Here is a 57671-nt window from a genome sequence, read left to right as displayed (position 1 = left end):
AAGTCCTTGTTAATCTTTAAAAAAATGATAGACAAGGGTCTCAAATTCATTCTTGGTTAAGATCAGATAAATATTTTAAAATAAATTCCATAAATTCATCACTATCATTAGGGCAACTTATCAAATCATAATCACATTTTGCTAAATGTTTATACTCCATACCTAGTTCAAAAATCGTTTCAGAACAATCTATACAAAAAGAAATGGGATAAATCAAAGCTTTATCGTTTAAATTTGCCAAAACATCGCTTGTATTTGGTTCAAGCCATTTTACAGGGCCTAGTTTAGACTGATAAGCTAAAATAAATTCATCAAAATGATCTTTTAGTTTTTCTTTTAAAATTTCTACATGATTATTTACATGTTTTTCGTATAAATCACCTTTGTCAATAATGCTTTGTGGTAAAGAATGCGCTGAAAAAATCAAAATTTTGGCATCAAATTTATTTTTTTTAGCCAAAATGTGCGAAATTATCATCTCATTATAAAGTTCATTTTTATAAAAAATATCTATAGTTTTTACTTTTGCTTGAATTTTTTGCTTTGAAATTTCATTTTGCAGAACTTCTAAAGATGAAGTTACTGTGGTGCAAGAATGGTGCGGATAAAGTGGAAAAAGAATGATTTCATCATTTTCATTTAAAGCGTATTTTTGCAAAATTTTTGTGGCAAAAGGAGGCACATAAAGATTTACAAAATCAAATTTAAATTCATCTTGTTTTAAATTAAGCTTGTTGCATAGGCTTTGAGTAAGTTCGTTTAAAGGGGATTTTCCGCCCATTTTTTTATAGTTTTCTTGCATAGCTTTAACGCGAGCCTTTGTTATAATCCATGCTACAAATTTTCTTAAAAATCGATTTTTGATTCCTAAAATATAAGGATCATTAAACATATTTTTTAAAAAAACTTCACAATCTTGTAAATTTGTAGCTCCGCCCATATTTAAAAATAAAACTAATTTCACGTAAACCTTTCTAAAATTTCTTGAACTTTGTAAGCATCGCTTGTGCTAGCTAGATGATTGGGTTGATTATCGATAAGTTTTAACAAAGCTTCATGTTCTGAAAAAAGTGGACTTTGTTGAGTAAGTTCTATAAAATTTCCATCTTTTAATAAAGAAAAGTCATTTAAATTGGCTTCATAAAAATGATTTTTAGTAATAAGATGAATTTTTCTTAGTTTTTGTGCGCTATTCCAACTTTGATGTATACTAGCAATACATTTTTCAAGCTCACATAGAATAATGCTTTCACTTTCTCTTGTTTGATCTTGGGTATATTTTTTAAGCAAATTGGTTTTTGTTATTTCTTGCTTGCTTAAAAAACAAAGCAAATCAAGATCATGTACAGCCAAATCTTGCAAAATCCCTACATCGCTGATTCTTTGCGGGTAGGGTGAAAATCTTTGTGTGTTAATGCTGATAATTTCTTCATTTTCAAGCTCTTTTTTTAGGGCTAAAACCGCAGGATTAAATCTTTCGCAAAAACCTACGCCTACTTTTATGCTGTATTCTTTAGCTAAATTTGAAATTTCGTCTATTTCTTTTAAATTTAGAGCTAAAGGCTTTTCGATTAAAACGCATTTGCATTGTTTAAAAACTTTTTTTGCTATTGCTAAATGTGAATTTGTAGGTGTTGCTATGATGATAATATCATTATTTTGATTTAAAAATTTATTCAAATCATCATAAAAAATATCATCAAAAATATTTAGATTTGGATTTTTGCAAAGATCAAAAAGTGCATTAAGCTTAAAATGAGAATTTTTGCTAAGTTCATTTAAGTGGTTTTGCCCCATTTTTCCAAGGCCTATGATACCTATTTTCATGGAGTTAATCTTTAAAAATATAAATAACTTGTTCTTGTTCTTCTTCGCTTAAAAAAGGTGAAAAAGGCAAAGATAAGATGTGTTTGCTTGCATATTCTGAATTTTTAAGTTCTAAATTTGAAAACTCACTAAAGCAAGGTTGTTTATGCAAAGAGGTTGGATAGTGTATAGCATAAGGTATATTAGCTTTTTCAAATTTTTGCAATACACTAGATCTATCTTCAACTAAAACGCTGTATTGTGCATAAGCGCTAAAAGCATTTGGATCAATTTGCGGAATTTGGCAGTTTTTTAAATTTGCATTATAAGTTTGTGCTAATTTTTGTCTTTTGTCTAATTCTTTTTCTAGGTATTTTAACTTAACATTTAAAATCGCCGCTTGCAAGGTGTCAAGGCGTCCATTTATACCTATAAATTCATGTTTATAACGCTGAGTTTGTCCGTGATTGAGTAAAATTCTTATTTTTTTAGCAATTTCATCATCATGGCAAAAAATAGCCCCACCATCGCCATAAGCTCCCAAAGGTTTTGAAGGAAAAAAGCTTGTGCATGAAATTTTAGCTATAGAGCAGGATTTTTCTCCTTTGAAACTTGCACCAAAACTTTGTGCACCATCTTCGATCAAAGTGATATTTTTATCTTTTAAAATTTCTTCTAAAGCCCTTAAATCACTCATTTGTCCAAACATACTTACTGCTATAACAGCTTTAGTTTTTGGGGTTATTGCTTTTTGCACTGCTTCAAAATCAAGATTGTAATTTGATAAATTTATATCTACAAAAACAGGTTTTGCGCCTGTTAAGGCCACAACTTCAGCTGTTGCTATGAAAGTAAAACTAGGCACTATAACTTCATCATCTTTCCCAATATCTAAGGCTCTTAAGGCAAGATATAAAGCACTGGTTCCACTTGAACAACCTATAGCGTGTTTAACACCTAAAAAATGAGCTAAATTTTGCTCAAATTCGTTAAGCTTTGCACCGCCTATAAAAGAAGAGCTTGATAAAACACTTTCAATTTCAGTATTGATTTCATCTTTGTATGCGAGATATTGGGCTTGAAGATTGATAAAATTCATAAAAAACCTTAGAGAAATAAAATTAAATAAAAATGTTTATTGTATTTTAGTTTTACTTAATTTAAAGTAATTTTGGTATGATATGTTTTTATAAAAATTTCTTTAGGAAAATTCATGGATATTAGAAAAGCTTATTTGGATTTTTTTGCATCAAAAGGACATGAGATAACCCCGTCAAGTCCTTTAGTTCCTGATGATGCAACTTTACTTTTTACTAATGCGGGTATGGTGCCTTTTAAAAGTATATTTACAGGAGAAATTCCACGCCCAAACCCTCCACGCAAAACAAGCTGTCAAACTTGTATAAGAGCAGGTGGAAAACACAATGACTTAGATAATGTAGGATATACCGCACGCCATCATACTTTTTTTGAAATGCTTGGAAATTTTAGCTTTGGAGATTATTTTAAAGAACAAGCCATAGCTTATGCTTGGGAATTTGTAACTGAAGTTTTAAAACTACCTAAAGATAGACTTTATGTAACCGTGCATGAAAACGATGATGAAGCTTTTAATCTATGGCAAAAACACATCCAAAAAGAAAGAATTTACAAATTTGGCGATAAAGATAATTTCTGGCAAATGGGCGATACTGGTCCTTGCGGTCCTTGTAGTGAGATTTTTTATGACCAAGGACAAGAGCATTTTAACTCAAGCGAAGATTATATGGGTGGAGATGGAGATAGATTTTTAGAAATCTGGAATCTTGTTTTTATGCAATACGAAAGAAGCGCTGATGGAGTGCTTAGCTCACTGCCAAAGCCAAGTATTGATACAGGAATGGGGCTTGAAAGGGTAACAGCGATTAAAGAAGGTAAATTTAGTAATTTTGATAGCTCGCTTTTTATGCCAATCATCAATGAAATTTCAAAACTTTGTAATAAAACTTATGTTTATGAAAGTGGAGCAAGTTTTAGAGTAATAGCCGATCATATAAGATCAAGTGTATTTTTACTTGCGCAAGGGGTAAGTTTTGACAAAGAAGGCAGAGGCTATGTTTTGCGTCGTATTTTGCGTCGTGCTTTAAGGCATGGATATTTGCTAGGTTTTAAACAAGCTTTTATGTATAAACTAGTTGATGTTGTATGCGATTTAATGGGTGGACATTATACCTATCTTAATGAGAAAAAAGACTTTATAAAAGAACAAATTCGCCTTGAAGAGGAAAGATTTTTAAGCACTATAGAAAATGGAATTGAAATTTTTAATGAAGAGCTTAAAAACACCAAAGAAATTTTTAGCGGAGAAGTAGCCTTTAAGCTTTATGATACTTATGGTTTTCCGCTTGATTTAACGGCTGATATGCTAAGGGAAAAAAACCTCAAAGTTGATGAAGAAAAATTTGAACTTTTAATGAATGAGCAAAAAGCACGCGCTAAGGCTTCTTGGAAAGGAAGTGGAGATAAAACTGCAAGCGGAGATTTTAAAAACTTGCTTGAAAAATTTGGAGAAAATCATTTCATAGGTTATGAAAAAGCAGAATGCGAAAGTAAAATTTTAGCCCTTTTAGATGAAGATTTTAAAGAAGTTTCTACCCTTAAAGATGCGGGTTGGGTGATGCTTGAAAACACACCTTTTTATGCGACAAGTGGGGGGCAAAGTGCTGATAGTGGGTTTATAGCTAAGTGTGAAGTTTTAGATACGCAAAAGTTTTTTAATCTCAATCTTAGCTTTGTAAAAGCAGGTGAAGAACTAAAAGTTGGCGATACGGTTCATGCAAAAATCGATACAGAAAAAAGAGAGCAAATCGCACGCCACCACTCAGCTACTCATCTTTTGCACCATGCTTTAAGAGAAATTTTAGGTTCTCATGTAAGCCAAGCAGGATCTTTGGTTGAAAGCAATAAACTAAGATTTGATTTTACTCATCATAAAGCTTTAAGCAAAGAAGAGCTAGAAAGCATTGAAAAAAGAGTGAATGAAATGATTATAAACTCAAGTGAAGCTATATTAGAAAATATGCCTTTAGAAGAAGCTAAAAAAAGCGGTGCCATAGCATTGTTTAATGAAAAATATCAAGGCAATGTGCGTGTTTTAACTCTAGGTGAAAGCAAGGAACTTTGCGGAGGAACTCATGTTAAAAATACTGCTCAAATAGGAAGTTTTTACATAGTTAAAGAAAGTGGTGTGAGTGCTGGAGTTAGACGCATTGAAGCTGTGGTTTCTAAAGCGGCTTTAGAATTTGTAAAAAATCAACTTGAAGAACTTTCTAAAGCAAAAAATGAGCTTAAAAATAATGATATTTTAAGCGGGATTAAGAAACTTAAAAATGAAATTTTAAGTTTAAAAAATGAGCTTAAAAACTCAAGCAAAACCGAGCTTGATTCTAAAAATATCCAAGGTGTTGAAATTTGCGTAAAGCGTATAGATAATGGCGATATTAAAGCTATGATTGATGATTTTAAAAACAAATTTGCTAAAGCGGTGATTTTACTTATCCAAGTAAAAGATGAAAAAATCACTTTAGCAGCTGGTGTTAAAGATGCGCCTTTAAAAGCAGGAGCTTTAGTTAAAGAAGCGGCGCAAATTTTAGGTGGAAATGGTGGCGGAAGAGATGATTTTGCTACTGCAGGTGGAAAAGATTTAAACAAAATTGATGAAGCTTTAAAACAAAGCTTAGAAACGATAGAAAAAGCACTTTAATGTTAATTCTTGCTTCAAGTTCCATTTCAAGGGTTAACTTGCTTAAAACCGCAAAGATTGATTTTAGGCAAGTTAGTTTTGATTATGATGAAAATTTAAATAAAAATATTTCACCTTTTTTATATGTTCAAAAAATAGTTCTTGAAAAAGAAAAACAATTTTTAAGTGCTTTAGGCAAAGATTTTCAAAACCAAAATTTACTTTTTGCAGATAGTATAGTTTGTATAGATGAAAAAATTCTTACCAAAGCAAAGGATAAAAAAGAAGCCTATGAAATGCTTGCCTTGCAAAATGGCAAGTATGCAAGTATTTTATCGGCTTTTTTGCTTGTAAAACCTGAAAAAAGAGTTTTTTCTCTTTCAAAAACTACGCTTTATTTTAAAAATTTTGATGAAAATGCTTTAAGAGATTATGTAGAAAATGATCTTTATAAAGGCAAGGCGGGTTGTATTATGTGTGAGGGTTTTCATCAAAATTTCATCACCCAACAAGTAGGAAATCTAAGCACTGCTTTAGGGCTTGATATCCAAACTTTAAAGGCTTATTTATGAAAATATTAAAATATATTTTTTCATTTTTTACTCTTTTGTTTATAGCTGGATTTATTTATGTGGCTTATCTTTTCACAAGTGCTGATACTGAGGGTTATACTTTTAAAGAATACAAACCTCCTCTTACAACACAAATTTACGATAGAAATGGCAAGCTCGTGGCTAATATTTTTGAACAACATCGTTTTTACGCTCCTTATGAAGAGCTTCCTCCACGCCTTATAGAAGCTTTGGTTGCTATAGAAGATACAAGCTTTTTTGAACATAATGGAGTTAATATCGATGCCATTTTTAGAGCTGCTGTAAAAATCATAAAAAGCGGTGGAAAAACCATGGAAGGAGCTTCCACTCTTACCCAGCAATTTATTAAAAATACGGAATTAACCCCTGAAAGAACTATTACGCGTAAAATTCGCGAAGCTTTGCTTGCTTATAAAATGGAAACCATTTTAACTAAAGAGCAAATTTTAGAAAGATATTTAAATTTTATCTTTTTTGGACATGGGTATTATGGAGTAAAAACCGCAGCTTTGGGGTATTTTCATAAAAATTTAAATGAATTAAGCCTTAAAGAGATTGCTATGCTAGTAGGTATGCCAAAAGCACCCAGCAGTTATGATCCTACAAAGCATTTAGATCTTTCCATTTCAAGAGCAAATAATGTTATTTCAAGAATGTATAATCTAGGTTGGATTTCAAAAGCAGATTATGATACGGCCATCAAAGAAATTCCGCAAGTTTATGATGATACGCTTACTCAAAATACTGCTCCTTATGTCGTAGATGAAGTGATTAAACAATTAAGCCCTAATATCAAAGACTTAAAAACAGGTGGATATAAAATCATTTTAAATATAGACTTAGATGTTCAAAATATGGCGCAGAATGCTTTGAAATTTGGTTATGATGAGATAGTAAAACGCGATAAAGATGCAAATTTAAGCACTTTAAACGGAGCCATGGTCGTGGTAAATCATCAAAGTGGTGATGTTTTAGCTTTGGTAGGTGGGGTTGATTATGAAAAAAGTAATTATAACCGTGCTACTCAAAGTATGCGTCAACCTGGAAGCTCTTTTAAACCTTTTGTGTATCAAGTGGCGATTAATTTAGGATATTCGCCTATGAGTGAAATTGCTGATATTTCTAGAATTTTTGAAGGTGGAGCGGGTAATAATGAGGATTGGAAACCTAAAAATGAAGGGGGTAAATTTTTAGGTTTAATTACCTTAAAAGAAGCTTTAACAAGATCAAGAAATTTAGCTACCATTAATCTCGCACTTGATATGGGGCTTGATGTTCTTTACTCTAAACTAATGGAATTTGGATTTAAAGATATACCGCCTAATTTATCAATCGTATTGGGAAGTTTTGGTATTTCTCCTTTGGAGTATTCGAAATTTTATACCATGTTTGGGAACTATGGTATAATTAAAGATCCTCAAATTATCAGACAAGTTCAGGATAAAACCGGTAAAACCATCATGGAATTTAACTCAAATGAGCGTAAAGTCAGCAATGAAGCGCAAAGTTTTCTGGTTTTAGATATGATGAGAAATGTTGTTGAAAAAGGCACAGGGCGTAATGCAAGAGTAAAAGATATAGAAATAGCAGGAAAAACAGGAACAACGAATAAAAGTGTTGATGCTTGGTTTTGTGGACTTACGCCTGAAATAGAAGCAATCATTTGGTATGGAAATGATAACAACAAGCCTATGCGTTATACAGAAGGTGGTGCTAGAACGGCTGCTCCTGTGTTTAGAGAATTTTTAACTCAATATATAGAAAAATTCCCTGATACAACTAGAAAATTTAGCATTCCTAATGGAGTTTATCGTGGAAATTATAAAGGAGAAAGTGCTTATTATACCACCAAATCACCATTACCAAAAGCAAATATGAAATTTAATGAAAGTGAGATTATATTTTGAAAGTAGTTCCTTTCTACTTTCAAAATGATTAAGCTTTTTTGATGATTATTTCATCATCTTTTGCATCAATGATAATGCTATCATTTTCATGAAGTTCATTAGCAAGTATCATATCGCTTAATTTATCTTCTATAAGATCATAAATAGCTCTTCTTAAAGGTCTAGCACCAAAATCAGGATCAAAACCATCTTTAGCGATTAAAAGGGCCGCATTTTCGCTTAAACTTGCTTTTATCCCCTTGTTTTCTAAGCTCATTTGTAAATCTTTAAATAAAAGCTTGACTATTTCATAAGCTTCATCTTTTCCAAGCGGATTAAAGGTGATAATATCATCTAAGCGGTTTAAAAACTCAGGTTTAAAGAAATTTTTTAACTCATTTTTTACCGCATCTTCTTGTTCTTTTCCACTTAAATTCATAATAGCACTTGAGGCGATATTAGAAGTTAAAATGATAATGGTATTTTTAAAATCCACTGTTACACCTTTGCTATCGGTTGCTCTACCATCATCTAAAATCCCTAAAAGCACATTAAATACATCTTTATGTGCTTTTTCAACTTCATCAAACAAAAGCACGCTATAAGGTTTTCTTCGTACAGCTTCAGTAAGCTCTCCACCTTCTTCATGCCCTATGTATCCTGGAGGCGCACCTAAGAGTCTTGAAACGCTATGTTTTTCCATAAATTCACTCATATCAAAGCGAATCATTGCTTTTTCATCATCAAATAAAAATTTCGCCAAAGCTTTAGCTGATTGTGTTTTTCCTACCCCTGTTGGCCCTAAAAATAAAAAGCTTCCTATAGGTTTATTGTCCGCATTAAGTCCTGCTTTGTTGCGTTTAATGGCTCTAGCTAAAGCACTTAAGGCCTTATCTTGTCCTATGACACTTTCTTTTAAATGTTTTTCCACTTCTAAGAATTTTTGTTTTTCAGAGGTTAGCATTTTTTGCACGCTAATACCTGTCCATTTGCTTAAAATTCCAGCAACCAAATCCTCATCTACTTGATTTTTAAGTAAAACTCCATTTTCGCTCATTTTTTTCCATTTATCTTCTAAAATTTCTACTTCTTTTTCAAGACTTGGAATTTTTCCATACTCTAGCTCGGCTGCTTTTTGAAATTCACCTCTAGCTTTAGCTAAAGAAGCTTCATTTTTAAGTAGATCAATTTCTTTTTTCTTAGTACTTATATCATCAAAAACACTTTTTTCATTTTCAAACTGTGAATTTAGGGCATTTTGTTTTTCTTTTAAATTAGCTAGTTCTTTTGTGATTTCATCGAGTCTTTTTTGATTTTTCTCATCATTTTCCATTTTTAAAGCTTCATTTTCAACTTCTAAAGTTTCTATATCTTTGCGTACTTTTCTTAAAGAACTTGGTTCACTTTCAATTTGCATTTTCAGTTCAGCTGCAGCTTCATCGATTAAATCAATAGCCTTATCAGGTAAAAAACGATCTGCTATATAACGCTTTGAAAGTTTAGCTGCGGCTACTAAAGCGCTATCATTTATAGTTACATTATGATGAATTTCAAGCTTTTCTTTTATACCCCTTAACATAGCCAAAGCCTCATTAACACTTGGCTCACCTACATTTACAGGCTGAAAACGGCGCTGCAAGGCTGCATCTTTTTCAAAATATTTACGATATTCTTTTAAAGTAGTTGCGCCTATGGTATGGAGTTCACCTCTTGCAAGAGCGGGTTTTAAAATATTTGCCGCATCCATACTGCCTTCACTCGCTCCAGCACCTACTATAGTGTGAATTTCATCGATAAAAAGAATGATATTTTCACTTTTTATCACTTCATTAACCACAGCTTTTAATCTATCTTCAAATTCTCCTCTGTATTTTGCACCTGCAATTAAAGCACTCATATCAAGAGCGATGACTTTTTTATTTTGTAAAGATTTTGGAACATCTTTTTTGATAATTCTTTGTGCTAAAGCTTCTACTATAGCTGTTTTTCCTACGCCTGGTTCACCTAAAAGTATAGGGTTGTTTTTGGTTTTGCGTATTAAAATTTGCATCAAACGTTCGATTTCTTCTTCTCTGCCTATAACAGGATCAAGTTTACCCTCACTTGCTTTTAAGATTAAATCTATACCAAATTTATTTAAGCTGTCTAAGGTTTCATCGCTTGTTTTGCTATCGATTTTTCGTCCCGCTCTTAGACTTTCAAGCTCTTTTTGAAATTCTCTTAAATCTAAAAATTGCGCCAAAATTTCTTTAATAGGACTTTTTTGACTTTCACTTATAAGCCAAGTATCCACACTTAAATAACTATCTCCATTAGCACTCATCAATCCTTTAGCATTTTCTAATGAATTTATAAGTTCATTGGAAAAGCGTATATTTTCACGGCTTACATTTGAACTCGTTGCAAGTTTTGAAATTCTGCTTTTAATTTCAAGCTCTAAGGCTTCTTTAGAAATATTTAATTTATTTAAAATTTGATTTAAAATACTTGTACTATCTACGCTTAAAGCCCATAAAAGGTGCAAAGATACGACTTCGGTATTTTTAGAATGTATAGCTAAAGATGCTGCACTTTCAAGGTTTGAAAGCATATTATCAGTTAAAAAATCTTGTATATTTGCCATGTTTTATCCTTTATTTAGTTTATATACTTGACATTATATAACTTTAGCCATATAATGTCAAGTTAATTGAGTAAAATTTTTTAAATAATAGGACAAATGACTAATTTTAGACTATTTCATAAACATATCTATAGCCTTGTTTAATTCTTCTATGCTTTGAATATCATTTTCTTCTATAGCATGTACCATACAATGAGCTAAATGTTCTTTTAAAACTACTTTTGCGGTATTGTTAACTTCGGCTTTTACGGCAGCAAGCTGGATTAAAATTTCACTACAGTCTTTGTCATTTTCAACCATTCTTTTAATAGCACTTAAATGCCCTATGGTTCTACTTAGACGATTGCAAACTGCTTTAAGATGTTTTTGAGAATGTGTATGAGTATGTTTTTCTTGGCACATTGTATTAACTTTCTTTTTGGAATTTTTAGTCTATTTTAACATATTTTTAAGAATTTAAATTTATTTACGAAGTTTTAAGTAATTTTTATTAAAATTTACTCTTTAAACTAAAACTCAATAATGGAGCTTATTTTGAAAACAAAACGATTTTTTGCAGGTCTTGCAGGCTTTGTCACTACTTTTATTTTATGTCTATTTTTAACGAGTCATTTACAAGCTAAAGTTGATCAAAAAGAAGAGCAGGTTCAAAAACGCCTAGAAGCTTTAGATAAGCTTACAAAAACTCTTGCCATAGTAGAGCAATATTATGTGGATGATCAAAATATCAGCGATTTGGTGGATAAATCTTTATCAGGGCTTTTAAGCAATCTTGATGCGCATTCTTCTTTTTTAAATGAAAAAGATTTTAATGATATGAAAATTCAAACCAATGGTGAATTTGGTGGCCTTGGTATAACCGTAGGTATGAAAGATGGTGCTTTAACAGTTGTTTCTCCTATAGAAGGAACACCAGCAGATAAAGCAGGGATAAAATCAGGAGATATTATTTTAAAAATTAATGATGAGGCCACTTTGGGAATTAATCTCAATGATGCTGTGGATAAAATGCGTGGTAAGCCAAAAACTCAAATCACTTTAACCATCTTTAGAAAAGGTGCAACAAAACCTTTTGATGTTACACTTACAAGAGAAATTATTAAGATAGAAAGTGTTTATGCAAAAATGATAGAAAATGAAAACATTCTTTATCTTAGAGTTACAAATTTTGATAAAAATGTTGTAGATGTGGCAAGTAAAGAACTTAAAAAATATCCTAATGTTAAAGGGGTTATTTTAGATCTTAGAAATAATCCTGGTGGACTTTTAAATCAAGCCATAGGACTTGTAAATTTATTTGTAGATAAAGGTGTTATTGTTTCTCAAAAAGGACGCATCACAAGTGAAAATCAAGAATATAAAGCCGATCCTAAAAACAAAATTTCTAATGCTTCTTTGGTTGTGCTTGTAAATGGTGGAAGTGCTAGTGCAAGTGAAATCGTAAGTGGAGCTTTGCAAGATCTTAAACGCGGTGTTATTGTGGGTGAAAATACTTTTGGAAAAGGTAGTGTTCAACAAATCATACCTATTAATAAAACTGAAGCTTTAAGGCTTACTATTGCAAGATATTATCTTCCAAGCGGCCGTACTATTCAAGCAGTGGGTGTAAAACCTGATATTGAAGTTTTTCCAGGTAAAGTAAATACTCAAGAAGATGGTTTTTCTATAAAAGAAAGCGACTTAAAACAACATTTAGAAAGTGAGCTTGAAAAAATAGATAAAAATAAAAAAGAAGATAAACAAGAAAATAAAGACAATAAAAATCTAATCAGTCAAAAACAAATCAATGATGACGCACAGTTAAAATCAGCTATTGATACTATTAAAATTTTAAATATCAAACAAGGACAATAAAATGACAAAAAAAGAAATGCTCTACGAAGGAAAAGGTAAAAAACTTTTCAAAACTGATGATGAAAATTTACTAATTAGTGAGTTTAAAGATGATTTAACTGCTTTTAATGCAGAAAAAAGAGGCAATGAAAGTGGAAAAGGCGCATTAAACTGTAAAATCAGTACCGAAATTTTTCATTTGCTTGAAAAAAATGGGATTAAAACCCATTTGGTAGAAACTATAAGCGATACAGAACAAGTAGTTAAAAAATGTAAAATTGTTCCTATTGAAGTTATAGTACGCAATGTTGCAACAGGTTCTCTTACAAAAAGACTGGGCATTAAAGATGGCACTGTACTACCTTTTGCTTTGGTGGAATTTTGTCTTAAAGATGATGCCTTAGGCGATCCTTTTATCAATGATGAGCATTGTTTGATTTTAAATTTAGTGCAAAATGAAGCTCAAATTAGTGAAATTAAAAATATAGCTAGAAAGATTAACTCTATTTTAACTCCATTTTTTGACAATAAGAATTTAAGGCTGATTGACTTTAAAATCGAACTGGGTTTAACTAAAGATAATGAGCTTGTTTTAGCTGATGAAATAAGTCCTGATAGTTGTAGATTTTGGGATAAATTTAGTAATGAAAAATTAGACAAAGATAGATTTCGTCAAGATCTAGGTAATGTAAAAATGGCTTATGAAGAAGTTTTAAAAAGAATATTAAATTAAGGAAAAATATGGAAGTTATTGTAAATATTTCTTTAAAAAATGGGGTTTTAGATCCACAGGGCAAAGCGGTGGAAAAAGCTTTGCATTCTTTAAATTTTAATAGCGTAAAAGAAGTAAAAATAGCAAAACAAATCAAAATTTCTCTTGATGAGAAAGATGAAAAATTAGCCAAAGAACAAGTAAAAAAAATGTGTGAAGAGTTGTTGGTAAATAGCGTCATTGAAGATTATGAGCTTGTAATTGAGAAAGAGTAAAATGAAAGTTGCTATTATTAGATTTCCAGGGACAAATTGTGAATTTGATACAGCTTATGCCTTTGAAAAACTTGGAGTAAAAACGCAGATTGTTTGGCATGAAGAAAAAGAATTTGATGCAGATTTAGTTGTTTTGCCAGGCGGATTTTCTTATGGAGATTATCTAAGATGTGCAGCTATTGCAAAACTTGCTCCTGTTATGCAAGGTGTTTTTAATCATGCAAAAAAGGGAGGATATATCTTAGGTATTTGCAATGGTTTTCAAATTTTACTTGAAAGCGGTCTTTTAAAAGGTGCAATGAAGCATAACAACAATCTTAGCTTTATCTCAAAAAACCAAAATTTAAGAGTAGTTTCTAATGATAATGCCTTTTTGAAAAATTTCAAAAAAGATGAAATTATTAATTTGCCAATTGCCCATGGAGAGGGAAATTATTACGCTGATGAGGCTACTTTAAAAGAATTGCAAGATAAAGATCTTATTACTCTAAAATACGAGTCAAATCCAAATGGTTCTGTATTTGATATCGCAGGAATTTGTGATGAAAACAAAAAAATCTTTGGACTCATGCCACATCCTGAGCGTGCTTGTGAAAAAGTTCTAGGTAATGATCTAGGTTTGAAAATGCTTAAAGGCTTTTTATTTTGAAAATTTTATTAACTTTAGTTTTTAGTGTTGTTGTATTGTTCGGCAGAGGTGAAATTTCTGTATTTAGCGGCCAAGATGAAAATATGCAAAAAGAATTACAAAAATTACCCCAAGAAGAACAAAAAATTTATCAAAATATTCCGCCAAGCGATGAAAATAATGACTTTGAAAGCAATGTAGATGATCCTTTTATAGCTAAAGGGAGTTTGGTTCTTACAAATGATGAATATCCAAGTAGGGTATATGTTGGAGAAGTTTTTCCTATTACGATCTATGCTCGCACTACGGAAAATACAAAATTTGATTTTAACATAAGCGTAGAAAAAACTAATTTATCTTTTTTAAATCCAGATGCAAAATGGGAATTTATCAATAACGAATATAAAACAACTTTATGGTTTGAAGCTAAAAATTCAAATGCTAGTTTGAGTAAAATTTCTATCAAACTTCTTAGAAATAATGAAGCTTTTCAAGAGGCTGATATCAATCTTAATCCTATCAAATTTGAAAATACTTTATCCAATAAAGATTTTTCACACCTTGTGGCAAGTTCTTTGGAAATTAAAAAAGTTAAAGCGAGTTATTTTGATGATGCTAATATCATTATGATGGTAGAACTAAACGCAACCAATACAAATCTTAAAAGCTTTTTTATAGAAGGAATTCAAAAGCAAGGCATTGAAAATTTAAAAGGGGATTTTAATGCTTCTAGTGCTTTTTATTATGCTATTTTGCCATTAAGTAAAACAAATTTTGAATTTTCGTATTTCAATAAGGACAGTAAAAAGCTTGAAAATATAAATTTAAAACTAAAAATTAGTGACGATGAGATCAGCACTCAGAGTGATTTAAATCCTGTAAATAAAGACTTAAATATTTATAAACAATATACCTTATGGTTTTTAGCGGTTTTATTTGGAGCTTTATTTGTATGGAGAAAAAATTACATTATTCTGGCTTTGGCAGTTGTTTGTTTTGCGCTTAGTTTTCTTGTGGATACCAATACTCAAAATGCAATTATCAAGGCTGGTTCTAGGGCTAAAATTTTACCTACAGAGCCTTCAACTTATTTTTATACGGCAAATGCAGATGAAAAAGTAGAAGTTTTAGGCAAAAGACAAAATTATATTAAAGTACTGTTTTCTGATGGAAAAATAGGTTGGGTTAATAAAGATGATTTACAAAAAAATTAAAGCTCTTTATTTTTGGATTTTTTTTGTTTTAAGCGTTGCTTTGGTGGTTTTTTGTTTTTACTTTACAAAATCTCAAAACACACTTTGGAAAATCCGCAAAATTTGGGCTAAATTTCAAAGATATACCATCTCTTATAAACAAGAAATCATTGGTACTTTTAATCCACAAGCTCAGATGATTTTAATGAATCATCAAAGTGCTTTAGATATCATTGCTTTAGAAGAATTATATCCTAAAAATTTATGCTGGATTGCCAAAAAAGAATTAGGAGAAATTCCTATTTTCAAAGTCGCTATGAAAAAACCAAAACTTCTTTGTATAGATAGAAAAAATCCGCGTGATTTGGTACGAGTTTTAAAAGAAGCAAAAGAAAGAATTAGCGAAGATAGGGTTTTGGCTATTTTTCCAGAAGGAACTAGATCTAAAAATGAAAAAATGCTTAAATTTCAAAGTGGAGCAAAAATTTTAAGTGAAAAATTAAATCTTAAAGTTCAGCCTATTTTAATTGTGGATTCTGCAAAAATTTTAGACACAAAAAGTTTTAGTGCAAGCAGTGGAGTACTTAAAATCATTTGTATGGATTTAGTCGATACAAATGATGAAAAATGGCTTGAAAACACCAGAAAAAAAATGCAAGAATTGCTCGAGCAAGAAAGAGCTAAGCTTTGCTAAATACCCTTTTAGTTGTTGGTTTTGGGGGATTTATAGGGGCAATCTTAAGAATGCTTTCTATAAATTTAGTGAATAAATTTTTTCCTTATTCTATCAGCCTTGGAACTCTTTTTGTTAATGTTTTGGGTTCTTTTATCATAGGACTTTTGTTTTCTTATGCCCAAAATAAAGGTTTATCTCCTTTGCTTAAAAGCTTTATAAGTACAGGTTTTTTAGGAGCTTTTACAACTTTTTCTACTTTTTCTTATCAAAATTTACTTCTTTTGCAAAGTGGAAATTATCTTCATTTTGCGTTAAATATTATCTTAAATGTCTTTCTTTGCTTATTTGCCGCATGGCTTGGTTTTATAATTTTCAAATAAATCTTTAAATTTACTTTAGAATTTGTATTTTTTGCTAAAATACCACTTTAAAAAATTACAAAGGAGATTAAAATGCAATTTCAAACCGAAGTAAATCAGCTTTTACAGCTTATGATACACTCTTTATATTCTAATAAAGAAATTTTTTTAAGAGAACTTATTTCAAACGCAAGCGACGCTTTAGATAAGCTTAATTTTTTGAGCGTAAGTGATGATAAATATAAAAGCTTAAAATTCGAACCTAAAATTGAAATCAAAATTGACAAAGATAAAAAAACTTTAAGCATTAGTGATAATGGTATAGGTATGGATAAAGATGATCTTATCAACAACCTTGGAACCATAGCAAAAAGCGGTACTAAAAGCTTTTTAGAAAATTTGAGCGGTGATGCTAAAAAAGATTCTCAACTCATAGGACAATTCGGAGTAGGTTTTTATTCTGCTTTTATGGTGGCTAGTAAAATCGAAGTTTTAAGTAAAAAAGCTTTAGATGATAAAGCTTATCTTTGGAGTTCTGATGCAAATGGTTATGAGATTGATGACGCAAACAAAGAAGAACAAGGAACAAGCATTACTTTATATTTAAAAGATGATGAGTTTGCTAATACTTATAAAATCGAAAGCATTATTGAAAAATATTCTAATCATATTCAATTTCCAATTTTCATGGAAAAAGAAGAATTTACTCCTGCTAAAGAAGGCGAAGAAGAAGGGAAAACTGAACTTAAAATTTCTCAAATCAATAAAGCCAATGCTTTATGGAGAATGCAAAAATCAAGCCTTAAAGCAGAAGATTATGAAAGATTTTATGAGCAAAATTTTCATGATTCAAACAAACCTTTACTTTATCTTCACACTAAAAGCGAAGGAAAATTAGAATACAATTCTTTATTTTTCATACCACAAAATGCACCTTTTGATTTATTCCGTGTGGATTATCAAAGTGGCTTAAAACTTTATGTAAAACGCGTATTTATCAGTGATGACGATAAAGAACTTTTACCAACTTATTTGCGTTTTGTGCGTGGGATTATCGATGTAGAAGATTTGCCGCTTAATGTAAGCCGTGAAATTTTACAAGAAAATCAAATTTTAAAAGGTGTTAAAGAAGCTAGCGTTAAAAAGATTTTAGGTGAACTTGAAAAACTAAAAAACAATGATAAAGAAAAATACTTATCTTTCTTTAAAACCTTTGGCAAGGTATTAAAAGAAGGACTTTATGGTTTTGGTGGAGAAAAAGATGGTCTTTTAAAACTCATGCTTTATAAAAGCACTAAAGGTGAAAATTTACGCTCTTTAGAGGAGTATAAAAATGACCTTCAAGGCGAACAAAAGGAAATTTTTTATATAGCAGGAAATAATGAAAGTTTATTAAGAACCTCTCCTTTACTTGAAGAGTATAAACAAAAAAATATAGAAGTTTTACTCATGGACGATGAGATTGATTCTTTAGTAACTCCTATGCTAGAATTTGAAGGTTTGAAATTTGTAGCCATCAATCAAGTAGAAGATAAAAATGAACTAAGCGATGAAGAAAAAAATACTTTTGCTCCACTTGTAGCTAAATTTAAAGAACTTCTAAAAGATCAAGTTGAAGATGTAAGACTAACCAGTCGTTTAAAAGATAGCCCAAGTTGTATAGTTTATGATAAAAATAAACCTGATTTTGCTATGCAACAACTCTTAAAACAAATGGGTCAAGAACAAAATTTCAAACCTATTTTAGAAATCAATCCAAAACACGCTATTTTTACAGGTCTTAAAAATAACGAAACCTTTAGTGCAGATATAGCAACTTTGGTTTTAAATATGGCAAAACTAAGCGAAGGTATGGGTGTGGATAATCCTGCTGAATTTAATGCAAGCCTTACAAAAATCATCAACAAGGCTTTTTCATGATAGAAAATATCCCTGCGAGTCTTTGGACAAAGCAAGATTTAAACGCATATCAAATTTTTGATGTGCGTACTCCTTTAGAATGGGAAGAAGGCATTTTACCTAATGCGCAATGTGTAGCTTTATATGATAATCAAGGGCTTTTAAATGCTAAATTTTTAGATGAATTTCAAAGCAAAAGAGATGAAAATAAAAAACTTGCTTTTATTTGTCGTAGTGGTCATAGAAGCATGGTTGCAGCTGAATTTATAGCTGAAAAATTGGGACTTGAAAGCATCAATTTAGATGGCGGAATGCTAGCCCTTAAGGGTTATTAATGCTAGGAATTTATTTACTCATAGCAGCTTTGTCTTTTTTAGCTCTTTATTTTGCTGTTAAAAAGCTTACTTTAAATATAGATGAGCGAACTCTTTTAGAGCCTATTAAAATGGATATTTATCCGAAATTTTGTGATTTAATCGATGAAAAAATCAGAGAATTTAAAGAAAATATCCAAAATGCTAATTTAGCATTAAAAATTTCTGATCAAAAAGATGAATTTTTAGAAAAACTTGGGGATTTAAGCAGGGAGCTGACTTTCATACAAACCATGAATTTGAGTAATAAAAACGATAGTATCTGGCAAAATGAACTTTTTTCTTTTTTAAAGGAATTGGAAAATTTATTACTTGAGTATCTAGAAAAAGGCGAAGAAGAAGCTGAAAATTTAAGAGAATTTCTGATGAATGAATTTGAAAAATTAAAAGGTTAGGTATTGCAAGAGGAAAGAAATTCTTTAAAATATTTTAAATTTATTTCATGGAGCATTTTTACTTTAGTTCTGATTTTTATTTTAATTCGTTATGACGAGCTTGCCAATCTTTTAGCAGGAGTGGCAATACTTCTTATTGGAATGACTAATTTAGGTATAGGTTTTAAAGCTTTTAGTGGTGGTTTGCTTGAAAAAATTTTAGCAAAGTCAACCAATACAAAGATAAAAAGTATACTTTTTGGTACTTTAAGTACTTTAATTATGCAATCTTCAACTTTAGTTTCTATTATTACGATTTCTTTTTTGAGTGCAGGGCTTATTTCTTTAGGTGCGGGCATAGGGATTATTTTTGGAGCAAATTTAGGAAATACGGCAAGTTCTTGGCTGATTGTTGGTTTGACAAATATTAAAATTTCAATGTTAGCTATCCCACTTTTGATTATTGGAGTATTATTTTTCTTTCAAAAAGATAGTGTTTTAAAGGGTTTGGGTAATATTTTTATTGGTATAGGATTTTTCTTTTTGGGTGTGGATTATATTAAAAGTGGTTTTGAAAATTTTAAACATATAATTGATCTTTCTCGCTTTGATTTTGCTGGTTTTAAAGGAGTTTTTGTTTTTTTAGGATTAGGTGCTTTGCTTACAGGAGTTATACAATCAAGCACAGCTACAATGGCTATTATTGTTGCTGCTTTACTTGCTGGACAAATCAGTTTGGAAAATTCCTTAGCAGCAACTTTAGGTACTAGTGTTGGAGGGGTTGTAACGGCTGTTTTAGCTTCTTTAAGTACCAATATTGAAGGAAAGAAATTAGCGTTTGCAAATTGTATTTTTAATTTTGGTATAGCTTTTTTAATAGTGCTTATTTTTCCTTATTTTATACATTTTCTTAATTTTTTATCCATTGCATTAAACATAGAAGATATAGCTTTGAAAGTAGCATTATTTCACACTTTGTTCAATTTAATTGGTGTTGTGTTTTTTTCATTCTTTACTCCTCAAATTGTTCTTTTTTTAAATAAGTTGGTAAAAGCTCCTAAAGATAAGAATAAAGACAAACCTTTATATCTTGATAGTAGTTTGGTTAAGTTTAGTGACACAGCCATCGAAGCTTTAAGGAAAGAAAGCGAGCATCTTTATAACAATACCTATGCAATTGTTGCTCATGCTATAGGTTTTAGTCGTAAAGATATACAAAGTGATAAAAGTTTTAAAGAAATTTTAGAAAATAAAAGGTGGTTTAGTAAAAATGTGGATTTGGACTATTTGTATCAAACTAGGATAAAGGTTCTTTTTGAAGCTATTATTGATTTTTCAACTAAAGCACAAGTTTATATTAACGATGAAACAAAGAATCATAAAATTTTTACCTTTAAGATGGCAGCTAAAAATTTAGCCGAAACAACTAAAAATTTAAAAATTATCCAAGCAAATATTAAGAAATATTCTAGTTCTTCTAATGAATTTTTGGCTTTAGAGTATAATAAAATTAGATCGAATTTAGGAGAGCTTTTAAGAAGTATCGAAGAGCTTAGAGTGGTTGAAGATCGTGAAAAGCTTTATTTGATTATTAAAAATCTTCAAAAAGGAAAAGAAATTTTAAAAGAAATCGATACTTTAACCTTGAGCAATGTTGAACATCTTATTTCAGTAAGAAAAATCACAACAGCTGAAGGAATTTCAATACTTAATGATACAACTTTTGCTGCTAAGATTGCTGAAGAACTTATAGGTGCTGTTGAGGTGATATTTTCTAAAGATATATCAAACTAGTTGTTTGTGCTAGTTTGGTTATTGTCTTGTATAGGCGTTAGAAATTCTTCATTGATTAAAATATCAACAACATCTTTAAACATAGGCAAAGCACTTTGTGCAGCATAATAACTATAAGGTTTAGTAGGATGTCTTACGAGAACTCCTATGGTATAGGCGTGATTTAAATCATTTGCAAAACCAAAAAAGGATGCATTGTAGCGATTTGAGGTGTAACCTTGTCTTTCGGCTATTCTTGCCGTTCCTGTTTTACCTCCTGCAATAATACCTTGTGTAATTGCCTTTTTTCCTGTTCCTTTTTCTATAACATTTATAAGAACATTTTGCATCGTTTTAGTGGCTTCGCTAGAAAGAATTTTTTCTTTTTTTACATCATTATCAAGATTTGTAAAGCGTCCATTTTGATAGAATTTTTCAGCTAAACGCGGTGTGATATAAAACCCATCATTGTTGAAAACATTATAAGCTGCAAGGAGTTGTATAAAGGTTGTTTTAAGTCCATAACCATAACTTAAAACAGATTTTTCTATATCTCTTAAGCGCTTAGGATTTGGAATTTCTCCTTTTTGTTCATAGGGTAGGTCAATACCACTTTTTTCGCCAAATTTAAATATTTTAAGTCCTGATACGATTTCTATATTGTTAAGTCTTTTAGCAATTTGTATCATGCCTATATTTGAAGAATATCTTATAACTTCCTCCATAGTCATTTTGTCCATTTTGTGATCGTCTTTGATGGTGAAACGTCCTAGCTTATAAGAACCGCCATAAGTATTAATTACTTCATCCATTTTTATTTTACCAAGTCTTAAGGCTGTTGTAAAGATAAAAGGTTTTATAACAGAACCTGCTTCATAGCCATATTCTATAGCACTTGCATTAAGAACTGATAGATCTTTTCCACGATTTTGCGGGTCATAGCGCCTTGAGCTTGCTAAAGCTAAAATTCTTCCTGTTTTGCTTTCCATTACCCCAACGATGATTTCATTGGCTTTTAAATCCTCATTTCTTTGATCTATGGCTTTTTCTATGCTTTTTTGTAGTTTCAAAGAAAGATTTAAATATAAATCACAACCATTGATCTTTTTTTGTTGTAGTGAATTTAGATTTAAAATAATATTTCCACCTATATCTTTAAGTCCTTGAATTTTTTCATTTTGAACAGGACTTAGACATTCATCGTAGTATTTTTCTAAACCTTTAACTCCTATATTTTTTAAAATTCCACTTTCTGGATCTAATATCATTTTAGTATAACCGATAATAGGAGTAAAAGAATCTTTTGACATGTAAATTCTATCTTCTTCATGTTCGATGATATTTAATCCTCTTGTTTCAACTCTTCCAGAATTATTTGTAAAAGCTTTGAAAAAGCCTTGTATATAAAGTTTTTTAGCAAGGTCTTTAAGGTAGCTTGCTTGCTTGGAATCTAAGTTTTGTAAAAGAACAAAATTATAAGAACGTTTTTTTTGATTTTGCATTCTTTTTTTAATATCTGCTATTTGATCGTTACTTATCCCACTATAAATTTGAAAAAGCTTTAAAAATAGATCAAATTTATCTTTGTTGATACTTCTAAGATCAATTTCAGCACGATAAATTTGTTTAGAACTTGTGATAGTAAAATTATCTTTAGTTATAATCGATCCTCTTAGAGCAAGAGCGTATTGATCTTTTTCAGTGTTAGGTATATGACGTTTTGATGTAAGAAAAAAAGTAGAGCTGATAAAAATAATCATAAACAAAAGTGCCATGCAGTAGGCAAAGGCAACTTTTGAAACCCTATTTTTTTTATATTCTTGCATTAGGGTTTAAATTTGAGTTCTTGTGATTTCTTTATAAGCACTGATCGCTTTATTTCTTACTTCTAGCATAAATTTCATACTGCTTTCAGCTTTAGTGATAGCTATAGCTGCTTGATGCAGATCTTTTACTTGTCCTGTGGCAATGTCTGTCATTGCAGCTTCTCCACTTTCTTGTGCTTTATTTAAATCATCGATTTCATTTTTAAGCATCTTGGCAAATTCATCACCAATTCCTGTGGAATTTTGACTTTTGTTGGTATTTGAAATATTATTATTTAATCTTAAATCATTAATATTGTTCATTTTTTATTATCCTCTTAATAAATCAATCGCGCTTTGAGCTATAGTTTTTGCACTTGTAAAAGCACTTACATTGGCTTGATAAGCTCTTGTAGCTTCAATCAAATCTGCCATTTCAATAACAGGATTTACATTTGGATACGCTACATAACCTTCAGCATTTGCATCAGGATGGCTTGGATCATACTTCATACGAAAATCTTTGTCATCTCTGACCACTTTATCCACTACAACACTTTGAATAGCAGGTTTAGCTTCTTCTGGCGAACTTGGATCATTTAAAGGATTTTCATATTTTAAAAAATTATTATCTTTGTTAATTTGCTCATTTAAAAGCTTATCAAAATCTGTTGCTTTAAAGATCACTTCGCGTCTTCTATAAGGCCCACCCTCAGCTGTTCTTGTAGTGTTTGCATTAGCTATATTAGAGCTAATAACATTCATTCTAAAACGTTGAGCACTTAAACCATAACCACTAATATCAAAATCACTTAAGTATGCCATAATTTACCTTTAACTTAATTTAGAGCTTGCGTCAAGTATAGAACTAAAGATATTGCTTTGTCTTCTTAAAACTCCATCAAGAGCTGTTATCATAACTGTATTTTTGCTCATTTCTGTGGTTTCTACATCTAGATCAACAGTATTTGCATCATTTCTTGCTAAATGTCCGTCTCTTAAGTAAATAGTAGATTTACTAGGATCTGGAAATTTCCAAGGTTTTTGATGTCCTTCTTCGGTTATGGCTAATTGCAATTCTTTATTATCATTTTTTTTAAAAATTTCATTTGCACGATTTACCAAAGCTGTTTCAAATTCAATATCTCTTGCTTTATAAAAAGGAGTATCAACATTTGCAAGATTGGCATTGATGAGTTGATTTCTTAGATTTCTACCCGCTAAAGCACCAGTGACTAGTTCTTTTGACTTAAATGGGTTAATCATTTTTTATCCTTTTTATAATTTTTAATATTAACAAGCAAATACTGTTCCAATTTAACTATTTCGCATAAAAATATCAAAATTATTTTCCTTTTTGTAAATTTATGGCTTTATTGTGATCATCTATATTTGTGTTAAAAATATGAACTCCAGTATTTTTATCACGCACAAAATATAAATAATCTGTCTTTAAAGGAAAAATAGCTGCACGAATAGCAGCTAAAGAAACATTACAAACCGCTTCTTTAGGCAATCCTGTAAATTTATAGGTATTATAAGAGCTATTATCTTGTCTTATTCTTTGTGGGGTAACTTTTACATGGGAGTAAATTCCATAATTTAAAGTTCCATCCATTTGAAGCTTCATACCTTTTTTAAGTCGATTATAAATTACGCTTGCAACTATAGGCATTTCATTTTCATTGGCAGCTTCTTTTTGTATTACAGAAGCGATGATGATATATTGGTGCCATTTTTTTGGATTATAATCCCCAAAAATTTTCTCAGAAGTTTTTTTATTGGAAATTTCAGCATGGTTTAAAAGCATTTGAATGAGTAGATTTTCTGTAATGCCTTTTGGGATTTTATAAGTTTCTGGTAAAAAAACTCCTTCATCATAAGGAGCTTGAGCTTGAAATTCTTTTAAAAGCATATCTTTATCAAGTCCAAGTTGTTTGGCTGCTTGTTCTAAAAAGATTACGCTTGTTTCTCCTGGGATAAGAGTAATGGTTTGAAGCGCTGCTTTAGCAATAGTGAGTTTATGTAGAAATTCAGCCCTATTTAAATCTTTTGTACCTATGTTGATCCAGCCTGATTGAGGGTGTCCTAAAAAAAATAAAATATATTTATCAATACTACTCATCTGATATTTATTTTGCTTTAAATATGTTATAATTTGAGAAATTGAACCTTGGGGAATAAATACCACAGAATTGCTTTTTAAAGGCTGAGTTAGATAATAAAAAATCCCCAAAATAAATATCAAAAAGAAGTTGCGTATGAAAAAGAAAATTTTATATATTGTTGTATTTTTTGTTGTGCTTATATTAGCTTTGTTTATAGTGCTTAAAAATGGGATTGTCATCTCTAGTATCCAATTTGATTTTTTAAAATTAGAACAATTATATATTAAATTAGATAAAAAATTAATTGTACGAGCAAAAAATATCACTATAAATGAGACTCAAAATTCCGAAATTTCATCACAAACTCACTCTTCTGATAATGCTTCAACAGAGATTTTAAAAATAACAAAAAATTTAAAATATCTATATACTTTTGTTGAAGAGATTGATATACAAAATTTAAATATAAAAGATAATCATGTGCGTATTTTATTTAAAGATAATGAATTTTTTATAGATAATGATTTATTGTTTTTAAAATTAACATTACAGCGTCAAAATAAAGAACTTATAGCTGGTATTAAAAAACTTTTATTAAAAGATTATGATTTAAATATTGATGGAAATTTAAGTATCAATACTAAGAGCGAGTTTTATTATTTTCAAGGTAGAGCAAGTGGAGAATTGCTTGACTTTAACGCAAGCATCTCTTACAAAGATAAAAATTTAGCTTATAAAATAGAAGATTTAAATATTAGAAATATTACGGAAATTTTTAAAAGAGTTAATAAAAGAATAGAACTTCCACAGAGTTTAAATCTTTGGATGGCATATAGGGCTAAGGGAGAATTTTATCATTTAGATTATTTGCAGGGCTTTATAGATTTTACTAAAAATAATTATTATTTAGACAATATTAGCGCATCAGGTTATGTTAATAATGTCAAAGTTCGCTTGGATGATAAAATGAATGCTATTGAAATTCCAAAACTCGATTTAAATTTAAACAAACAAAAGCTTGATTTTGTCTTTAATAAAGCTTTCTATAATGGTGCTGATTTAAGTTCTAGTAAGGTTTATCTATATGATTTATTTGATGAAAAAAAAGCTGGGATTTATTTGCGCATTAAGTCTAATAATCTAAAATTTGATGAAAAACTTGCTAAAGCTTTGGAAGATTATCATTTTTCATTACCTTTTTATCAAAAAAGCGGAAAAATTAAAAGTGATTTAGAGCTTAAAATTGATTTTCATGATAAGGGTGAAATTTCTTATAGTGGTATTTTAGCTTTAGAGAATGCTAGTATTTCTTTGGCTGATTTTAATATTACAAAAGCATTTGTAAAATTAAATCAAAATAATTTAAATATAGAAAATGCTAGTGTTGAAAATGGCTTTTTAAAAGCTGATTTTAATGCTAAATTTGACTTACAAAAACAGCAAGGAAATTTCAATACTCAGATTTCAAGGCTTTATTTTGACAATGGGGAGCTTTTAGATTTAAAAAATCAAAATGTAGAAGTAAAATTAGATTATTCGCAAAATGTTAACATTAGCATTCCTCAGTGGAATTTGATTTTAAATTTTAAAGATGGACTTGAGGCTAATCTTAGTAATCCTAAGATTTTATTTTCATTTTCTCCATTGCTTAAAAAGTTTGGGTTTATCGATGCTAAAAATGTTTATTATAAAACTTTAAATTTTGAAGATTTTAATGCAAGCGTTAATAATGCTTATTTTAAAAATAATTTACTTATTAACGGTCAAACTCCTTATGAAAATGATAGCTTTGATATTGTAAAAAATAAGGGCATTATGGAAATTCATACTCAAAGTGATACAGCAAGTGCTAAAATAAGTTCTGATAATAAAGAAATTCATTTGAAAAATTTAAGTTATATTTATAGAAAAGGTTCCAACTCTTCAAATTCAACATTTGATATTTCTACTAATACCCAAAATATTAGTTTTGGTGGAGCAAATGTTGCTTTAATTTTGCCAGATTCTAATAAAACTTTGGCTTTTGATAGGGTAGAGGCTGATTTAAAAGGCGATGCTTTGGATCTTAAAGGTTCTAGAGGAAATGCAAAATTTGATCTTTATTATTCTTCTAATGATTTAAATTTAAACGTTAGCAATATTGATGATAATTATTTAAATGAGTTTTTACAAAAACAAGCTGTTCAAGATGGAGTGTTTAACTTAAGTATAAAAGGAAGTGGATTGGAGTATTTTGATGGACAGATCGATTTTAAAAACACTTATGTGAAGGATTTAAAAGGTGTAAATCAGCTTATTTCCTTTATCGATACTGTACCAAGTTTATTGATGTTTAAATCTCCAACTTTTAATCAAAAAGGTTTAAGCTTGCATGATGGAAAGATTATTTTTAATAGAAAAAAAGATCTTTTAAGTGTTTCAGCTATTAATTTAAATGGCGATAGTGTAGATATATATGGTTTAGGATCAGCAAATTTAAGATTAAATACAGTGGATTTTAGTTTAGAGCTTAAAACTTTAAAATCAGCTTCAGAAGCTATATCCAAGGTTCCAATTTTAAATTATGTAATTTTAGGTAAAAATCAAGAAATTAGCACAAACTTAAAAATAGATGGAAGTATAGATGATCCTAAATTTCATACCGAAATTTTAACAGATACTCTAAAAACCCCTTTTAATCTTATTAAAAATATCATACAACTTCCTGCTAATTTACTTAATTAAAAATATTTAAAGTTTGTTTGAAAACTAAAACAAACTTTAAACTTACTCTTGCATTTTTTTTTATTTGTAATATACTTAAAAATGAAAATAAAAATAAGTATTTTAAAGGACTAAAAATGCAAATTACTTATACCTTAACAGATGAGTCTCCAGCTCTTGCGACTTATTCGTTTTTGCCTATAGTGAAAGCTTTTTTAAGTAGGGCACATATAGGAGTAAAAACCTCGGATATTTCTTTATCTGGAAGGATTTTAGCTACTTTTAGTGAGTATTTAAAAGAGGAACAAAGATGTGAAGATGCTTTAGAGCTTTTAGGCGAGCTTGTCAAAAGATCGGATGCAAATCTTATTAAAACCCCAAATATTTCAGCTTCTATTCCTCAACTTAAGGCGGCGATTAAAGAATTGCAAGATAAGGGTTACATGTTACCAAATTACCCAGATGAGCCAAAAAATGATGAAGAATTGCAAATTAAAACAAAATATCAAAAAGTTTTAGGTTCAGCGGTTAATCCTGTATTAAGACAAGGAAATTCAGATCGTCGTTCAACAAAAGCGGTAAAAGACTATGCAAAAAACAATCCTTATCGTGTGGTTGAGTTTAATCCAAACTCAAAAACTCGTGTTTCTTACATGAAAGAAGGGGATTTTTTCTCTAATGAAAAAGCGGTTTTAATCGATCAAGATTGTGTGGCTAATATAGAATTTACAAGCGTTGATGGTAAAAATGAAATTTTAAAAGAGGGCTTAAAACTTGAAAAAAATGAAATTTTAGACGCTACTTTTATGGATGTGCAAAAACTTCAGGAATTTTATGCAAAAGAAATTAAAGCAAGCAAAGATGATGATGTGCTTTTTTCTTTGCATTTAAAAGCTACAATGATGAAAGTAAGCGATCCTATACTTTTTGGTTATGCGGTAAAAGTATTTTTTAAAGAATTATTTATCGAATTTCAAGATGAATTTGAAAAATTAGGTATTAATCCAAATAATGGTTTAAGTGAGCTTTTAAGTAAGATCGAAAATTCAAGCAAAAAAGATGAAATTTTAAAAAAATACAATGAAATTTTAGCTAAATCTGCAGATATTTCTATGGTAAATTCAGATAAAGGCATTACAAATCTTCATGTTCCAAGCGATGTTATCGTTGATGCTTCTATGCCTGCAATGCTTAAAAATGGCGCAAGATTGTGGGATAAGGAAGGTAAGGAAAAGGACACAAATGCCGTAATTCCTGATCAAACTTACGCAACTATTTATGAGGCGGTTATTGAAGATTTGCATAAAAATGGTACTTTAAATCCTTCAAAACTTGGCAGTGTATCTAATGTAGGTTTAATGGCTAAAAAGGCTCAAGAATATGGCTCGCACGATAAAACCTTTGTGGCTAAAGAAGAAGGAGCTTTTAAAATAGTTTCTAACGGTAAAGTTTTATTAGAACATAAGGTTAGAAAAGGTGATATTTATAGAGTCAATCAGGCTAAATTTGATGCGGTGTTAAATTGGATTGATTTAGGTATAGAAAGATCAGAACTTAGTGGAGCCGAAGCTATTTTTTGGTTAGATAGCAAAAGAGCTAGTAATAAAATCATGATAACTTTGGTACAAAATCGTTTAAAAGAAAAGGGTAAAAATATAGCCATTTTAACTCCAAAAGAAGCTTGTTTAAGAAGTTTAGAGTTAATCCGAGAAGGTAAAGATGTTATTTCTATCACGGGTAATGTTTTAAGGGATTATTTAACCGATCTTTTTCCTATTTTAGAGCTTGGAACAAGTGCAAAAATGCTTTCTGTTGTGCCTATGTTAAAGGGTGGAGCTATGTTTGAAACAGGAGCAGGGGGTTCAGCACCTAAACAAGTAGAACAATTAGTCGAAGAAAATCATCTGCGTTGGGATAGTTTGGGTGAATTTTTGGCTTTGCAAGCAAGTTTGGAATTTTATGCAAATAAATGTAGCAATCATAAAGCTAAGGTTTTAGCAGAATGTCTTGATGAGGCTATAGGCGAATGGCTTGAAAATAATAAAGCTCCATCAAGAAAAGTTAAAGAAGATGATAATAGAACAAGTCATTTTTATTTAGCAATGTATTTTGCAAATCATTTAGCAAGACAAGCAAGTGATATGGAGCTTCAAAGCTTTTTTAAAGATATTGCCCTAGAGCTTTCTTCTAATGAAGAAAAAATCAGAGCCGAATTTAATGATGCACAAGGTGTGAAAGTGGATTTGGGTGGATATTATAAATTTGATGATGAAAAAGCAAATAAAATCATGCGTCCAAGTGCAACTTTTAACGCTATTTTAGAAAAAATAGGACAAAGATGAAAATTACTGTTATAGGGGCTGGTAATGTAGGCTCAAGCGTAGCTTATGCTTTGATTTTAAGAGAGATAGCAAATGAAATTGTTTTAGTAGATATCAATGAGGATTTACTTTATGCAAAAGAACTAGAGCTTACTCAAAGCATAGCTGCTTTAAATTTAAATATAGATTTACTTTGCACTAAAGATTATACTCATACTAAAAATTCAGATATAGTGCTTTTTAGCGCAGGTTTTGCTAGAAAAGATGGGCAAAGTAGAGAAGAATTGCTTCAGTTAAATACAAGCATTATGCTTGATTGTGCTAAAAAAATTAAAGATTTTACAGAAGATCCGCTTTTTATTATTTTAACTAATCCTGTGGATTTTCTACTTAATACTCTTTATGAAAGCGGAATTTTTTCATCAAAGAAAATTATAGCCATGGCGGGAGTTTTAGACAATGCAAGATTTAAGTACGAGCTTGCCAAAAAACTTAAGGTCAAGATGTCAAGTGTGGATACAAGACTTATTGGTTTTCATAATGATGATATGGTTTTGGTAAAATCTTACGCAAGTGTTAAAAATAAAAATATAAGCGAATTTTTAAATGAAGAAGAATTTGATGATTTGGAAAATGAAGTTAAAACAGGTGGAGCTAAAGTAATTAAACATCTTAAAACTTCAGCTTATTTAGCCCCTGCTAGTGCTTGCATAAGAATGCTTGAGTCCATAAGAAGTGGCGAGTTTTTACCTATGAGTGTGATTTTACATGGAGAATTTGGAGTGCAAAACAAAGCCTTGGGAGTTATGGCAAGATTAGGACTTGAAGGTGTGATTGAAATCATGAGATTAGATCTTAGTTTGCAAGAAAAAGACAAATTAGAAAAATCTTTAATCAAATATCAATATAAAGGAGAATAAATGAACATACATGAGTATCAAGCAAAAGCAATTTTTGCAGACAATGGCATCCCTACCTTAAAGGGAAAAGTTGCATTTAGCGTAGATGAAGCTGTGGCTAATGCTAAAGAATTAGGCGGTAGTGTTTGGGCAGTTAAAGCTCAAATTCACGCAGGAGGCCGTGGTCTTGGTGGTGGTGTTAAAATCGCTAAGAATTTAGATGAGGTAAAAGATTACGCAAGTAAAATTTTAGGAATGAATTTAGTAACTCATCAAACAGGACCTGAAGGTAAGCTCGTGCAAAAACTTTATATAGAAAGTGGCGCTAATATAGTAAAAGAGTATTATTTGGCTATTTTATTTAATAGAATGGCAGAGCAAATTACCATTATCGCTTCAAGTGAAGGAGGGATGGATATAGAAAAAGTAGCCAAAGAAAGTCCTGAAAAAATTGCAAAAGTAGGCATTGATCCACAAATTGGTTTTAAAATGTTTCATGGACTTGAAGTAGCGAGAGTTTTAGGACTTGATAAAGATGAAGGCAAAAAACTCATTTCTATGATAGCTAAACTTTATAAGCTTTACATGGATAAAGATATGAATATGCTTGAAATCAATCCTTTAATTAAAACTGCAGAAGGGGATTTTTATGCCCTTGATGCAAAATGCAGTTTTGATGATAGTGCGCTTTATCGTCATCCTGAAATTGCTGAACTTAGAGATATTACCGAAGAAAATCCTGCTGAAAGAGAAGCGGCTGAATTTGGCTTAAGCTATGTGAAATTAGATGGAGATGTAGCTTGTATGGTAAATGGCGCGGGTCTAGCAATGGCAACTATGGATATTATTAATTATAGTGGCGCAAAACCTGCAAATTTCTTAGATGTAGGTGGGGGAGCTTCTCCCGAAACTGTTGCAAAGGCTTTTGAAATTATTTTAAGAGATAAAAATGTAAAAGTTATATTTATTAATATCTTTGGTGGCATTGTTCGTTGTGATAGGATAGCAAATGGAATTTTAGAAGCTACTAAGAATGTTGAGGTAAATATTCCAATTGTAGTGCGTCTTGATGGCACTAACGCAGCAGAAGCAAAGACAATTTTAGATAATTCAAATCTTAAAAATATCAAAGCAGCAACCAATCTTAAAAACGGTGCAGAGCTTGTAAAAAGTTTAGTAGGATAAGGATAGAAAATGAGTATATTGGTTAATAAAAATACAAAAGTAATAGTTCAAGGTTTTACGGGTAAAGAAGCAACTTTTCACGCTGAGCAATGCATGGCTTATGGTACAAATATAGTTGGAGGTGTCACCCCTCATAAAGGCGGACAAACTCATTTAGGTAAACCAGTTTTTGATACCGTTGCAGATGCGGTTAAAGCAACAAAGGCTGACGTGAGTTTGATCTTTGTACCTGCTTTTGCTGTGGGTGATAGCGTGATTGAAGCAGCCGATGCGGGTATTAAGCTTACAGTTGTAATCACAGAGCATACACCTGTAAAGGATATGATGTTTGCTAAGCAATATGCTAATAAAAAGGGTATGAAAATCATTGGACCAAATTGTCCAGGTATTATCACTTCTGAAGAATGCAAATTAGGAATTATGCCAGGTTTTATTTTTAAAAAAGGTTGCGTGGGGCTTATTTCAAAAAGTGGAACTTTAACTTATGAAGCTGCTAATCAGGTAGTTCAAGGTGGTTATGGAATTTCTACTGCAGTAGGAATTGGCGGTGATCCTATCATAGGTCTTGCTTATAAAGAACTTTTAAGTGAATTCCAAAAAGATGATGAAACTAAAGCTATTGTAATGATAGGTGAAATTGGTGGTAGTTTGGAAGTGGAAGCGGCTAAATTTATTAAAGAAAATATTAGCAAACCTGTGGTAGCATTCATTGCAGGTGCAACTGCTCCAAAAGGTAAAAGAATGGGGCATGCAGGTGCCATAGTAGGAAGTGCTGATGAAAGTGCTGTGGCTAAAAAAGAAGCTTTGAAAAGTTACGGAATTCATGTGGTGGATTCTCCGGCTTTAATTGGTGAAGAAATTCAAAAAATATTAGGTTGATAAAGGAAAAACATGAGTATGACAGCTCCAAAAGATACCCCTGTTTGGGTAGATGAGCATAGATGCAAAGCATGCAATATTTGTGTTAGCTATTGCCCCGCTGGGGTTTTAGCTATGCGCGATGATGTGCATGCGGTTTTAGGACAAATGATAGAGGTGGTACACCCTGAATCCTGTATAGGCTGTACCGAGTGTGAGACACATTGCCCTGATTTTGCTATTATGGTGGCAAAAAGAGATGAATTTAAATTTGCCAAACTTACTGCTGAGTCTAAAGATAGAGCTGTAGCCGTAAAAAATAACAAATACAAAAAATTAGCATAGGAAAAATAATGAGAGAAGTTATAGCAACAGGTAATGTTTTAATCGCCAAAGCTGCGATTGATTGTGGATGTAAATTTTTTGGAGGCTATCCTATTACCCCTAGTAGTGAGATAGCTCACGAGCTAAGTCATATGCTTCCTGCAAATGATGGAACTTTTATACAAATGGAAGATGAAATTTCAGGTATTAGTGTGGCTATTGGTGCGGCAATGAGTGGAGTAAAATCCATGACTGCAAGTAGCGGTCCTGGAATTTCTTTAAAAGCAGAGCAAATAGGACTTGCATTTATTGCCGAAATTCCACTTGTGATTGTAAATGTTATGAGAGGTGGTCCTTCAACAGGTCTTCCAACCCGTGTAGCACAAGGAGATTTGTTTCAGGCTAAAGCACCAACTCATGGGGATTTTGCAAGCATTGCTATTGCTCCTGCAAGTCTTGAAGAAGCTTATACAGAAACCATTAGAGCGTTTAATTTAGCTGAAAAATATATGACTCCAGTGTTTTTACTTATGGATGAAACTGTAGGGCATATGAATGGTAAAGCGGTTTTACCTGATTTAAAAGATATTAAAGTTTATAACCGTAAAAAATTCGAAGGAGATAAAAAGGATTATAAACCTTATGCAGCAGGAGAAAATGAGCCTGCAACTTTAAATCCTTTCTTTACAGGTTATCGTTATCATGTTACAGGACTTCATCATGGAGATATAGGTTTTCCAACTGAAGATGGAGTCATAGTGAAAAAAAATATGGAAAGACTCATAGGTAAAATTAAAAACAATCAAGAAGATATTTGTGCTTATGAAGAGTATATGCTTGATGATGCTGAATTTTTAATCATTGCTTATGGAAGCGTGAGTCGTTCAGCAAAAGAAGCTATACAAAGATTAAGAGAACAAGGGATTAAAGTGGGACTTTTCCGTCCAATTACTCTTTATCCAGTGGCTGAGAAAAAAATTGCTGAAGTTGTAAGCAAATTTAAAAAAGTAATGGTAAGCGAGCTTAATATGGGACAATATCTTGAAGAGATTGAAAGAGTAACTTCGCGTCGCGATTTTATTAGCTTGCACCGTGCAAATGGTCGTCCTATCACTCCAAGTGAAATTATTGCTAAGGTAAAGGAGAATATATAAATGGCTTTTAATTATGATGAATATCTAAGAGTAGATAAAATGCCTACTCAGTGGTGCTGGGGATGTGGCGATGGTGTTGTTTTAAAATGTATTATCCGTGCAATAGAAAAACTTGGTTGGAATATGGATGATGTTTGTCTTGTTTCGGGTATAGGTTGTAGTGGTAGAATGAGTTCTTATGTAAATTGCAATACAGTTCATACAACTCATGGTAGAGCTATAGCTTATGCAACAGGTATTAAATTAGCCAATCCTAGTAAACATGTTATTGTGGTAAGTGGAGATGGGGATACTTTGGCAATTGGTGGAAATCATACTATACATGGTTGTCGTAGAAATATTGATTTAACACATATTGTGATTAATAATTTTATCTATGGACTTACGAATTCTCAAACAAGTCCAACCACTCCAAAAGGTTTTTATACAGTAACAGCTCAATTTGGAAATATTGACCCCAATTTTGATGCGTGTGAATTAACTAAAGCTGCAGGTGCTTCTTTTGTGGCAAGGGGTAATGTGATCGAAGCTAATAAGCTTGAAAATTTAATTTACAAAGCTTTAGCACACAAGGGTTATAGTTTTGTAGATGTTTTTTCAAATTGTCATATCAATCTGGGCAGAAAAAACAAAATGGGTGAAGCTGTAGCTATGCTTGATTGGATTAAAAATCGCGTTGTGGATAAAGCTAAATTTGAAAGCATGGATTTTGAAGAAAGAAAAGATAAATTTCCAACAGGAATTTTACATGAAGATAATTCTCAGCCAGAATATTGCCATGCTTATGAAGAAGTACGTCGTGCAGCCAAAGAAAAAAGAATGGTGGATTTAGGAGCTTTAAAATGAAATATCAATTAAGATTTGGCGGTGAAGGTGGACAAGGTGTTATCACCGCAGGAGAAATTTTGGCAGAAGCGGCCATTAAAGAAGGTCGTCAAGCTTTTAAGGCTTCTACTTACACTTCACAAGTGCGTGGTGGCCCTACTAAGGTGGATATTATCATCGATGATAAAGAAATTTTATTTCCTTATGCTGTAGAAGGGGAAGTAGATTTTATGCTTTCGACTGCAGATAAGGGTTATAAAGGTTTTCGCGGGGGTGTAAAAGAAGGAGGTATCATAGTTGTAGAGCCAAATTTAGTACATCCTGAAAGCGAAGATTATAAAAAATGGAAAATTTTTGAAATTCCTATTATCACCATAGCTAAAGATGAGGTAGGAAATGTGGCTACTCAATCAGTTGTAGCACTTGCAATTGCTGCTTATATGAGTAAATGTATAGATTTAGATGTTTTAAAAGACACTATGCTTCATATGGTTCCTGCAAAAACTCGTGACGCAAATGCTAAGGCTTTTGATCTGGGTGTAAAATACGCTACTCAAGCAAAACCACATTCATAATAAATTCCGCACCATGCGGAATTTAACTTCTAAAATTTTACATATTGCAAATAAAATTTAAATTTTAATTATTTTAATTTAGCTACTTTTAACGATTAAAATTTTATAATCAAAAACTTATATTTTCAAGGAAAATTAATGGATTTTTTTGATGAAATGTTTAATAAAACTCCAAAAGAAAAATTTATAGAAATTATACAAAATGGAAATTTAGGAGCCTTAGAAAAAGTTTTTGAGGAATTTTTTGCTGATCATATTGCCATGGTAGAACTTTTAGAAAAACAAGGTTTAACAGAAATGGATGTAAAAAATTTCATATTAGAAAATGGTGATTTTATAGAAGAAAGGCAAAATGATATTTATATAGAATTAGGCGCAAAAATTTTAGGACACGAAGGCTAAAATTGTTTAAAATAAGCCCTTGTTTAATTTGTATTTTTTTTATTTTTAGCAATGTTTTAGCATCTGAACCAACTTTTGATTATACTTATAAATTTATACTTAAAAAAGATGAGAGAGCTAGTGTGCAGATTAAAGAAATAGGCTATGAAGATAAGGTGCAAAATTTTGATTTTTATTGGACTTTGTTTGATAATGCTAATATCATCGTACATTCGAAATTTCGCAAATATCCGCGTCAATTTGTGATGAGTTTAAGAAGAAATTTAGATTGGGTAACTCAAACTTTAATACCTGATTATACCAATCCACATATTGATAGAGCAAGACTGATTTTAGAATTTAGTGGTTATAATAAAGGTTTGGCAACTTTTACAGTTTATATAGAAGACAAGGAATCTCGTTTAATGGTAGAATTTTTAGATCCGAGAAAAAAAGCTTTACAAAATCCACCGCAAAATAATCAGGTTGTTCCTATGATTAATTTTAACGAACCTCAGGTAAAACCATTAACAAGCAAAGAAAATAATAATAGTAATTAACAAGGAAAAGATAGTGCAAAAAATAGATGAATTAATAAAACAGTTTTTACAAGAGCTTGGCTATGAACCTATTTTAAATATGCTTTCAAATGTAAAGTCAGGAAAAAAATTACGCTCTAAATTATTATTAGCTATCGCAGATGAGAGTGAGATTGCTTTTAAAATTTGCGCAGCTATAGAATTGATACATCTTGCCAGTTTGTTACATGATGATATTATTGATGAGAGTGAGTTAAGACGTGGAGCAAGATCTGTTAATGCTGAATTTGGTACAAAAAATGCTCTTATGTTGGGCGATATTTTGTATTCCAAAGCCTTTTATGAATTAAGCAAAATGGATGCTAGATTTGCAAGTATTATTTCAGATGCTGTTGTAAAGCTTGCTATAGGCGAACTTATGGATGTTGATTTGGGAGAGAAATTTAATATCAATAAAGAAGCTTATTTGAAAATGATCTATAATAAAACAGCTGTTTTGATCGAAGCAAGTGCGAGATGCGGAGCTATTTTGGCTGGATTATATGAAAAAGATTTTGCAGAATATGGAAAAAATTTAGGACTCGCTTTTCAGATGATTGATGATATTTTAGATATTAAGAGTGATGAAAAAATTCTTGGAAAACCTGCTATGAATGATTTTAAAGAGGGTAAGACTACCTTACCTTATATTTATCTTTATGAAAATTTACAAGAACAAGATAGGATATATTTGCAGACTTTATTTAAAAAAGATTTAAATGAAAATGAAAAAGAGTGGCTAAAAACTAAATTTGAAGAACAAAAAGCTTTGGAAAAAGCTATTTTAGAAGCTAAAACTTATGCAAAAAAGGCTAGTAAAGCGATTGAAAAATATGATAATAACAAGCTTAATGATATTATTAAAGCTATGATAGATAGGGAATTTTAATGTATTATTGTATATCTTTTACTCATAAAAATACAGATATTGCCTTAAGGGAAAAGTTAAGCTTTTCCAATGAAGCTAAAAAAAGTGAGTTTTTAAAAATCATTAGCACTCATGAAAATATTGAAGAATGTTTGGTTATAAGTACTTGCAATCGTGTTGAAATTGTTGCTTTTGTAAAAATGGCCTGTGCGGAGTTTATTGTTAAATCTTTGGCTTTGCTTTGTGATGTGGATAAAGATATTTTACTTGAAAAAGCTGATATTTTTGAAGATAGTGGAGCAATCCATCATCTTTTTTCCGTAGCAAGTTCTTTGGATAGTTTGGTGGTTGGAGAAACTCAGATAGCGGGGCAATTAAAAGATGCCTTTGCTTTTGCCGTAAAAAATAATTTTTGCGGAGTGCACCTTTCACGAGCAGTGCATAGTGCTTTTAAATGTGCTGCTAAGGTACGCAATGAAACTCAAATTTCTAAAAATCCTATTTCTGTGGCCAGTGTTGCTGTGGCAAAAGCAAAAGAACTTGCAGATTTAACGCAAAAAAAAGCTGTTGTTATTGGAGCTGGAGAGATGGGAGAGCTTGCGGCAAAACATTTAATTGCTGCGGGTGCTAAAGTGATTATTTTAAATCGTGACTTGCAAAAAGCTAAAGATTTGTGTGAGAGACTTGGTGTTTTAAGCGAATATGATAGTTTAGAAAATTTAAAAAAATATTTAAATCAATATGAGTTTTTTTTCTCAGCTACTAATGCACCAAATGCTATTATTACAAATTCTTTAATAGAAGAACTTCCTTACAAAAGGTATTTTTTTGATATTGCAGTTCCAAGGGATATCGATATTAATGAAAATGAAAATATATCTGTTTTTGCCGTAGATGATCTTGAGATTGTGGTTCAAAAAAATTTAGCACTAAGAGAACAAGAAGCTCGTATGGCTTATGGGATAATAGGTCGTGAAACAAGTGAATTTTTTAGGTATTTAAACGATTTGGCTTTGATGCCTATTATCAAAGCCATACGCTTGCAAGCTAAAGAATATGCAGATAAACAACTTGAAATTGCGTTAAAAAAAGGATATTTGAAAAAATCCGACAAAGAAGAGGCTAGAAAGTTGATTCATCAAGTTTTTAAGGCTTTTTTACACACACCTACTGTGAATTTGAAGCATTTGCAAGGTAAAATGCAAAGCGATACAGTGATTAATGCTATGCGTTATGTTTTTGATTTGCAAAATAATCTTGAAGGTTTAAATCAATATAAATGTGAATTTGATATGGAGAATAATGATGAGATTTACTAAATTTTATGCACCAAGTTTAAAAGAAGCGCCAAAAGATGCGAGTTTGCCTAGTCATATTTTTTTAACGCGTGCGGGTTTTGTAGAACAAATTGGCAGTGGACTTTATAATTTCTTGCCTTTAGGAAAAAGAGTTTTAGATAAGATTAAAAATATAGTTAAAGAAGAAATGGATAAGGCTGGAGCACAAGAAGTAAATCTTAGTTTTATCACTCCTGCAAGTTTGTGGCAAGAAAGTGGGCGTTATAATGTTTTTGGAAAAGAACTTCTGCGTTTTAAAGACAGAAAAGAAAATGAATTTGTTTTAGGCCCAACACATGAAGAAGCTATGCTTTCTTTGGTAAAAAACAAAATCACAAGCTATAAGCAACTTCCTTTGCATTTATATCAAATCGGACTTAAATTTCGTGATGAAGCAAGGCCTAGATTTGGGCTTTTAAGATGTCGTGAATTTTTAATGAAAGATGGATATAGTTTTCATGCTAATGAAGAAGATTTAGGGCGTGAGTTTGAGCTTATGTATAAAACTTATTCTCAAATTTTACAAAGAATGGGACTTGATTTTAGAGCAGTTGAAGCTGATAGTGGGGCTATTGGTGGAAGCGGTTCTAAGGAATTTATGGTTTTGGCAAAAAATGGGGAAGATGATATTTTAATTTGCGAAAATTGTGATTATGCAGCTAATGTTGAAGCTGCAAAAAGAGCTAAAAAAATTTGTCAAGATGAGCGTCCCGAAGCAAATTATGCAAGTAAATTTCACACTCCAAATATTAAAACTATAGATTCTTTAGCACAATTTTTTAAAATCAATGCTTTTTATACGATTAAAGCAGTGGTAAAAAAAGCTATTTATGAAAATGAAAGCAAATTAGTTGTGTTTTTTATAAGAGGAAGTGATGATTTACAAGAAATCAAGGCTCAAAATGCTTGTAGTGCTCTTGAACTAGTCGATGCAAGCGAAAAAGAATTAGAAAAAGCTGGTTTAGTAGCTGGTTTTATAGGTTTTGTGGGATTAAAAGATATAGATTTTTATATAGATTTTGAGCTTGAAAACGAAAAACAAATGATTATGGGTGCGAATGAAAAAGATTATCATTTAATCGGTATTGATGTTGTAAATTTAAACAAAGATCGTTTTAAAGATTTGATTGAAGTTAAAGAAGGGGATTGCTGTGCTAAATGTGGAGCAAAATTAAAACAAAGCAAAGGTATAGAAGTAGGGCATATTTTTAAACTAGGACAAAAATATTCCAAAGCGATGAATGCAAATTTCTTAGATGAAAATGGCAAAAGTCAGCCTTTTTACATGGGATGTTATGGCATAGGTGTTTCACGCTTGTTGGCTGTAGCTATTGAAGCAAGTCATGATGAAAAAGGATGTATTTGGAATAAAACTTTAGCTCCTTTTGTGCTTGAAATTATTGTTTCAAATCTCAAAGATGAAAAGGCTTTAGAATTTGCTAATAAGCTTTATGAGGATTTAACCAATCTTGGATTAGAAGTATTGCTTGATGATAGAAATGAGCGTTTTGGGGTCAAAATGAATGATTTTGAACTTATGGGTTTTCCTTATGCGTTAGTTATTGGTAAAGGATTAGAAAATAATGAAATAGAGTTTATCCAAAGAGAAGGTTTAGTAAAGGAACTTATAAAAACTGATGAACTTATGGAAATTCTTAAAAAGAAAGTGTTATGAATTATAAATTAAGTTTAAGCCCTTTATTTGTACTTGAAATTATTGCAAGTATATTTTTTATAGTGTTTTTTGGTTTTGGTAATTTTTTATTTTTCATACTTTTGAGTATGATTTTTGGTGCGGTTTTATTGGGAATTTTTTGGAAAAACATGCTTGAATTTCAAATGGGTGGCTTAAAGGATATGTTAACACAATTTTCTTTTGTTATCGCAGGGTTTTTACTTGTTGTTCCAGGGATTATTACAAGTGTTTTTGGAATTTTTGTATTTTTCTTTGGTATTGCTTTGAAAATAATGACTAAATCAAAATATCAATACACTAAGCAAGAGTATCAAAATTCTAATGAAGAAATCATTGATGTTGAAATTATAGAGGATAGAAAATGAAGCTTATTATCGCAACAAGAAAAAGTCAATTAGCTCTTTGGCAAAGTGAACATGTAGCCCAAATTTTAAAAAATACACATCAAATTGAAGTGCTTTTAGAAGGTTTTAAAACGAAAGGTGATGTTTTGCTGGATTCTCCTTTGGCAAAAATTGGCGGCAAAGGACTTTTTACAAAAGAACTTGAAGAAAGTATGTTAAGAAAAGAAGCGCATTTAGCGGTACATAGTTTAAAAGATGTGCCTAGTTTTTTTCCTCAAGGTTTAGTTTTGGCAGCGGTAAGTAAAAGAGAGCAAAGCAATGATGCTATGTTAAGTCAAAATTATAAAGATTTTCTTTCTTTGCCAAAAGGTGCAAAAATAGGCACTACTAGTCTGAGACGCAAGATGCAGATTTTATTATTAAGACCTGATTTAGAGATTATTTCTTTGCGTGGTAATGTTAATTCTCGTATAGAGAAATTAAAAAATAATGAATTTGATGCGATTATTTTGGCAATGGCGGGAATTAAACGCTTAAACTTAGATAAGCAAGTGAATTTTGTTTATGGATTTAGCAAGGATGAGCTTATTCCTGCGGCTTCTCAAGGAGCTTTAGGTATAGAAAGCATAAATGATGAAAAAATTTTAGAACTTTTAAAATGTTTAAATGATGAAAATGCTTTGATTGAAACAAGCATTGAAAGAGAATTTATTGCTACTTTAGAAGGGGGTTGTCAAGTTCCTATAGGTATTAACGCAGAGCTTTTAGGAGATGAAATTTGTGTGCGTGCAGTGCTTGGACTACCCGATGGAAGAGAAATTTTAAAAGATAAAAGAATGATTAAAAAAGATGATTTTAAAGGTTTTGGAGAGAGTTTGGCTAAGGAGTTTATTGCTAAAGGTGCTAAAGAACTTTTAAAAAAAGCTGAGAGCATGCTATGAAAGAATTTATTCAAATTTTAAAAGAAAATGATCTTTTAAGGGTAATTGAAGAGCCTGTAGATGTAGATCTTGAAATCGCTCATTTAGCCTATATAGAAGCTAAAAAAGGAGAAAAAGGTAAGGCTTTATTGTTTAAAAATCCTATAGATAAAAAATTAAATAAACAATATAAATTTCCTGTTTTGATGAATACTTTTTGCAATGAAAAGGCTTTAAATTTAGCTTTTGGGCGTGATTATGAAGAGGTGGCTGAAGAAATTTCAAAACTCACCAAGCTTCATATTCCTACGAGTTTTAAAGCAAAAATGGATTTTTTTATGAATTTGTTAAGTTTTAAAAATGTTCCTCCTAAAAGACTGAAAAAAAATAAAGCCTTGTATGATTATGAAATTTTAAACTCTCTTGAAGAACTTCCAGTGCTTAGAACTTGGGAAGATGATGCGGGTAAATTTATCACCATGGGGCAAGTTTATACGCAAAATTTAGATAAAACTCAAAATAATCTTGGAATGTATCGTTTGCAAATGAGTGATAAAAATGAACTTTTAATGCATTGGCAAATTCATAAAGATGGGGCAAATTTTTATCACGAATACAAAAATGCTGGTTTTAAAAAAATGCCTGTAAGTATAGCTATAGGTGGAGATCCACTTTATATTTGGTGTTCTCAAGCACCTTTACCTAAAGGAATTTTTGAACTTTTGCTTTATGGTTTTATTAAAAAAACTCCTGCAAAACTTACCCCTTGTGAAAATGGTATTTTTGTACCTTGTGATAGTGATGTGGTTATTGAAGGTTATGTGGATTTAGAAGAGTTTAAAATCGAAGGTCCTTTTGGAGATCATACAGGTTTTTATACTCCTGCTGAACTTTTTCCTGTGATGAAAGTAGAAAAAATTTATGCCAAAAAAGATGCGATATATCAAGCAACGGTTGTAGGAAAACCTCCTTTAGAAGATAAGATCATGGGGCTTGGTACTGAAAGAATTTTTTTACCCTTGCTTCAAACTTCAGTACCTGATTTAATTGATTATAATATGCCTGAAAATGGAGTCTTTCATAATCTTATCTTAGCAAAAATTGATGCAAAATATCCCGCTCATGCGCAACAAATTATGCATGCATTTTGGGGAGTAGGGCAAATGAGTTTTGTTAAACATGCAATTTTTGTAGATAAAAATGCACCTTCTTTGAAAGATTATGATGCTTTAATTCCTTATATTTTAAATCGTTTTGATACAAAGAAAATGTTAATTTCAGAAGGAATTTGTGATCAATTAGATCATGCTTCGCCTAATTCTTGTTTTGGGGGTAAAGCAGGACTTGATGCTTGCAAGGAAACACAAGTAGAAGAGCTTGAAATTTTAGAAGATGAAAAATTGTTAGAACTTTTTAAAACTAAGGTAGAGCTTTTAAATTTAAAGCAATTTTATAAAGAAAGCAAAAGTCCTATAGTTTGCATTTTGCTTAATAAAAAAGAAAAAATTGAACAAAGTTTTAATAAATTTTTAGAATTTAAAAAACATTTTAGGATTTTAGTATTTTTGGATACTGAAAATAAGCTTGAAAACCCTTATATGCTTGTTTGGCGTGTGGTAAATAATATAGATGCTAAAAGAGATATTTTTATCAAAGAAGAAAGACTTGGAGTGGATGCAAGTGCTAAGGGTGAAGCTGAGGGCTATTTAAGAACTTGGCCTAAGCAAACAGATTGCACTAAAAGCGTGATAGAAGATTTAATCTTACGTAATATCTTAGAAAATAATCCAGATCTTTTTAATAAATTTGAAATTTTTTAAGATAGTTGAGATTTTTTTAAAATTTTGGCACAGTTTTTGCTTACTATTTTTTATATTGAAAAATAAATTTTTCTTTACTAAGTGTTCATAAATTTATAAATTTGTCGATATAAGCTTGTAACTAGCAATAAGAAATTTTAAAAAGGATTTTAAAATGGAAATATCGAAGGCAAATGGGCAAATGGATACAGCTTTGGCAAACATTAGCCAAAGAACAAGTGAGACACAGGCTAGTTTAAACATTCAAACCGATAGAAGTCAAAGCCAAGGAGGCGATGATGGACAACAGCAAGGTGTGAATGAAAAGTTAGCTGATATTACAAAAAAGTTAAATGAACAAATGGATTCTTTAGATACTAATGTTCGTTTTGGTTATAGTGATAAAATTAATTCTATGTATATTAGCGTGACTGAAAAAAGTACTGGAAGGGAAATTCGTCAAATTCCTAGCGAAGAAGCTATGAGATTAGCTGAGTATTTTAGAGATGTGATAGGAATGATATTTGATAAGGAGAGTTAAAAATGGCATTCGGTAGTTTATCAAGTTTAGGATTTGGTTCTGGGGTTTTAACTCAAGAAACCTTAGACAAGTTAAAAGAAGCAGAACAAAAAGCTCGTATTGATCCTTATACTAAAAAAATCGAAGAAAATACAACCAAACAAAAAGATTTAACCGAGCTTAAAACCAAGCTTTCTGCTTTTCAAGCAGCTGTATCGTCTTTAGGAGACTCTACGGCTTTTGCAAAAAGAAAGGTTATAGCAAGTATCACTGATAATCCTCCTGCAAGCCTTAGTGTGACTTCAGGTGTTGCTTTGCAAAGCATGAATATCAATGTAACTCAACTTGCCCAAAAAGATGTTTATCAAAGCAAGGGTTTGGTAAATGATACAGGAATTATCAATGCAAGTTTAAAAGAACCTACAAATTTAACTTTTTTTTCTAATGGAAAAGAATATAGCGTTACTATAGATAAAAATACAACCTATAGTGATTTAGTTGATAAGATTAATACTGCTACGGGTGGAGAAATTGTAGCTAAGATGGTAAATACAGGAGAAAAAGACGCACCTTATCGCTTAACCTTAACGAGTAAGGAGACAGGTGAAGATAGTGCTATAAGCTTTTATCCGGGTGCAAAAGATTCTGATGGTAAATACAAAGTTGATGAAAATGCTAAAAGTGTTTTTGAAAGTCTTGGTTGGAAACTCGATGAAGATGCTTTAAAAGCTGAAGATTTTGATCCTGCTAAAAGTAAAAAAGGTGTTGGCATTATTGATAGCGAAGATAATCCTTTGCATATTCAAAAAGCTCAGGATGCTAAATTTACCATGGATGGTATCAAGATGACAAGATCGAGCAATACTATAACCGATCTTGGTGTAGGTATTACTTTGACTTTAAATAAAACAGGTGAAATTAATTTTGATGTTCAGCAAGATAGTGAGTCTGTTACCAAGGCTATGCAAGATATGGTTGATGCCTATAATGATTTAGTGTTAAATCTTAATGCCGCTACAGACTATAACAGCGAAACAGGAACCAAAGGTTCTTTACAAGGCGTAACCGAAGTAAACTCTATACGCTCAAGTATTATTTCTGCGCTTTTTAAAACTCAATCAGTTGATGGTACCGTAGAAGATACTAATGGAAATAAAGTAAGTGCTAAGGTAATGCTTTCTTTACAAGACTATGGTTTAAGTATGACTGAGTCAGGAACTCTAAATTTTGACTCTTCCACTTTTGAAAGCAAGATGAAAGAAAATCCCGATTTAACTGAAAGCTTTTTTTCAGGCATTACTCAATACAAGGATATAAACTATACTGGTGATTTAATTAAAGAAGATAGTCTTAGCAAATATGTGGGCGAAGGTGATGATAAAGGTATAAGTTTTTCTTCAGGTAAGTTTCAAATTGTTACGAATTTTGAAACTTATGATTTATCTAAAAATGCTGATGGAACTGATTTTAAATTAACAGGAAAAACAGAACAAGAAATGCTTCAAAATCTAGCTGATCATATCAATAGTAAAGGTATTGAAGGTTTAACAGTTAAAGTTGAAACTTATGAAAAAGATGGAGAAAAAGGATATAAGCTTAATTTTAAAACCGACGGAAGTTCTGATTTTGCCATAAAAGGAGATAGCGAATTTCTTAAACAATTTGGCTTAAGCCAAACGAGCATTGCTGCTGAGGCAGTTGAAGGTGTGGGTGTTTTTGCGCAACTTAAAACAACTTTACAAGGTATAACAGGCAAAGATGGCTCTTTAACAAAATACGATGAGAGTTTAACAAATGATACTAAGTCTTTAACCCAAACCAAAGAATCAACTCAAACTTTGATTGATACAAGGTATGATACAATGGCAAATCAATGGTTGCAATATGAGAGCATCTTAAATAAACTTAATCAGCAATTAACAACTGTGACTAATATGATCAATGCAGCAAATAATTCTAATAATTAAGGATAAAAAAGATGCAAAATAGTTTAGCTTATAATGCTTATTCTCAAAATCAAGCGGGGATAGAATCTCCGCAAAAACTTATCGAAATGCTCTATGAGGGAATTTTGCGTTTTTGTGCAAGGGCTAAAGTGGCGATAAGAAACGAGGATATAGAGCAAAGAGTATACTTTGTAAAAAGAACAACAGCTATTTTTATAGAGCTTATTAATACTTTAGATTATGAAAAAGGTGGAGATGTGGCGCATTATTTAAGTGGGCTTTATACAAGAGAAATTCAACTTTTATCTTTGGCAAATTTAGAAAATAACGAAGAAAGAATTAATGAAGTTATAAATGTAACCAAAGGTTTACTAGAAGCTTGGAGAGAAGTGCATAGTAATGAAACAGTGGATCAATGATTTTAAACTCGCGTTAATTCAAGAAGATATTAATAAGCTTGAAAATTTGCTTGATAAACTTGATATGAAAGCTTTTATTAAAAATTTAGCTAAAAGATCGCCCTCAGAAGACTTTATAAAAGAAAATATAAATGATATATTTTATCAAATTCAAGCTCTTTTGCAAGAAGCTGTTGCACTAATTGAACAAAAGAAAAAAGCAAAGGCTGTTGAAATTCAAAAATTTCAAAAAGCTTTGACCTATGTTAGATCTTAAAAAGCATAGCGATAAGCCGAGTTCTGTCTTGAATGCTCATTTATCTAGTTTTGTTTTTACAAACAAAATCAAGCGAAGGGTTAAAACAAAGACGCTAACCATCCCTTCTTGCTGCACATTGGGTTTACATAGCCGAAATTGTTGCCAAAATCGCTGGTAGGCTTTTACCCCACCGTTTCACCTTTTCCACTTGTGTGGTAGTTTTCTTTCTGTTGCACTATCCCTTAGGTTTCCCTAGCCATCTGTTAGATGGAATGCTTGTCTTTAGCAGCTCGGACTTTCCTCTTCTAAAAAGAAGCGAGCATTTACTATGCTTTAAATTTAAATTTTAGCATAATTTTACTTATTTTTTTATCAAATAAAATAATTTTATTGTGATATCAATCAAAATTTGATAGAATTATTTTTTATTTTTTAACAAAGGAAATTTATGGCATCTTATTCAATGGGTGATTTAAAAAAGGGACTTAAAATAGAAATCGATGGAATTCCTTTTAAAATAGTTGAGTATCAGCATGTAAAACCAGGTAAAGGTCCTGCTTTTGTGCGTATTAAAATCAAATCTTTTATTGATGGTAAAGTACTTGAAAAAACTTTCCATGCAGGCGATAAATGTGAAGCTCCAAATTTAGAAGATAAAACTATGCAGTATCTTTATGATGATGGTGAAAATTGCCAATTTATGGATACACAAACATATGAACAAGTAGCTATCAGTGATGATGATGTGGGTGAGGCAAAAAAATGGATGCTTGATGGTATGATGGTAGATGTACTTTTTCATAATGGCAAGGCTATCGGCGTAGAAGTTCCACAAGTTGTTGAACTCAAAATCATCGAAACGGCTCCAAATTTCAAAGGCGATACTCAAGGATCAAATAAAAAACCAGCTACTTTAGAAACAGGCGCAGTAGTGCAAATTCCTTTTCATGTGCTAGAAGGTGAAGTTATACGCGTTGATACTGTGCGTGGTGAGTATATAGAAAGAGCGAACAAGTAATACAAAAAAAGCTTTTGGACTATTCCAAGGCTTTTTTAAATTTATACAATTTTTTATTTTATTCTTCAAGGCATTCTTTAAATTTTTAAACTTGACTTTTCTGTAGTGTTTTAATTCTATATTATAAAGATGAGCTTATGAGAATATTTTTTCTATTTTCAAATATTTTTAGATGGGATTATGGTGTTGTTTTTTTGCCTAAAAAGGGTTTTTGCTTGTTATAATTCAAGATATTCTGTAAAATATTTTATAAGATGAGTAAATTTGTTACTAAATAGATATTTTTTAAATTTTAGATTTTGTTTTTATGCTTTGAAAAATATATTTTTTGATATCATAAGCCCTATAATATTTTAAAGGATGATAATGGTTTTTTTAATCATCTCTAGTATTATAGTAGCCATCATTTTAGGCTATATTACTAGACATAATGTTGGAATTTTTGCTATGATTTTTGCTTATATTATAGGAGCCTTTTTTATGGATTTAGCTCCTAAAAAAATCATAGCTTTTTGGCCTATTTCTATATTTTTTGTTATTTTTGCTGTTTCATTGTTTTATAATTTTGCAACCGTAAATGGAACTCTTGAAAAATTAGCTGGACATTTGATGTATCGTTTTGCTAATCATCCTTATTTACTTCCTTTTGTTATTTTTGTGGTTAGTGCTATTATAGCTGCTTTAGGAGCGGGTTTTTATACGGTTTTGGCTTTTATGGCACCCCTTACTTTTTTACTTTGCGATAAAATCGGTTTAAGTAAAATTGCCGGAGCTATGGCCATAAACTATGGTGCTTTAGGAGGAGCAAATTTTATGACTTCTCAAAGTGGGATTATTTTTCGAGGATTGATGCAAAATTCAGGTATTGAAGCAAATGAAGCTTTTATAAATTCTAGTATTATTTTTGCTTTTACTATAATTTTGCCTATTGTGGTATTATCTTTTTTTGTGTTTAATGCTTTTAAAAATAAGATGCAAACCAGTGTTATTTCAAAACCTGATCCATTTGATTATAAACAAAAAACTACTTTAATTCTCATGTTTATGATGATTATTGTTGTTTTAATCTTTCCTGTGCTAAATATTATTTTTCCACATAATGAGACAATTAGTTATTTTAATAAAAAAATAGATATAGCTATGATAGCCATGATTTTTGTTGCCATTGCTTTATTTTTAAAATTAGCCAATGAGAAACAAGTTGTTGCTTTAATTCCTTGGGGAACCTTAATAATGATTTGTGGAGTAGGGATGTTAATTAGCATAGCAGTTGAAGCAGGTGCTATAAAATTATTTTCAGATCTTGTAGAAAATGAGGTCAATGTGATTTTTATTCCGTTAATAATGTGTGCTATTGCAGCTTTTATGTCGCTTTTTTCAAGTACTTTGGGTGTGGTTACTCCAGCGCTTTTTCCTATAGTTCCAAGCATTGCTGCAAGCAGTGGATTAAGCGAGGCATTGCTTTTTTCTTGTATTGTTGTAGGGGCTCAAGCTTCCGCTATTTCTCCTTTTTCTTCTGGAGGAAGTTTAATTTTAGGATCTTGTCCTGATAAATATAAGGAAAAATTATTTAAAGATTTACTTATTAAAGCTGTGCCAATAGGATTTATGGCGGCGATTTTAGCTACTATTATAATGAGTTTTATTTTATAAGGATAATTTAATGAAGATTGATACTCATGCACATATATTTTTGAAAAAGTTAAATACAGTTGCAAATGCAAGATATAAACCTGATTATGATGCTAGTTTTAAAGATTATAAAGCAAATTTAGATCATTATGATTTTGATAAAGGGGTTTTAGTTCAGCCAAGTTTTTTAGGTGTTGATAATGAATTTTTGCTTCAGAGTATCGAAAAAGATGAAAATATAAAAGCTATAGTTGTGGTTGATGAAGGTATTAAATTTGATGAGCTTCAAAAACTAAAAGAAAGAAAAGCTTGTGGAGTTAGATTAAATTTAATTGGCAAAGAATTGCCAAATTTTAAAAGTACAGTTTGGACTCAATTTTTTGAAAATTTAAGTAAGCTTAAAATGCAAATAGAAATTCAAAGAGATTTGGATAATAATCTTGTTGATATTGTTAAAAATTTAATTCCTTATGGTTGTAATATTGTTATTGATCATTTAGCAAGAGCTAATGCAAACTTAACAAATTTAGAGGATTTAATTTGCTTAAAAAACTCTAGAATATTTTTTAAAATTAGCGGTTTTTATAGAGCAAAAATAGACTATGTTAATAATGAACAAGCTATAAAATTTGCAAAGAAAATATATGAAATTTTAAAAGAACATTTTCCACTTAGCAATTTTGTTTTTGGAAGTGATTGGCCGCATACAAATTTTGAAGCAAATGTTAATTTTTCATCGGCTCTAGCAGCTTTTAATGAAGTTGTCGTATCTAAAAAAGAACAAGAGCAAATTTTAGGGGACAATGCTTGTGTTTTATTTGACTTTTAAGCTTTTCGTTTTATCCTAAAGATGTATTTTGCAATGCGTTCAAAATGTACTCTTAGATAAGGTTTATAAATTACAAAACCACCCAAAAGTCCTAAAATGCTTCCTATTACGACATCAACTAAGCGAGCGAGTATCAATGTATTTGCATTTTCACTCATAAAATTAGCTGCTTCTGAAAGATAAGTAGCATAAGGAGTAAAGAAAATCATAGCTAAAGCATAGTTTCGATTGACTAAAAATTGTCCTATAAAAAACAAAGACATCATAAGTAAAACAAGCTCTATATTGTGAAATTGTTTAGATAAAAGCCACCATGCAAAACATACTCCTAAGGCCGTTCCTATGATGCGTTGAATTTGTTTAATCCATATAGAATTTAAAGTTACACCTTGCATAATAGCTGTGCAAGAAATGGCTATCCAATAACTTCTTTCAAGTTCTAAAAAAATTCCTATAAATATAGAAAAAGCCACAAAAGAACCCATGATCAAAGAATCCACAAAAACTGCATCAAAACCTATGTATTCTCTAGGTGGAATTTCGCTAGGTAAAGCATTTTTAAATCCATAAATCACAACGATAGAATATAACAAAGCCATTAAATTAGCTACCATTGCCCCAAGAAAAACAAGACCCACTAAAAAGATAAAATCCTTAGCTTCAAAAGGAGAATAAGCTCCTAAAATACAAGAAAATACAAAGAAAAAATATCCAGGTGCACCAATGTTATAATATCTAATTAAAATAGAACTTCCCATGGCCACAAGTCCTATAGGGATGAAGGCAAAAATTGCAGGTAAAAAATGGGTTAAAATTCCTAAGAAAAAACTAGAAACTATGCCAAAAGAACAGCACATCACAACAGCCATTCTATGATATAAAGGAGTGTTTGGAACATATAAAAAAGATAAAGCTCCTATCATGGCAATGAGTCCATAGTTTAATTTTCCAAAAAATACACTAAACCCTAAAACTATACCCACACCTAAAGCCGCAAAAAAAGGCATTTGCCAAACTTGTTCACTTGAATTTAGTTTAGCAATTTCTTTAAAGTGTTGCTTTAGCATTTCTATTTTATTCACTCTCGAATTTGTCCTTCTCCATTAATTATATATTTATAAGTGCAAATATCTTCAACCCCCATAGGACCTCTTGCATGCAATTTGCTAGTTGAAATTCCAACTTCCCCACCAAAGCCAAATTCTCCTCCATCGCTAAAACGCGTTGAAGCATTAGCATAAATACAAGATGAGTTTATAAGGCGTTGAAATTTAGCGATATTTGAAGCATCATTTGAGATAATGGTTTCAGAATGCAAGGAGCTGTGTTTATTGATATGCTCTATAGCTTCATCGCAATCTTTTACTAATTTTACACTTAAAGCAAAATCAAGCCATTCTGTATTAAAGGTATTTTCATTTGCTTTAAAAACTTCTAAATTTGAGTTGTTAAAATAAGCCAAAGCATTTTCATGGGCATGAATTTTTACTTTAAATTTTTCAAATTCAGGGATTAAAAGACTTATAAAATTTTTAGCAATTTTTTCATGGATTAAAAGCGTTTCCAAAGCGTTGCAAACACTTACTCTTTGACACTTTGCATTAAGGATTATTTTTAAAGCCATATCTAAGTTAGCACTTTGATCTACAAAAGCATGACACAAGCCCTTATCTTGCTTAATGAGAGGAATTTTAGTATTGTTTGCAATTTCTTGTATCATATTTGAACTACCGCGAGGTATGATCACATCGATTAAATCATCAAAAGTTAGAATTTGCTTGATCTCGTCTCTTTGAGTAAACATAGCAAAACAATCTTGTAAACCAAATTCCTTAAGTGCTTTGCTAACAAGAGTAAATATAGCTTTGTTTGTAAATTTTGCTTCACTTCCACCTTTAAATACACAAGCATTAGAACTTTTTATCATTAAAGCTGCAATTTCAGCGCTAAGACTAGGCCTTGCTTCGTAAATAACACAAATAAGTCCTAAAGGAATGCTTATTTTTTGTATGCTCAAACCCGCATAATTTTTCCAAGCTTTAGAAATTTTGCCTATAGGATCTTCGATATAAGCGATTTTTTCTAGACCTTCACAAAGAGCTAAAATGCGTTTTTCATCTAACAAAAGCCTATCTTTTATTGTTCCACTTTTTGTGAAATTTGCTATATCTTTTTTATTTGCTTCTAGGATAATTTTGAAATTTTCTCTTAAAATTTGAGCTAATTTTAAAATAATTTTTTCTTTATCTTTAGGTGTTAAGTTAAGTAGTTTTTGAGAATTTTTCTTAATATTTTCAAGCAAATTTCGCATTTTTAATCCTTTATTTACAAAAAACTTGATAAATTATACAAAAAAAATCAGAATTGAAAGGTAAATATAAATATAAATGAAAAAAATAGATTTAATTATAGTAGGTGCAGGTCCAACAGGCATAGGCTGTGCGGTTGAAGCTAAGCTTAAAAACAAAGAAGTTTTGATACTGGAAAAATCAAATAACATTTGCCAAACTTTAATGCAATTTTATAAAGATGGCAAAAGAGTAGATAAAGCTTATAAGGGATGCGAAGGAACTAATCATGGACATGTTCCTTTTGAAGATGGTACCAAAGAAAGTACTATAGAAACTTTTCAAAACGTATTAAAAGAACACAATATAGAAGTTGAATTTGGCTCTGAAGTTGAGAGCGTTAAAAATGAAAATGGAGTTTTTTTAGTAAGCACAGCTAAAGGCGTTTATGAGTGTAAAAACATCATCGTTGCTATAGGTAGAATGGGTAAGCCTAATAAGCCTGATTACAAACTTCCTATGACTTTAACAAAAATCATTAATTTTAATGCCAATTCAGTTTTGGGAAATGAAAAAATTCTTGTTGTAGGTGGTGGAAATTCAGCAGCAGAATACGCTGTGGATTTGGCTAATTCAAATCAAGTTAGCCTTTGTTATCGCAAAAAAGAATTTACAAGATTAAATGATATCAATCTTAAAGATATTCACGAAGCTGGAAATTCGGGTAAAGTAGAGTTAAAACTAGGAATTGACATTAATGAGGTAGAAGATGATAGTGGCAAGGCTAAGGTAAATTTTACCGATGGTACAAGCGATATTTATGATAGAATTATTTATGCTATTGGTGGTTCTACTCCACTTGATTTTTTACAAAAATGCGGGATTAATGTTGATGATAAAGGCGTGCCTTTAATGGATGAAAACAAACAAAGCAATGTTAAAGGCATCTTTGTAGCAGGAGATATTGCTACTAAAAATGGAGCAAGTATAGTTACAGGGTTAAATGACGCTGTAAAAATTCTTTCCGTGCTTTAAATTTTAGCCTTCGGGCTAAATTTGACTTATTAATAAGTAAATTTTATAATTCTTAGTTATTTTAATTTAAATCTATGAAAATGCAAAATAAAACTAATACAAAAACAACAATAAGAACTTATCGTTTAAATTTCTATATTTTAGGACTTCAAGCACTCTACTAACGTCTTTAAAAATATTTTATTTTAATATTTTTAAAGGATTTGTATGTCAAATATTTTTAGCACTTTAAGCCCTTTTAGGCTTTTTATAAAATGTGCCGTGCCAAATGTCATAAGCATGGCCTTTATTTCTTTTTATTATATAGTTGATGGAATTTTTGTTGGAAAATATCTAGGAAGTGATGCTTTAGCAGCACTAGCCTTGATTATTCCCTTTATTATGATGTCTTTTGCTTTGGCTGATATGATAGCTATAGGTTCAGCAGTGCAAATTTCTATGCATTTGGGTTTAGGCAAGAAGAATTTAGCTAGAAAGATATTTAGTTCTAGTATATTGATTATTTTTCTAATCTCTTGTTTTATTGGAATTTTGGAGTATTTTTTAGGACCTGTTTTGATTGATTGTCTAAATGTTAGCGATGAGATTAAAACCATGGCTAAAGAATGTATGTTTGTTTTTGCTTTATTTGCACCTTTTACCATGCTTTCTTTTGCCTTGGATAATTATTTAAGAATTTGTGGAAAAACAACCTATAGTATGATTATGAACATAATCATAGCTTTAAGTAATATTATATTTGATTATCTTTTTATAGTTGTATTTGGTTGGGGCTTGTTTTCGGTAGCCCTTGCAACTTGTTTAGGAATTGTTTTAAGTGGTATTTTTGGAATTATTCCTTTTTTATTTCAAAATTTAGAGCTTAAATTTTCAAGTTTATATATAAATTTGAGAATTTTTAAAAATATTCTTTATAATGGAAGTAGCGAGTTTTTTGGCAATGTTTCGGGTTCTTTATATAGTATTTTTGCAAATTTTGTTTTGTTAAAAATTTCTACCACTCAAGCCGTGGCAGCTTTTTCTATTATTTTATATATTGATAGTTTTATTATAATGCTCATTATTGCTATGGGGGATGCGATGCAACCTGCACTTAGTTATAATTATGCTAAAAAAGATTTTTTAAGGATTAAAGCTATTATAAAAGTGGTATTTTTTGCAGGGGGAATTTTATCTTTATTTTCTATAGTATTTATATTGATATTTGGAGAAAATTTAATAGCACTTTTTGCAAAAGAAAATGATCAAGAATTTAAAACTTTTGCTTATACAGCTTTGATGCTTTTTGCTTTTAATTATATTTTTGCATGGTTTAATGTCCTAAGCGGTTCTTTTTTGACAGCTTTTAATAAAGCAAGTTTTTCTTTGGTTTTAAGCTTAATGCAAAATTTATTCATGCCTTTATTTTTTCTTTTGCTTTTATCTTATTTTATAGGTTTAAATGGAGTATGGTTAAGTCCATTTTTTGCTGAATTTTGTGTTTTGATTTTAGCTTGGATTTTTCTTAAAAGGATTTTTAAAGATCTATCTTTATAGTGGATAGATCTTTTTTAAATTTTATCAAAGGAGCTTTTTTATAATTTTTTAGAATTTATATCCTATTCCAGTTAAAACAACTTGATAGGTTTCATCATAAAATCCTATATCGCTATTTCTTTTTTCTATACCATAATTTGCAAAACCATAAAGTCCGTTATAACCCAAAAATTGATTTTTAACAACTTTTAGATTAAGCTTAACTATATTACCGTCTTGTTTTTTGTGGAAGATAGGATCTGTTCCTACTGCCTCATATTTGCTAAGACTTAAATTTGGGGTGAAGATATAGTCATTAGCAAAAGCTAAATTTGTTCCTATACCAAAACCATATCTTGAGTAACTTTGAGCTTTTCCATCTGCATCATTATAATCATAGCTTAGTCCTAAATTTAACAAACTATAATTGTAATTTAATTCAAACTCGTGATAATACCCCTCTCTTTTTAAAGAGCTGTACTCAACTGCGTCTTTATCATATTTGTTTTTGCTAAATAAATATGAAGCTGTAAATTTTCCTAAATCACTTTCGTAAAGTTGAGAGATTTTAAAACCATATCTATCAACATCAGTTTCTTCTCTATTGCCTATTTGATAAGGATTTGCATAAGCTTTTTCTCTTAAAGAAGAAATTACAGAAAAAGAAGTACTAAAACGCTCTAAATAGGCTTTTTCATAACCTAAAGCTATACCGCTGATATCTCTTCCATTGTAGTTTTTGATAAAAACTCTATCATTGTCTATAAGGTTGCCATAGTAAAGTTCTACACCGATAAAAGGAATAAAAGAAGAGTCCGAATTATCAGCATCATAACCACCTAAGTAATCACTATCCGCTAAAGTTGAAATATTGCTTTTAATATCTCTTGCACCTACACCTATGCTTAAATTTCCACTAAAACCTTCTTGAAAATCTACAGCCATAGCTGACTGGGCTAAAATGGAAGCTAAAATACATGAAAATAAATGTTTTTTCAAGTGTTCTCCTAATAAAATAAATGTTGTGATTATAATTGTAACTAATATTACTTTAAATATTTATAAAAAATTAAAGTTTATAATTTTAAGTTTTTTTAGATAAAATTTTTAAAATTATTTATATTTATAAGGAAATTTAGTGCAACAAGAGTATTATGACTTGGATTTAGAGCGAGCTATTTTAAGCAGTTGCATCATGAGTGAAGAAGCTTACGCTAGTATAGCAGGCGATATTAGCCCAAAAGATTTTAGTCTTAAAGCTCATGAAGATATTTTTAAAGCAATTATAGCTTGTAGCAACAACAAAGAGCCTATTTCTATAAGTTTTTTAAAAAAACATAAAAAAATAGATGAAGAGATTTTAGCAGAAATTCTTGCCACTCCTTCTATGATAGATTTGCCTGCTTATGTAAATGAACTTCGCGAAAAGTCCATCAAAAGACAACTTTTGAGTTTTGCACATCTTTTACCAGCTCGTATTAATGAAAATCGTGCCGTAAGTGAAATCGCAGATGAAATTGGTAAAGAAATTTTTAGCATTACAAATCGTGTAAATTTTAGAGATATTAAAGATGTTAATATAGTAATATCAGAACTTTTTGAAGAATTTAAAAAGCAAAAAACTTTAGAAAATAAAAATATCATAGGCCTTGATACAGGCTTTGAGGGTCTAAATAGAATGACAAAAGGTTTTAAAGGAGGTGAGCTTATAATAATCGCTGCGCGCCCAGGTATGGGAAAAACAACCCTTTGTTTAAATTTCATTGATAAAGTTTTAAGACAAAATAAAGGTGTGGCTTTATTTTCTCTTGAAATGCCCGCAACTCAAATCATGCAAAGAATGCTTTCTTCAAAAACTTCTATCCCTTTACAAAGAATTTTAACTGCGGATTTAAATGATGATGAATGGGAGCGTTTAGGAGATGCTTGTAATGATTATAGTCAAAAGAAATTATATATTTATGACAGTGGTTATGCAACTATCGCTGATGTAAGGGCTATTTTAAGGCGTTTAAAATCTCAAGATGAAAGTATAGGACTTTGTGTGATTGACTATATAGGGCTTATGATGAGTAATTCAAATTTTAATGATAGGCATTTGCAAGTGAGTGAAATTTCAAGAGGACTTAAGCTTTTAGCTAGGGAGCTTGATATGCCTATTATCGCACTTTCACAACTTAATCGTGGCTTAGAGCAAAGAGCAAATAAGCGTCCTTTGATGAGTGATTTGCGAGAAAGTGGAGCTATAGAGCAAGATGCGGATGCTATTTTGTTTGTATATCGCGATGAGGTTTATAGGGAGCAAGAAGAAAAAGAAAGAGAGAATAAAGCTAAAGCCGAAGGCAAAGCTTATCAAAGAATTTTTATACCCAATGCTATGCAAGAAAATGCTGAAATTATTGTTGGAAAAAATAGAAATGGACCGGTCGGAACTATAGAGGTTATATTTTTAAAAGAAAAATCTTGTTTTGTAGATAGGCCTATGGGCTATGAAGCTACTGAATTTACAGGCTAGCTTTAATTAATATAAATTAATTAAAAATATTTCACAGATAATTTCAATATTTAATTAATTTTACTCCCATTAAATCAATTTTTTTATAAAATAAAATTTAAATTCAAACTATATAGTTTTATAATAATTAATATTTAATTATATTTTAAGTTTAAATATTTTAATATTCCGCTATTTTATTTTTATATTTTATATTATTATTAAAAAATAAATAATATGAAATTAATTTCAAAATAAACCATTTTAAATAAGGAAGGAGAAAAATATTTGAGTAAAAATATTATTTCAAATAAAGTGTCCATGGGGGGGGG

Annotated in this window: 53 protein-coding genes, 1 other RNA gene and 1 pseudogene; 41 read left to right on the top strand and 14 right to left on the bottom strand. The window is 30.7% G+C overall.

Annotation, left to right across the window (positions count from 1 at the left end; all coding sequences use genetic code 11):
- Nucleotides 1–46: 46 nt before the first annotated feature.
- Genes hemH through AJ888_RS04120 form a run of 3 tightly spaced genes read right to left on the bottom strand, consistent with a single transcriptional unit; the run spans nt 47 to nt 2905 of the window.
- Nucleotides 47–964, bottom strand: coding sequence for a ferrochelatase (hemH, locus tag AJ888_RS04130; RefSeq protein ID WP_044794210.1), 918 nt, complete (start codon nt 962–964; stop codon nt 47–49).
- On the bottom strand, nt 961–1827 hold the full coding sequence (locus tag AJ888_RS04125; protein WP_044794211.1) for a Gfo/Idh/MocA family protein: 867 nt from the start codon (nt 1825–1827) through the stop codon (nt 961–963). Before AJ888_RS04125 ends, hemH begins: the two co-directional genes overlap by 4 nt.
- Nucleotides 1828–1831: 4 nt before the next feature.
- Nucleotides 1832–2905 carry a DegT/DnrJ/EryC1/StrS family aminotransferase gene (locus AJ888_RS04120; RefSeq protein WP_070296142.1) on the bottom strand — a complete coding sequence of 358 codons (1074 nt, stop codon included), beginning with the start codon at nt 2903–2905 and terminating at the stop codon, nt 1832–1834.
- 114 nt (nt 2906–3019) lie between these two features.
- On the opposite strand from AJ888_RS04120, the gene alaS reads away from it, so the two are divergent.
- From alaS to AJ888_RS04105, 3 genes are read left to right on the top strand one after another with little or no spacing between them, the layout of a single operon-like run.
- The gene (gene alaS, locus AJ888_RS04115) at nt 3020–5548 is read left to right on the top strand and encodes an alanine--tRNA ligase (protein ID WP_044779939.1); all 2529 of its coding nucleotides are present in this window, start codon (nt 3020–3022) and stop codon (nt 5546–5548) included.
- Nucleotides 5548–6099 (top strand): septum formation inhibitor Maf, encoded by a 552-nt coding sequence (maf, locus tag AJ888_RS04110; protein WP_044779938.1) that lies wholly within the window; start codon nt 5548–5550, stop codon nt 6097–6099. Before alaS ends, maf begins: the two co-directional genes overlap by 1 nt.
- The gene (locus tag AJ888_RS04105; protein WP_070286222.1) at nt 6096–8027 is read left to right on the top strand and encodes a penicillin-binding protein 1A; all 1932 of its coding nucleotides are present in this window, start codon (nt 6096–6098) and stop codon (nt 8025–8027) included. The genes maf and AJ888_RS04105 overlap by 4 nt, the downstream gene beginning before the upstream one ends.
- A gap of 28 nt (nt 8028–8055) precedes the next feature.
- Here the strand turns inward: AJ888_RS04105 and AJ888_RS04100 are convergent, their stop codons facing one another.
- A complete protein-coding gene (locus AJ888_RS04100; RefSeq protein ID WP_070296141.1) occupies nt 8056–10629 on the bottom strand; it encodes an ATP-dependent Clp protease ATP-binding subunit in 2574 nt (857 codons plus the stop codon).
- 111 nt (nt 10630–10740) lie between these two features.
- Nucleotides 10741–11031: a metal-sensing transcriptional repressor gene (locus tag AJ888_RS04095; protein ID WP_002859054.1), complete on the bottom strand. Its 291-nt coding sequence runs from the start codon at nt 11029–11031 to the stop codon at nt 10741–10743.
- Nucleotides 11032–11148: 117 nt separating this feature from the next.
- Here AJ888_RS04095 and AJ888_RS04090 point away from each other — a divergent pair, with 117 nt between their 5' ends.
- From AJ888_RS04090 to AJ888_RS04040, 11 genes and pseudogenes are all read left to right on the top strand, one after another.
- Nucleotides 11149–12483, top strand: a complete 1335-nt coding sequence (locus AJ888_RS04090) for a S41 family peptidase (RefSeq protein WP_079861063.1) — start codon at nt 11149–11151, stop codon at nt 12481–12483.
- Nucleotide 12484: 1 nt separating this feature from the next.
- The gene (gene purC, locus AJ888_RS04085) at nt 12485–13195 is read left to right on the top strand and encodes a phosphoribosylaminoimidazolesuccinocarboxamide synthase (RefSeq protein ID WP_002880951.1); all 711 of its coding nucleotides are present in this window, start codon (nt 12485–12487) and stop codon (nt 13193–13195) included.
- A gap of 8 nt (nt 13196–13203) precedes the next feature.
- Nucleotides 13204–13449 (top strand): phosphoribosylformylglycinamidine synthase subunit PurS, encoded by a 246-nt coding sequence (gene purS, locus AJ888_RS04080; RefSeq protein ID WP_002857003.1) that lies wholly within the window; start codon nt 13204–13206, stop codon nt 13447–13449.
- Nucleotide 13450: 1 nt separating this feature from the next.
- A pseudogene (purQ, locus tag AJ888_RS04075) lies at nt 13451–14123 on the top strand (phosphoribosylformylglycinamidine synthase I).
- Nucleotides 14095–15291 carry an SH3 domain-containing protein gene (locus AJ888_RS04070; RefSeq protein WP_044779934.1) on the top strand — a complete coding sequence of 399 codons (1197 nt, stop codon included), beginning with the start codon at nt 14095–14097 and terminating at the stop codon, nt 15289–15291. Before purQ ends, AJ888_RS04070 begins: the two are co-directional and overlap by 29 nt.
- Nucleotides 15272–15964, top strand: a complete 693-nt coding sequence (locus AJ888_RS04065) for a lysophospholipid acyltransferase family protein (protein ID WP_044778765.1) — start codon at nt 15272–15274, stop codon at nt 15962–15964. Before AJ888_RS04070 ends, AJ888_RS04065 begins: the two co-directional genes overlap by 20 nt.
- Nucleotides 15958–16326: a fluoride efflux transporter CrcB gene (gene crcB / locus AJ888_RS04060; RefSeq protein WP_002855143.1), complete on the top strand. Its 369-nt coding sequence runs from the start codon at nt 15958–15960 to the stop codon at nt 16324–16326. The genes AJ888_RS04065 and crcB overlap by 7 nt, the downstream gene beginning before the upstream one ends.
- 72 nt (nt 16327–16398) lie before the next feature.
- Nucleotides 16399–18225, top strand: coding sequence for a molecular chaperone HtpG (gene htpG, locus AJ888_RS04055; protein WP_002921604.1), 1827 nt, complete (start codon nt 16399–16401; stop codon nt 18223–18225).
- The gene (locus tag AJ888_RS04050; protein WP_002872637.1) at nt 18222–18539 is read left to right on the top strand and encodes a rhodanese-like domain-containing protein; all 318 of its coding nucleotides are present in this window, start codon (nt 18222–18224) and stop codon (nt 18537–18539) included. The genes htpG and AJ888_RS04050 overlap by 4 nt, the downstream gene beginning before the upstream one ends.
- Nucleotides 18539–18973, top strand: coding sequence for a hypothetical protein (locus AJ888_RS04045; protein ID WP_044778764.1), 435 nt, complete (start codon nt 18539–18541; stop codon nt 18971–18973). The genes AJ888_RS04050 and AJ888_RS04045 overlap by 1 nt, the downstream gene beginning before the upstream one ends.
- A 3-nt stretch (nt 18974–18976) precedes the next feature.
- Nucleotides 18977–20746, top strand: a complete 1770-nt coding sequence (locus tag AJ888_RS04040) for a Na/Pi cotransporter family protein (protein ID WP_002861252.1) — start codon at nt 18977–18979, stop codon at nt 20744–20746.
- Here AJ888_RS04040 and AJ888_RS04035 read toward each other — a convergent pair.
- From AJ888_RS04035 to mltG, 5 genes are all read right to left on the bottom strand, one after another.
- The gene (locus tag AJ888_RS04035) at nt 20743–22551 is read right to left on the bottom strand and encodes a peptidoglycan D,D-transpeptidase FtsI family protein (RefSeq protein ID WP_002861253.1); all 1809 of its coding nucleotides are present in this window, start codon (nt 22549–22551) and stop codon (nt 20743–20745) included. The two genes, AJ888_RS04040 and AJ888_RS04035, sit on opposite strands and share 4 nt — an antisense overlap.
- Nucleotides 22552–22557: 6 nt before the next feature.
- Nucleotides 22558–22854 carry a flagellar hook-basal body complex protein FliE gene (fliE, locus tag AJ888_RS04030; protein ID WP_002856884.1) on the bottom strand — a complete coding sequence of 99 codons (297 nt, stop codon included), beginning with the start codon at nt 22852–22854 and terminating at the stop codon, nt 22558–22560.
- 6 nt (nt 22855–22860) lie between these two features.
- Nucleotides 22861–23355, bottom strand: coding sequence for a flagellar basal body rod protein FlgC (gene flgC, locus AJ888_RS04025; RefSeq protein ID WP_002855235.1), 495 nt, complete (start codon nt 23353–23355; stop codon nt 22861–22863).
- A gap of 9 nt (nt 23356–23364) precedes the next feature.
- Nucleotides 23365–23796 (bottom strand): flagellar basal body rod protein FlgB, encoded by a 432-nt coding sequence (gene flgB, locus AJ888_RS04020; RefSeq protein WP_002861254.1) that lies wholly within the window; start codon nt 23794–23796, stop codon nt 23365–23367.
- Between the two features lie 79 nt (nt 23797–23875).
- The gene (gene mltG, locus AJ888_RS04015) at nt 23876–24877 is read right to left on the bottom strand and encodes an endolytic transglycosylase MltG (RefSeq protein WP_032603289.1); all 1002 of its coding nucleotides are present in this window, start codon (nt 24875–24877) and stop codon (nt 23876–23878) included.
- Here mltG and AJ888_RS04010 point away from each other — a divergent pair.
- The 21 genes from AJ888_RS04010 (at nt 24792) to AJ888_RS03910 (ending at nt 46546) form a co-directional block, all read left to right on the top strand.
- Nucleotides 24792–27362, top strand: a complete 2571-nt coding sequence (locus AJ888_RS04010; RefSeq protein ID WP_002861256.1) for a DUF3971 domain-containing protein — start codon at nt 24792–24794, stop codon at nt 27360–27362. The two genes, mltG and AJ888_RS04010, sit on opposite strands and share 86 nt — an antisense overlap.
- Before the next feature lie 116 nt (nt 27363–27478).
- Nucleotides 27479–29683, top strand: a complete 2205-nt coding sequence (locus AJ888_RS04005; RefSeq protein ID WP_032603403.1) for an NADP-dependent isocitrate dehydrogenase — start codon at nt 27479–27481, stop codon at nt 29681–29683.
- Entirely contained in the window at nt 29680–30582 is a 903-nt protein-coding gene (locus AJ888_RS04000; protein ID WP_002861258.1) for a malate dehydrogenase, read from the top strand. Before AJ888_RS04005 ends, AJ888_RS04000 begins: the two co-directional genes overlap by 4 nt.
- Complete coding sequence (sucC, locus tag AJ888_RS03995) at nt 30583–31746, top strand: ADP-forming succinate--CoA ligase subunit beta (RefSeq protein WP_002855069.1); 1164 nt, start codon at nt 30583–30585, stop codon at nt 31744–31746.
- A 9-nt stretch (nt 31747–31755) separates the two neighbouring features.
- Nucleotides 31756–32625, top strand: coding sequence for a succinate--CoA ligase subunit alpha (gene sucD / locus AJ888_RS03990; RefSeq protein ID WP_070296139.1), 870 nt, complete (start codon nt 31756–31758; stop codon nt 32623–32625).
- Between the two features lie 12 nt (nt 32626–32637).
- Complete coding sequence (locus AJ888_RS03985; protein WP_032599199.1) at nt 32638–32949, top strand: 4Fe-4S binding protein; 312 nt, start codon at nt 32638–32640, stop codon at nt 32947–32949.
- A gap of 8 nt (nt 32950–32957) precedes the next feature.
- A complete protein-coding gene (locus tag AJ888_RS03980) occupies nt 32958–34082 on the top strand; it encodes a 2-oxoglutarate synthase subunit alpha (RefSeq protein WP_002854757.1) in 1125 nt (374 codons plus the stop codon).
- Entirely contained in the window at nt 34083–34928 is an 846-nt protein-coding gene (locus AJ888_RS03975) for a 2-oxoglutarate ferredoxin oxidoreductase subunit beta (RefSeq protein WP_002854895.1), read from the top strand.
- Nucleotides 34925–35482, top strand: a complete 558-nt coding sequence (locus tag AJ888_RS03970; RefSeq protein WP_002861261.1) for a 2-oxoacid:acceptor oxidoreductase family protein — start codon at nt 34925–34927, stop codon at nt 35480–35482. The genes AJ888_RS03975 and AJ888_RS03970 overlap by 4 nt, the downstream gene beginning before the upstream one ends.
- Nucleotides 35483–35620: 138 nt before the next feature.
- Nucleotides 35621–35884, top strand: coding sequence for a DUF2018 family protein (locus tag AJ888_RS03965; RefSeq protein WP_002854834.1), 264 nt, complete (start codon nt 35621–35623; stop codon nt 35882–35884).
- A 2-nt stretch (nt 35885–35886) separates the two neighbouring features.
- Entirely contained in the window at nt 35887–36423 is a 537-nt protein-coding gene (locus AJ888_RS03960) for a hypothetical protein (protein WP_002861262.1), read from the top strand.
- A 13-nt stretch (nt 36424–36436) separates the two neighbouring features.
- On the top strand, nt 36437–37330 hold the full coding sequence (locus AJ888_RS03955; RefSeq protein WP_002861263.1) for a hexaprenyl-diphosphate synthase: 894 nt from the start codon (nt 36437–36439) through the stop codon (nt 37328–37330).
- Nucleotides 37330–38628 (top strand): glutamyl-tRNA reductase, encoded by a 1299-nt coding sequence (hemA, locus tag AJ888_RS03950; RefSeq protein WP_002861264.1) that lies wholly within the window; start codon nt 37330–37332, stop codon nt 38626–38628. Before AJ888_RS03955 ends, hemA begins: the two co-directional genes overlap by 1 nt.
- Complete coding sequence (locus tag AJ888_RS03945) at nt 38612–40321, top strand: proline--tRNA ligase (protein WP_079396348.1); 1710 nt, start codon at nt 38612–38614, stop codon at nt 40319–40321. The genes hemA and AJ888_RS03945 overlap by 17 nt, the downstream gene beginning before the upstream one ends.
- A complete protein-coding gene (gene fxsA, locus AJ888_RS03940; protein WP_002861266.1) occupies nt 40318–40707 on the top strand; it encodes an FxsA family membrane protein in 390 nt (129 codons plus the stop codon). Before AJ888_RS03945 ends, fxsA begins: the two co-directional genes overlap by 4 nt.
- Nucleotides 40704–41627, top strand: a complete 924-nt coding sequence (gene hemC, locus AJ888_RS03935; protein ID WP_002861267.1) for a hydroxymethylbilane synthase — start codon at nt 40704–40706, stop codon at nt 41625–41627. Before fxsA ends, hemC begins: the two co-directional genes overlap by 4 nt.
- Nucleotides 41624–43426, top strand: a complete 1803-nt coding sequence (locus AJ888_RS03930) for a menaquinone biosynthesis decarboxylase (RefSeq protein ID WP_002861268.1) — start codon at nt 41624–41626, stop codon at nt 43424–43426. The genes hemC and AJ888_RS03930 overlap by 4 nt, the downstream gene beginning before the upstream one ends.
- A gap of 154 nt (nt 43427–43580) precedes the next feature.
- Complete coding sequence (locus tag AJ888_RS03925; protein WP_032603292.1) at nt 43581–43946, top strand: FlaG family protein; 366 nt, start codon at nt 43581–43583, stop codon at nt 43944–43946.
- Between the two features lie 2 nt (nt 43947–43948).
- A complete protein-coding gene (gene fliD / locus AJ888_RS03920) occupies nt 43949–45892 on the top strand; it encodes a flagellar filament capping protein FliD (RefSeq protein WP_002861270.1) in 1944 nt (647 codons plus the stop codon).
- A gap of 11 nt (nt 45893–45903) precedes the next feature.
- Nucleotides 45904–46290 (top strand): flagellar export chaperone FliS, encoded by a 387-nt coding sequence (gene fliS / locus AJ888_RS03915; protein WP_002861271.1) that lies wholly within the window; start codon nt 45904–45906, stop codon nt 46288–46290.
- Entirely contained in the window at nt 46271–46546 is a 276-nt protein-coding gene (locus AJ888_RS03910; RefSeq protein WP_002861272.1) for a hypothetical protein, read from the top strand. Before fliS ends, AJ888_RS03910 begins: the two co-directional genes overlap by 20 nt.
- On the opposite strand, the gene rnpB is transcribed toward AJ888_RS03910, so the two are convergent.
- An RNA gene (gene rnpB / locus AJ888_RS03905) (RNase P RNA component class A) lies at nt 46543–46863 on the bottom strand. The genes AJ888_RS03910 and rnpB overlap by 4 nt on opposite strands.
- 113 nt (nt 46864–46976) lie before the next feature.
- On the opposite strand from rnpB, the gene efp reads away from it, so the two are divergent.
- The 3 genes from efp to AJ888_RS03890 all read left to right on the top strand — a co-directional run bounded on the left by efp (nt 46977) and on the right by AJ888_RS03890 (nt 50007).
- A complete protein-coding gene (efp, locus tag AJ888_RS03900; RefSeq protein ID WP_002855210.1) occupies nt 46977–47546 on the top strand; it encodes an elongation factor P in 570 nt (189 codons plus the stop codon).
- 360 nt (nt 47547–47906) lie between these two features.
- Nucleotides 47907–49199, top strand: a complete 1293-nt coding sequence (locus AJ888_RS03895; protein ID WP_079396349.1) for an SLC13 family permease — start codon at nt 47907–47909, stop codon at nt 49197–49199.
- A gap of 10 nt (nt 49200–49209) precedes the next feature.
- The gene (locus tag AJ888_RS03890; protein WP_002861274.1) at nt 49210–50007 is read left to right on the top strand and encodes an amidohydrolase family protein; all 798 of its coding nucleotides are present in this window, start codon (nt 49210–49212) and stop codon (nt 50005–50007) included.
- Here the strand turns inward: AJ888_RS03890 and AJ888_RS03885 are convergent.
- Both AJ888_RS03885 and AJ888_RS03880 read right to left on the bottom strand, forming a co-directional pair.
- Entirely contained in the window at nt 50004–51089 is a 1086-nt protein-coding gene (locus tag AJ888_RS03885) for an FUSC family protein (protein ID WP_002861275.1), read from the bottom strand. The genes AJ888_RS03890 and AJ888_RS03885 overlap by 4 nt on opposite strands.
- Nucleotides 51086–52318 carry a glutamate-5-semialdehyde dehydrogenase gene (locus AJ888_RS03880; RefSeq protein ID WP_002861276.1) on the bottom strand — a complete coding sequence of 411 codons (1233 nt, stop codon included), beginning with the start codon at nt 52316–52318 and terminating at the stop codon, nt 51086–51088. The genes AJ888_RS03885 and AJ888_RS03880 overlap by 4 nt, the downstream gene beginning before the upstream one ends.
- Nucleotides 52319–52394: 76 nt before the next feature.
- On the opposite strand from AJ888_RS03880, the gene AJ888_RS03875 reads away from it, so the two are divergent.
- Together AJ888_RS03875 and AJ888_RS03870 are read left to right on the top strand one after the other, a co-directional pair.
- Nucleotides 52395–53330: an NAD(P)-binding domain-containing protein gene (locus AJ888_RS03875; protein WP_002861277.1), complete on the top strand. Its 936-nt coding sequence runs from the start codon at nt 52395–52397 to the stop codon at nt 53328–53330.
- Between the two features lie 207 nt (nt 53331–53537).
- On the top strand, nt 53538–54866 hold the full coding sequence (locus AJ888_RS03870) for an MATE family efflux transporter (RefSeq protein ID WP_053872524.1): 1329 nt from the start codon (nt 53538–53540) through the stop codon (nt 54864–54866).
- Between the two features lie 48 nt (nt 54867–54914).
- On the opposite strand, the gene AJ888_RS03865 is transcribed toward AJ888_RS03870, so the two are convergent.
- The gene (locus tag AJ888_RS03865; RefSeq protein ID WP_070296138.1) at nt 54915–55844 is read right to left on the bottom strand and encodes a DUF2860 family protein; all 930 of its coding nucleotides are present in this window, start codon (nt 55842–55844) and stop codon (nt 54915–54917) included.
- Between the two features lie 139 nt (nt 55845–55983).
- Here AJ888_RS03865 and AJ888_RS03860 point away from each other — a divergent pair, with 139 nt between their 5' ends.
- Complete coding sequence (locus AJ888_RS03860; RefSeq protein ID WP_070296137.1) at nt 55984–57360, top strand: replicative DNA helicase; 1377 nt, start codon at nt 55984–55986, stop codon at nt 57358–57360.
- The last annotated feature ends 311 nt before the right edge of the window (nt 57361–57671 follow it).

The sequence above is a fragment of the Campylobacter sp. BCW_6467 genome (genome assembly GCF_001762855.1).
GTDB lineage: Bacteria > Campylobacterota > Campylobacteria > Campylobacterales > Campylobacteraceae > Campylobacter_D > Campylobacter_D jejuni.
Note: the sequence above shows the minus strand (reverse complement) of the source record. Positions and strands in the feature narration are given on the sequence as shown.

Excerpts from the sequence above, each read along its gene's own strand:
- htpG (WP_002921604.1), top strand. The coding sequence starts at position 16,399 with ATGCAATTTCAAACCGAAGTAAATCAGCTTTTACAGCTTATGATACAC.
- AJ888_RS04000 (WP_002861258.1), top strand. The coding sequence starts at position 29,680 with ATGAAAATTACTGTTATAGGGGCTGGTAATGTAGGCTCAAGCGTAGCT.
- AJ888_RS03895 (WP_079396349.1), top strand. The coding sequence starts at position 47,907 with ATGATAATGGTTTTTTTAATCATCTCTAGTATTATAGTAGCCATCATT.
- AJ888_RS03985 (WP_032599199.1), top strand. The coding sequence starts at position 32,638 with ATGAGTATGACAGCTCCAAAAGATACCCCTGTTTGGGTAGATGAGCAT.
- AJ888_RS03875 (WP_002861277.1), top strand. The coding sequence starts at position 52,395 with ATGAAAAAAATAGATTTAATTATAGTAGGTGCAGGTCCAACAGGCATA.
- AJ888_RS03870 (WP_053872524.1), top strand. The coding sequence starts at position 53,538 with ATGTCAAATATTTTTAGCACTTTAAGCCCTTTTAGGCTTTTTATAAAA.
- AJ888_RS04050 (WP_002872637.1), top strand. The coding sequence starts at position 18,222 with ATGATAGAAAATATCCCTGCGAGTCTTTGGACAAAGCAAGATTTAAAC.
- AJ888_RS03970 (WP_002861261.1), top strand. The coding sequence starts at position 34,925 with ATGAAATATCAATTAAGATTTGGCGGTGAAGGTGGACAAGGTGTTATC.
- AJ888_RS04005 (WP_032603403.1), top strand. The coding sequence starts at position 27,479 with ATGCAAATTACTTATACCTTAACAGATGAGTCTCCAGCTCTTGCGACT.
- flgB (WP_002861254.1), bottom strand. The coding sequence starts at position 23,796 with ATGATTAACCCATTTAAGTCAAAAGAACTAGTCACTGGTGCTTTAGCG.
- AJ888_RS03890 (WP_002861274.1), top strand. The coding sequence starts at position 49,210 with ATGAAGATTGATACTCATGCACATATATTTTTGAAAAAGTTAAATACA.
- fliS (WP_002861271.1), top strand. The coding sequence starts at position 45,904 with ATGCAAAATAGTTTAGCTTATAATGCTTATTCTCAAAATCAAGCGGGG.
- mltG (WP_032603289.1), bottom strand. The coding sequence starts at position 24,877 with ATGACAATCCCATTTTTAAGCACTATAAACAAAGCTAATATAAGCACA.
- efp (WP_002855210.1), top strand. The coding sequence starts at position 46,977 with ATGGCATCTTATTCAATGGGTGATTTAAAAAAGGGACTTAAAATAGAA.
- AJ888_RS03880 (WP_002861276.1), bottom strand. The coding sequence starts at position 52,318 with ATGCGAAATTTGCTTGAAAATATTAAGAAAAATTCTCAAAAACTACTT.
- purS (WP_002857003.1), top strand. The coding sequence starts at position 13,204 with ATGGAAGTTATTGTAAATATTTCTTTAAAAAATGGGGTTTTAGATCCA.
- AJ888_RS04120 (WP_070296142.1), bottom strand. The coding sequence starts at position 2,905 with ATGAATTTTATCAATCTTCAAGCCCAATATCTCGCATACAAAGATGAA.
- AJ888_RS03980 (WP_002854757.1), top strand. The coding sequence starts at position 32,958 with ATGAGAGAAGTTATAGCAACAGGTAATGTTTTAATCGCCAAAGCTGCG.
- hemA (WP_002861264.1), top strand. The coding sequence starts at position 37,330 with ATGTATTATTGTATATCTTTTACTCATAAAAATACAGATATTGCCTTA.
- sucC (WP_002855069.1), top strand. The coding sequence starts at position 30,583 with ATGAACATACATGAGTATCAAGCAAAAGCAATTTTTGCAGACAATGGC.
- maf (WP_044779938.1), top strand. The coding sequence starts at position 5,548 with ATGTTAATTCTTGCTTCAAGTTCCATTTCAAGGGTTAACTTGCTTAAA.
- AJ888_RS03925 (WP_032603292.1), top strand. The coding sequence starts at position 43,581 with ATGGAAATATCGAAGGCAAATGGGCAAATGGATACAGCTTTGGCAAAC.
- AJ888_RS03910 (WP_002861272.1), top strand. The coding sequence starts at position 46,271 with ATGAAACAGTGGATCAATGATTTTAAACTCGCGTTAATTCAAGAAGAT.
- fxsA (WP_002861266.1), top strand. The coding sequence starts at position 40,318 with ATGAATTATAAATTAAGTTTAAGCCCTTTATTTGTACTTGAAATTATT.
- AJ888_RS04045 (WP_044778764.1), top strand. The coding sequence starts at position 18,539 with ATGCTAGGAATTTATTTACTCATAGCAGCTTTGTCTTTTTTAGCTCTT.
- hemC (WP_002861267.1), top strand. The coding sequence starts at position 40,704 with ATGAAGCTTATTATCGCAACAAGAAAAAGTCAATTAGCTCTTTGGCAA.
- purC (WP_002880951.1), top strand. The coding sequence starts at position 12,485 with ATGACAAAAAAAGAAATGCTCTACGAAGGAAAAGGTAAAAAACTTTTC.
- AJ888_RS04100 (WP_070296141.1), bottom strand. The coding sequence starts at position 10,629 with ATGGCAAATATACAAGATTTTTTAACTGATAATATGCTTTCAAACCTT.
- AJ888_RS04010 (WP_002861256.1), top strand. The coding sequence starts at position 24,792 with ATGAAAAAGAAAATTTTATATATTGTTGTATTTTTTGTTGTGCTTATA.
- AJ888_RS03975 (WP_002854895.1), top strand. The coding sequence starts at position 34,083 with ATGGCTTTTAATTATGATGAATATCTAAGAGTAGATAAAATGCCTACT.
- AJ888_RS04095 (WP_002859054.1), bottom strand. The coding sequence starts at position 11,031 with ATGTGCCAAGAAAAACATACTCATACACATTCTCAAAAACATCTTAAA.
- AJ888_RS03930 (WP_002861268.1), top strand. The coding sequence starts at position 41,624 with ATGAAAGAATTTATTCAAATTTTAAAAGAAAATGATCTTTTAAGGGTA.
- AJ888_RS04105 (WP_070286222.1), top strand. The coding sequence starts at position 6,096 with ATGAAAATATTAAAATATATTTTTTCATTTTTTACTCTTTTGTTTATA.
- AJ888_RS04035 (WP_002861253.1), bottom strand. The coding sequence starts at position 22,551 with ATGCAAGAATATAAAAAAAATAGGGTTTCAAAAGTTGCCTTTGCCTAC.
- fliD (WP_002861270.1), top strand. The coding sequence starts at position 43,949 with ATGGCATTCGGTAGTTTATCAAGTTTAGGATTTGGTTCTGGGGTTTTA.
- fliE (WP_002856884.1), bottom strand. The coding sequence starts at position 22,854 with ATGAACAATATTAATGATTTAAGATTAAATAATAATATTTCAAATACC.
- AJ888_RS04065 (WP_044778765.1), top strand. The coding sequence starts at position 15,272 with ATGATTTACAAAAAAATTAAAGCTCTTTATTTTTGGATTTTTTTTGTT.
- AJ888_RS04125 (WP_044794211.1), bottom strand. The coding sequence starts at position 1,827 with ATGAAAATAGGTATCATAGGCCTTGGAAAAATGGGGCAAAACCACTTA.
- AJ888_RS03945 (WP_079396348.1), top strand. The coding sequence starts at position 38,612 with ATGATGAGATTTACTAAATTTTATGCACCAAGTTTAAAAGAAGCGCCA.
- AJ888_RS03965 (WP_002854834.1), top strand. The coding sequence starts at position 35,621 with ATGGATTTTTTTGATGAAATGTTTAATAAAACTCCAAAAGAAAAATTT.
- alaS (WP_044779939.1), top strand. The coding sequence starts at position 3,020 with ATGGATATTAGAAAAGCTTATTTGGATTTTTTTGCATCAAAAGGACAT.
- flgC (WP_002855235.1), bottom strand. The coding sequence starts at position 23,355 with ATGGCATACTTAAGTGATTTTGATATTAGTGGTTATGGTTTAAGTGCT.
- sucD (WP_070296139.1), top strand. The coding sequence starts at position 31,756 with ATGAGTATATTGGTTAATAAAAATACAAAAGTAATAGTTCAAGGTTTT.